Here is a 50,902-nt window from a genome sequence, read left to right on the forward strand (position 1 = left end):
AGCCGGCCAAGCTGGTGATCGGCGCCATGATGCGCAAGCTCGTCCACGTTGCTTTCGGCGTCTTAAAATCTGGCAAACCATTCAATCAGGAGCTTCAAAACGCTTGACCGGCATAACAGTATCTACGCGTGCGGGAGCGCCATCAGGCGCGCACGGAATCACTCAAACGGGAGGCTGCGGCCTCCCGTTTTTCATTTCCGGGGAACATGAACGTGAGGGTGGTGCCGCGTCCTGGCGTGTTGTCTTCGGTCAGCTGGCCGCCGTGGGCCGAGACGCGCTCGCGCAAGGCCAGCATGGAAAGGGTGGCGCGGCGGCTGCCCGCCGCCCAGCAGCCCAGCCCGTTATCGCTGATGACCACCAGCAGCGCGCTGGCGCGCAGGTCCAGCGACACGTCCAGCCGGGTGGCCTGGGCGTGCGCCTGGATGCTGTACAGCGCCTCCTGGATCATGCGGAAGATGGCCCAGGTTTGCGGCTGCGCCAGCACGGCGCTGTCGCTGATCAGGTGCAGCTGGCAGTGCATGCCGCCGCCGCGCTCCTGCTGCTTGAGCAGCCAGTCGGTGGCGGCCGGCAGGCCCAGCTCCAGCGTGCTGGGATGCAGGTCGTTGATGAGCGAGCGCACGGTGTGGATGGCCTTGTCCAGCGTGCCCTGGACGCGCTGGGCATGGGCGTGCAGGCGCGGATGGCTGGCCCGGCTGGCGCTGGCGAGCATGCTGGCGTCCAGCTTGAGCGCCATCAGGCTCTGGCCCAGGCTGTCGTGCAGGGTTTGCGCATGGCGGTGGCGCTCCTGCCCGCGCGCGGTTTCCTGCAGGTCGCTCAGTTCGCGCAGCTGGCGCAAGGTGGACTGCAGCGCGTCCTCGGCGGCGCGGCGCTCGGTCACGTCCACGCACATGCCGACCAGCAGCGCGGGCTGGCCGTGCTCGTCGTACAGCGGCTGCTTGTAGGTCAGCAGGCGGCGGTCCTGCTGCAGGCCGGCGTGCCACAGCCATTCCTCGTCGCACCACAGGCGGCGCGATTCGAAGGCGGCGCGGTCGGCGGCCAGGAAGCCGGCTTGCTGCTCGGGCGGGTAGTGTGCGCCGCCGTGCGTGCCCGCCAGGGTGGCGTAGCGCTGCCCGAAGGCCTGCTCGCAGGCTTCGTTCATCATGACAAAGCGGGACTCGGCGTCCTTCAGGAACAGCGCCAGCGGCAGCTTTTCCAGTACCTCGCGCAGCTGGTGTTCATTACGCGCAAGCTCGGCTGCGCCTTTTTCGCAGGCGGCCAGTTGCTGGCGCAGGCGGGCCAGTTCGTTTTCGGCGGAGCGGCGCGCCGCCTCGGCGCGGCGCCACAGCCAAATTGCGGCAAGCAGGGCGGCCCCGGCTGCAGCCGTTTGCGTCAACGGAATAGTGAGTTCTGGAAACATCCGTGGATTGTACTCCGTTGTTGATATTTTGCCATCTACCATGTATAGCACGGAATGGCGTGAATTTGGCGCACGGAAATGATTTGCGGATGCTACCGGCTTGGCGGGAGGATGGGGCGGCCCTGCCTGGCGCCGCCCCGGTGCTGATTGAAGTCTTACGCGCCCCTTTTGGGAAGGCGGCGCGCTACGGCAAGTCCGAGCAGGGAGATGCCGATCAGGAAGGGTGTGCCCGGTTCGGGAATGCGGGTGGTTTCGTCGTTCACGTCGCAAGCGCTGCAGATCCACAGTTGTTCGGCGCCGGCGCCTTGGCCGATATATTTGATATTGACCGACAAGGTGTAGTTGTTGGCCGACGATTTGGCCGCATCGCTCAAGGCCTTGTTGTAGGCCGCGAACTCGGCCTGGCTGGTGCTCAGGTTGTTGTTGACCTGATAGCCGCCGGCAGGGTGGAGGCCGTCCACCGGGCAATCGCCGGCATTGTGCGCGCCGCCGAGGTTGTAGCTGGCGCCGGTGTCTTTGTCGACGCAGAAGTCGCTGATGACGTTCAGGTAGTCGGCAGTGGCGGGCGTGGGATCGGCGCCGCCATGGCAGCCGGAATTGGTGGCGGAGGTGCTGATCTCAAAGCAGCTGACCATATTGCCGAGGTTGTCGTAAATGCGCGCCTGGCCCCAGATGCTGATGAATTGCGCGCCGCCGTTGGCCGACTGGTTGTTGTCGAACAAGAAGACCAGATCATTGCTGCCCAGGTAGGTTTTCAGCAGGCCCAGATTGATATCCCAGCGGTTCGCCAGGTCGCCGGCAAAAGCGCCGCCGGTGTCGGTCATGGAGAAACTGCCGGAGGACGAGGTCGACGTGTCGAAGGAGTCGTCCACTGCCTGGCCGGCAGTAAACGGGGAGGGGAAATTGTTGACGTTGGTGCCATTCGCTGCGGTCAGGATGATGGCCTGGTCTGCGATCTGGCCCGGGCTCGAATCCACGGGGAGTGGGCCGGAGGGCTGGCAGCGCGGATCTGCCGAGCATTTTTTCAGCAGGTCCAGCGAATACACATTGAAATTGTTGTAGGTCGTGGCGGACAGTGGATTGATGTTGGGCAGTTCAAGCGTGGTAGCTTTGGCGGCGCCTGCAAGCAGCAGGCAGGCCATCAGCGCCACGCGGGAGACCTTTTTGATATTCATGGCTTTCTCCTGACGGGGTGGTGGGTAGCATGCAGGAAGCATGCATAACTCGTGCCTGTCGGAAAAATTTACATGTAATCAGTAAGTTACCAAGAGTTAACGTTTTCTTCACGCAGGCACCTGTAAAAGAAATCGACATTGCCTGCGTGAAAAGATGTCAAATCACCCAGCCATAGAGGAAACCAGCGCCAGGCGGCGCTGTGCGGCAGGGCGCGCGGCGGCGGCGGATTGCTGCCCGGTGAGCTTGAAAACGCTAACCAACTTTTCCAGCTTGCCCGCCTGGTCCTGCATGGACGCCGCCGCAGCGGCAGCCTGTTCCACCAGCGCCGCGTTCTGCTGCGTCACCGTGTCCATCTGCGTGATGGCCTGGTTGATCTGCTCGATGCCGGCTTCCTGCTCGCTGCCCGCCACCGTGATCTGGCCCATGATTTCCGTCACCTGGCGCACGCTGGCGACGATCTGCTCCATGGTGGCGCCGGCCTGGTTCACCAGCGTGCTGCCGGTGTTCACCTTGGCCACCGAGGAGTCGATCAGGGTCTTGATCTCCTTGGCCGCGCTGGCCGAGCGCTGCGCCAGGTTGCGCACCTCCGAGGCCACCACGGCAAAGCCGCGCCCTTGTTCGCCGGCGCGCGCCGCTTCCACTGCCGCGTTCAGCGCAAGGATGTTGGTCTGGAAGGCGATACCGTCGATTACGCTGATAATGGCTTCGATCTGCTTGGCCGAGGCATTGATGTCGCCCATGGTGCGCACCACCTGCGCCACCACTTCGCCGCCCTGGGTGGCGATGGCGGAGGCGTTCACGGCCAGCTGGTTGGCCTGGCGCGCATTTTCGCCGTTTTGCTTGACGGTGGAGGTCAGTTCCTCCATCGATGAGGCGGTTTCCTCGAGCGAGCTGGCCTGCTGCTCGGTGCGCGAGGACAGGTCCAGGTTGCCGTCGGCGATTTCAGCCGACGCGGTGGCGATCGTATCCGTGCCGGTGCGCACCTGGCCGACGATGTCGAGCAGCTTTTCGTTCATGTGCTTGAGGGCGCTGGTCAGCTGGCCGGTTTCGTCGGTGGACAGGACTTCGATCTGCTGCGTCAGGTCGCCCTCGGCGACGGCGTTGGCGATCCTGACTGCTTGCGCCAGCGGTACCGAGATGGAGCGCACCAGCCAGTACCACATGCCGGCCGCCAGCAGCACGCCGGCGGCGATGGCGGCGACGGCCATGAAACGGAACGCCGTATAGCGGCTTTGCGCGCCTTCGAATTCGCTCTTGCCCACTGTCAGCTGCAGCGTCATCAGTTCACGCAGGCTTTCGCGGGCGGGCGTGAACAGCTTGCTCATGGCGCCCTTGAACAGGGCGTCGGCCTGTTCGGCGTTGTGGGCCTGGACGGCTGCCACGGCCGGGGCCAGCGCTTGCTCGTAGTAGGCTTTGCGGCCGGTTTCATAGCCTTGCGCCAGGGTCTTTTCCTCCGGCGTCAGGTAGGTCGCCATGTAGGCGGTCCATTCGGCGTCGGCCTTGTCGATATGCTTGCGCAACTCCGCCAGATTGGCCGCCGCCTCTTCCGGGCCGGCGCCCACGGCCTTGGCGTAGCGTACCTGGCTGCGCAGCTGCTGTTCCATCACGGACGACAGCATGCCCATGGCCACCAGGCGGTCGTCGTACACGGTCTTGAGCGAGGCGTTGGTGCTGCCCAGGCTGTACAGGCTGGCCGCGCCCATGGCCAGCAGCAGCAGCGACAGAAAGCCCATGGCGAAAGTCAGGCGCGTTCTGATAGTCAGGTTCTTCATGATGTAGTCTTGATCTGGTGAACTTGCAGCGGGGAGGGGCTGCAACCGGCAAGGCGCCGGAAACCGGATTCGCGCGGGGGCGGGGCGCGAAGGGCGCTGGCCGCAAGGCCAGCTTCACCTTCAATATATTCTTAGCATCATGGTGTTGTCATTGTACTTTGGTGCAATTCTCTCCAAATGTCACAATTTCACGGTTTTTCACGATGCGTTGCGCTAACGCATCGTGTATTGCTTGGGGTTAGCCGGTGTTGCGCAGGCCTGCCGCCACCCCATTGATGGACAGGTGGATGCCCCGGTGCACGCGTTCGTCCACCTTGCCCGGCTCGTGTCCCACCGAGCGGTGGCGCTTGATCAGCTCCACCTGCAAGTGGTTCAGCGGGTCCAGGTAGGCAAAGCGGTTCTGGATGGAGCGCGCCAGCAGCGGATTGCCGGCCAGCCGCTCGCTGGCGCCGGTAATGCGCTCCAGGCAGGCCAGCGTGGCCGCGTGCTCGGCGGTGATGCGCTTGAATATGCGCTCCCGCAGCGCCGCGTCCTGCACCAGCAGCGAGTAGCGCGAGGCGATGGCCAGGTCGGTCTTGGCCAGCACCATGTCCATATTCGACAGCAGGGTGGCGAAGAAGGGCCAGTGCTGGAACATGGCGCGCAGCTGGACCAGCCTGGCATCGGCGCCGTCGCCTTCGCCTATCCAGCCGCCGATGGCGCTGCCGAAACCGTACCAGCCCGGCAGCAGCAGGCGGCACTGGCCCCAGGAGAAGCCCCATGGGATGGCGCGCAGGTCTTCGATGCGGCGCGTGGACTTGCGCGAGGCGGGCCGGGAGCCCAGGTTCAGCTCGGCGATCTCGGCGATGGGCGTGGCGGCGAAGAAGTAGTCGGTAAAGCCGGGCGTGTCGTACACCAGGTCGCGGTAGGCGCGGTAGGCGCGTTCGGAAATCTCCGCCATCACGGCCTCGAAGCCCGCCAGCTGGCCCTGCTGCGCGTCGTCCGCCGCCGGCGGCATCAGGCTCGCTTCCAGCGTCGCGGCTACCAGCAGCTCCAGGTTGCGGCGGCCGATTTCCGCATTGGAGAACTTGGAGGCGATGATTTCGCCCTGTTCGGTCAGGCGTATCTGGCCGTTCACCGTGCCCTTGGGCTGGGCCAGGATGGCTTCGTAGCTGGGGCCGCCGCCCCGGCCCACGGTGCCGCCCCGGCCGTGGAACAGGCGCAGCTTCACGCCGGCCTGCGCGAACACTTGCACCAGGCCCAGCTCGGCCTTGTACAGCTCCCAGTTGGAAGTGAGGAAGCCGCCGTCCTTGTTGGAGTCCGAGTAGCCCAGCATGACTTCCTGCTCCAGGCCCTGCGCTTCGACCAGGCGGCGCACCAGCGGCAGCGCCATCAGCCGCTGCATGATGCCGGCCGCGCGCTGCAGGTCGGGGATGGTCTCGAACAGCGGGATCACCATCAGGTCCAGCGCGCTGCCCTGGTCCGTTGTGCGCAGCATGCCGGTTTCCTGCTGCAGCACCAGCACCTCCAGCAGGTCGGACACGGTCTCGGTGTGCGAGATGATGTAGTTGCGCACGGCCCGCGCGCCGTAGCGCTGGCGGATCTCGCGCGCCGCGCGCAGCACGCCCAGTTCGGACTCGGTCTCGGCCGAGTAGCTGATGTAGGGCGAGTACAGCAGGCGCGGCTGGCCCAGCTCGGCCAGCAGCAGCGCCACCTTGGCCTCTTCATCCAGCTCGGCGTAGGCGGGCGCGGCGCCGGCCTTGGCAAACAGCTCGGCCAGCACGCGCTCGTGCACGTCCGAGCTCTGGCGCATGTCCAGCGAGGCCAGGTGGAAGCCGAAGATGTCGGCGGCGCGCTTGAGCGTGGACAGGCGCGGCTGCACCAGCATGGCGCCGTGGTTGGCGTTCAGCGAATCGATCAGGATCTGCAGGTCGGCGGCAAAGGCGGCCGCGTTCTCGTAGGGCTCGGCGTGGCCCACCTCCTGGCGCAGGATGTTGGCCGCGCCCAGGGCGCGCGCGGTGCTGGCCAGGCGCGCGTAGATGCCGATCAGCGCGCGCCGGTAAGGCTCGTCGCTGCGGTGGTCTGAGCTGTCGGTGGAGGAGTCGGCCAGCAGTTGCAGGGCCGGCGTACAGCGCACCATCAGCGTGGAGACGGACAACTCGGCGCCCAGCGTGTGCGTTTCGTCCAGGTAGAAGTCGAGGATGGTGGTGGCCTGGCGCGCCAGTGCGTGGCGCATGGTGGCGGCGTTGACGTTGGGATTGCCGTCGCGGTCGCCGCCTATCCAGCTGCCCATCTGCACATAGGACGCGGCGATGGCGCTGGGCGGGGCGTCCGGGCCGCCATACTGCGCGGCGATGTCGGCCTCGATGTCGTCGTACAGGCCGGGCAGTTCGCGCAGGAAGGTGATGCGGTAGTAGGACAGCGCGTTCTCGATCTCGTCGGCCACGGTCAGCTTGGAGTAGCGCAGCATGCGGGTCTGCCACAGCGTGGCCACGCGCGAGCGCAGCAGGTGCAGATTGGCGGCCTGCTCCTTGGGCGTGAGTGGCCTGTCGCGCTCGGCCAGCAGGCGGGCGATATCGTGCTCGGCGTCCAGGATGGACTTGCGCTGCACTTCGGTGGGGTGGGCCGTCAGTACCGGCGAGATCAGGGCCTGGCGGAAGAAGCGGGTCACGGTGGCTTCGTCCACGCCGGCCCCGGCCAGCTTGCACAGCGCGAAGCTGACGCTGCCCTGCTGCGGCCGGGAGCCGGCCAGCAGGTGGGCGCGGCGGCGGCGGATGTGGTGCTGGTCCTCGGCAATATTGGCCAGGTGCGAGAAGTAGGAGAAGGCGCGCACCACGGTGATGGTCTGCTCGCGGGTGAGGATCTTCAGCATGCCGTCCAGCTCTTTGGCCGCGCCCGCGTCGGCCTCGCGGCGGAAGCGCACGGCGGTCTGGCGTATGGTTTCCACCACCGCGTACATGTCCTCGCCCTCCTGCGCGCGCAGCACGTCGCCCAGCAGGCGGCCCAGCAATCGGATGTCTTCTTTCAGCGGCGCGTCCTTGTCGGCGCCGGTGTCTGCTGCGGATGCAACCATGGTATATGCCCTATGCATGATTCTCGAATGGGGCGCGCATGATAAAATTTGCAGTCTCGCAAAATATAAAACCATGCACGATACGAAAGAACAGGCTTTGAATACTTCCGATATGGCTCAAGAGCTTCCTTCCCGACTGGTGATCGCCTCGCGCGAGAGCCGCCTTGCCATGTGGCAGGCGGAGCATGTGCGTGCGCGCCTGTCGGCCTTGTATCCACAGTGTAGCGTAGAAATTCTGGGCATGACCACGCGTGGCGACCAGATCCTGGACCGCACCCTGTCCAAGGTCGGCGGCAAGGGCCTGTTCGTGAAGGAACTGGAAGTGGCCATGGCCGAGGGCCGCGCGGACCTGGCCGTGCATTCGCTGAAGGACGTGCCGATGGAGCTGCCGCAGGGCTTTGCGCTGGCCGCCGTGCTGGAGCGCGAAGACCCGCGCGACGCCTTCGTCTCCAACGACTACGCCTCGCTGGACGAACTGCCGCCCGGCGCGGTGGTGGGCACGAGCAGCCTGCGCCGCCAGTCGCTGATCGCGGCGCGCTATCCGCAGCTGGTGATCAAGCCGCTGCGCGGCAACCTTGACACCCGCCTGGGCAAGCTGGACCGCGGCGATTACGCGGCCATCATCCTGGCCGCGGCCGGGCTCAAGCGCCTGGGCCTGCCGCAGCGCATCCGCGCGCTGCTGGAGCCGGAAAGCAGCCTGCCCGCAGCCGGGCAGGGCGCGATGGCGATCGAGATTGCTGAGCGCAGCGACGGCCTGGACCTGATGCGTTTGCTCGCGCCGCTGAACCACCTGGCCACCGCGCAGGCCGTGACGGCCGAGCGCAAGGTGTCCAAGGTCTTTGGCGGCAGTTGCCAGGTGCCGCTGGCCGCCTACGCCACGGTGGAAAACGGCAGCATGTATTTGCGCGCCATGGTCGCCACGCCGGACGGCGCGCGCATGGCCAGCGCCGAAGTGCGCGGCGATGCCGCCAGCGCCGAACAGCTGGGGCAGGACGTGGCCGAGCTGCTGCGCCAGCAGGACGCCGTCGCCATCCTGGCCTCGTGCCTGGCCGACGCCGCCGCTGCCGACGCGGCCGCAGCCAATCCGCAAGCCGCGCCGCAAGCCGCGCCGCAGCCCGGCAGCCCCGATGACATCGCCCATACGCAGCCCGGCGAGCCCACCGGCGGTCGTTCCGGCGTCTGACGCGCGGACTCGCCAGCACCGGATGCCCGCCACCGTCGTCATTACCCGTCCCTTAGCGCAGGCGCAGCCGCTGGCTGCGCGCGTGGCTGCGCTCGGCCGTCCGGTGGAGGTGCTGCCGCTGCTTGAGATCGCGCCGCTGGCCGACAGCACGCTGCTGCAGTCCACGCTGGCCGGTCTGGCCGGCTACGCGTTGGTGGCCTTCGTGTCGCCCAACGCCATTGACGCCGCCTTCGCCCACATTAGCGCCTGGCCCAAGGGCGTGACGGCGGCCGTGGTGGGCGAGGGCAGCCGCGCCGCGCTGGCCGCGCACGGCGTGACCGACGCCAACGCCCATATCGCCAGCCCCGCCAATCCGGCCCATGCGGACACCGAGCACCTGCTGCAGGCGCTGGACCTGAACGCGCTGCGCGGCGCGCGCGTGCTGATCGTGCGCGGCGAGAGCGGCCGCGAGCTGATGGGCGACGCCTTCCGCGCCGCCGGCGCCGACGTCACCGTGGTGGCGGCCTACCGCCGCAGCACGCCCGCCATGACGCCGGCGCTGGGCGCCACGCTGGAGCGCCTGCTGGCGCACCCGGCCGACTGGGTCATCACCAGTTCCGAGGCGCTGCGCGGCTTGCTGCAGCTGGCCGCGCAGCTGCCCGGCGGCGCCAGCGCCGTTGTAAAGTTGCAACAACAGCATTTAATTGTCCCCCACGCCCGCATTGCCCAAACGGCAAACGGCCTGGGCTTCCATAGCATCACGCAGACAGGATCAGGCGACGAACGCCTGCTGGCCGCGTTACAATCACGTCCATGAACGATTTGCCTACCCAACCCGACCCTGTTGCGCTGCCCGACGGCGCGGCGGACAAGTCCCCGCCGGCCGCCGCCGCACCTGCTGCCGCCGCCCCAGCTGCTGCCGCCCCCGGCGTCGCCGACACCCTGCAACGCCCGCTGACCATCGCCGTCATCGTGCTCGGCATCCTGCTGGCCGCGCAGACCTGGTCTTCGCACAACCAGATGCGCAACCTGCGCGAAGAAATGGCGCGCCGCCTGCAAAAGGGCGATGTCGTCAATACCGAAACCGGCGCCCTGGCGCGCACCGTGCAGGAGAGCGCCAAGGAACTGCAGATTAAAGTGGCGCTGCTGGAAAACCGCCAGACCGAAGCCCAGAGCCAGCAACTGGCGCTGGAGCAGCTGTACCAGGACCTGTCCAAGAACCGCGACGAATGGGCGCTGGCCGAGATCGAGCAAGTGCTGTCGACCGCCAGCCAGCAGCTGCAGCTGGCCGGCAATGTGCAGGGCGCGCTGATCGCGCTGCAAAACGCCGACCGCAGCCTGTCGCGTTCGGACAAACCGCAATTCATCACCATCCGCCGCGCCATCGCCAAGGACACCGAGAAACTGAAAGCGCTGCCCAGCGTGGATTCGGTCGGCCTCGCGCTGCGCCTGGACAACGTGATGGCGCAAGTGGACACGCTGCCCATGCTGGCTGACGAGAAGCCCACGCTGCCCGCCGCGCCTGAAAAGAAAGTGCGCGTGGCCGCCAAGCCCGCCGTTGCCGGCAAAGGCGCCAAGTCCGTCAAGGAGGCCAGCGCCCCGGCCGAGGAAACCAGCCCGTGGCTGCACCAGGTGCAGGACGCGTGGAGCACCTGGAGTACCGACATGTGGTCCGACGTGCGCCAGCTGATACGCGTGCGCAGCGTGGATACGCCGGACGCGCTGATGCTGTCGCCGTCGCAAGCCTACTTCCTGCGCGAGAACCTGAAACTGCGCCTGCTGAACGCCCGCATGGCGCTGTTGTCGCGCAACGAGACCGCCTTCCGCGGCGACCTGATCGCCGCCCAGGAAGCGCTGGCCAAATACTTCGACACGCGCGCCAAGAGCACGCTGGCGGTGCAGGCGCTGCTGCGCCAGGTCCAGGGCAGCAACCTGGCCATCGAAATGCCGACGCTGGCCGACAGCCTGAACGCCGTGCGCAACTACAAAGCGAAGCCTTAAGCCATGCGTTTCTTCCTCTGGTTACTCGCACTGATGGCGCTGGCCATCGGCGTTGCCGTGACGGCGCGCTTCAATCCGGGCAATGTGGTGCTGTTCTATCCGCCGCACCGCATCGACCTGTCGCTGAACCTGTTCGTGGTGCTGATGCTGGCGCTGTTCGCGCTGCTGTACCTGGTGATAGGCGCTTTGCGCAGCACCATGCAGATGCCGGGCCGCGTGGCGGCCTACCGCCTGCGCAAGCGTGAGCGCGACGGCAACAAGGGCCTGCGCGATGCGCTCAAGGCCCTGTTCGAAGGCCGCTTCGGCCATGCGGAGAAGGCTGCGCTGCGCGCCGCCGAGCTGCCTGAAAACGCCGGCGTGGCCGCGCTGATCGGCGCGCGCGCCGCGCACCGCATGCGCCAGAACCACCGCCGCGACAACTGGCTGGCCCAGACCGCCGGCGACAACACGCTGAAAACCGCGCGCCTGATGACCATGACCGAGCTGCTGGTGGACGACCACCAGCCGGAAGCGGCGCTGGAAGCGGTGCGTGAACTGAACGCCAGCGGCACGCGCCATATCCACGCGCTGCAATGGTCGCTCAAGGCGCAGCAGCAGGCCAAGAACTGGCCCGAAGTGCTGCGCCTGGTGCGCTCGCTGGACAAGCACAAGGCGCTGCACCCGGCGCTGTCGGCGCGCCTGCGCGAGCTGGCCTACGACGATCTGCTGTCGGACAAGTCGCACGACGCCGAATCGGTGCAGCGCGTCTGGTCCACCATTCCGAACTCGGACCGCTTGAAACCCTACGTCGCCTGCCGCGCCGCCGCCGCCATGAACGCGCGCGGCCTGCACGACGCGGCGCGCGTGGTGGCCGAGGAAGCGCTGGCCGCCAACTGGGACGACCGCGTGGTGCGCGCCTACCGCGAAGCAGCCGCCCCGGCCGGCACGCCGGCCCTGCTGGCCCAGATCGAGCATTGCGAGCGCTGGATACAGGAACGTCCGACCGACGCCGAGCTGGCGTTGACGCTGGGCTCCCTGTGCCTGAAGCAGAAACTGTGGGGCAAGGCCCAGCGCTACCTGGAGCAGGCCCTGTCGGACGCGGAAGACCCGCGCATGGTGCGCGAGTCGCACCTGAAGCTGGCGCAGATGCACGAAGCGCTGCAGCAGCCCGAGGAAGCGGCCAGCCACTACCGCCAGTGCGCGCTGGCCACCATCCTGTAAATGCCTGCCATTCCCTGAAAAGCCCGTCCTTGCGACGGGCTTTTTTCTGCGCCGTTTCCTGCTGCGGCGCACAAGTGCTGTCCACTTCGCTATAATTACGCGGTTAGACTATCCAAAAGCAATCTCCCAGCATAGCAAACGAGGAAAATATGAGCCTGAATAAAGTATCGTCCGGCCGCGACGTGCCTAACGACTTCAACGTCATCATCGAAATCCCGATGAACGCCGATCCGATCAAGTATGAAGTGGACAAGGAATCGGGCGCGATCTTCGTCGACCGCTTCATGGGCACCGCCATGCACTACCCATGCAACTACGGCTACGTGCCTAACACCCTGTCCGACGACGGCGACCCATGCGACGTGCTGGTGATCACCCCGTTCCCGCTGATCCCGGGCGTGGTGGTGCGCTGCCGCGCCATCGGCGTGCTGAAAATGAGCGACGAAGCCGGTGAAGACGCGAAAGTGCTGGCCGTGCCGGTCGACAAAGTGCTGCCGATCTACAAACATTGGCAAAAACCGGAAGACCTGCAAGACCTGCGCCTGCAGCAGATCCAGCACTTCTTCGAGCACTACAAAGACCTGGAGCCAGGCAAGTGGGTGAAAGTGCAAGGCTGGTACGGCCCGGAAGAAGCCAAACAGGAAATCCTGAACGGCGTGGCCAACTACAACAAAGAAAACGCAGCTGGCTAATTGCCCGCTTGCCGGTGAAGAACACCCGTGCCGCAAGGCCGGGTGTTTTTTTTCGCCGGTACGGAATCTTTGGCGCGCGATCTGGTCTATCCATCTACAGCAAGCGTAAGCTGTGGGAGGAGAGCATCATGACTATGTCACGAATCGAGAAGCGTGCCTGGCAGACTTATTTCGATGGGGTTGCCCGGCAGCTCGAGGGCATGAGCGCCGAGATCGACGTGGAGGCGATGTCCATCGGCAGCCAGGTCGAGGCTGACTGGGTGCCGCTGCTGGGCATCAGCTACGATCCGAAAAGCGATGCGCTGTCGATCGCGGTGGAAGGCCTGGGCCATATGATCCGCAAGCCCGAGACCATTTTCGTCGACGTTGAGCTGGGCCGGCTGGCCAGCATGGAAGTGATCGACGGCGACAATGTGCGCCACATCGTCAAGCTGCGCGATCCCTTGCCGCTACCGCCACCCTGATGCTAGAAGTACTTGAGCCAGGCGTTGCCGCTGCTGCGCTTGTACCGGCCGAACCAGCGCGTGGGCAGGTAGAGCAGGGCGGCCAGCAGCGCGCTGGCCAGCCACAATTGCCACACGGCGTTGAATTCGTAGCGGCCGCTGCCTGTGCCTTGCAGCGCCGATGCGATGCGCTGCAAGGCCAGCAGCGCATACAGGTGCAGCAGGTAGTAGAACAGCGGTGCCCCGCCGAACACGGCGCAGGCGCGACGCCATGCCGCCGCCGGTGCCGGGATGGCGCGCGGCTGCGGTTCCAGCCACGCCAGGACCAGCATGCCGGCTCCCAGCGTGAGCAGCAGGAAGTCCAGCGAGGGCGGGTACTTGGTGAAATTAAGGAAGGACATGGCGCTGTGCAGCGTGTCCGTCCCCTGTGCCCACGGCAGCGCTTCGCCATAGATGTTGAAGGTGCGCAGCACCAGCAGCAGCGCCGGCGCGGCGGCGCCAGCGGCCAGCAGCACGCGCACGCGGCGTTGCGGCGCCATCGTCCTGCTGTACAGCGGCCCGGCCGCGTAGCCCAGCAGGATCACCCCTATCCAGGCCAGCAGCGGATAGCTGATGCGCACCTTGACCGCGCCGTCGCTCGCCAGGTAGCCGCGCTGCTCCAGCACCGTCCACAGCATGTGGCCTGCGCCGCCCGGCTCGAAGCCGGCGCCGAAAGACGCGGCCAGCTGCGCCAGCGTGGGCAGGGTGTTGTGGCCCGCCACGATCAGCGCGCCCAGCGCGGCCAGCCAGGGCAGCGGCAGCCGGTGCAGCAAGGCCAGCGCAATCATGGACAGGCCGATGGCCCACATCACTTGCAGGTAGAGCACCGGTCCCGGCCACTGCCCGGACCAGGCGAAATTGATCACCACGAGTTCCAGGAACAGCAGCAGCGCGCCGCGCTTGAGCAGGAAGCCGGTGGCGCTGCGCGGGCCGCCGGGCGGGTGCGCGTACAGCCAGGCGGCGAGGCCGGTCAGGAATACGAACAACGGCGCGCAGAAGTGCGCCGCCAGCCGCGTGAAGAACAGCGCGGGCGGCGTGCTGGCGGCGTCCATGGGATCGCTCACCTGGTGGCTGAGGTAGAAGGTTTCGCGCACGTGGTCCACCGTCATCAGCAGCATGATGATGCCGCGCACGATGTCGATGGACGCCACGCGGGCGCTGGAATTGTTAGCGGTCATGGTCAAAAGCGGTAGGCCAGGGAAGCGGTGATGGTGCGCGCGGCGCCGGGCGCCACCCACAGCTGGCTATAGGCGCTGGCGTAGTAGGCGCGGTTGAACAGGTTGTCCACGTTGAGCGAGAGGCGCAGGCGGGGCGTGGGGGCGTAGGCGGCCAGCAGGCGCGCGGTGGTGTAGGCCTGCAGGCGGAAGCTGCTCGACACGGCCACGTCGCCCAGGCGCCCGCCGGCGTAGCCCAGGCCCGCGCCGAGCGTGGCGTTGCCGCCGCTGCCGCTGGTCCGGAAGGTTTGCGACAGCAGCACGTTGGCGCTGTGGCGCGGCACGTTGGGCAGGCTGCTGCCGGTGCGGATGGTGTTGTCGCCCTTCGTTACGCTGGCGTCGGTGTAGGCATAGGCGCCGGACAGGCGCAAGCCGCCAGCCAGTTGGCCGGACACGTCCAGCTCCACGCCCTTGCTGGCGACTTCACCGGCCGCGATGGCGAAGTCCGTGTTAAGCGGATTGGTGGTCAGCACGTTTTTCTTGGCGATGCGGTAGAGCGCAAGGGTGGCGTTCAGGCGTCCGTCCGCCGTGTCGGCCTTGGCGCCGATTTCGCAGGCGCGGCTGGACTCGGCCGGGAAGGCGTGGTTGTCGATGCTGATGCCGCTGTTGGGCCGGAAGCCCTTGGCCGCGCTGGCGTACAGCGAAACCTCCGCCGCAGGCTGGTACACCAAGCCCACGCGCGGGCTGCTTGCGCTGAGTCCCTGTTCGTTGGCGGCCGCCGTGCGGCGGTTGATGACCTGCTGGCGATAGCTGTCGCGCCGCACGCCCAGCAGCGCCTTCCATTGCGCGCCCAGCGACAGCTGGTCCTGCAGGTAGACCGCGTGCGCACGCTGGTGCTCCAGCGTGTCGATGGACAGCGTGAGCGGATCGGCCACGGCGCCGTACACCGGCGCGTGGATGTCGATGGCGTAGGGATTGCCCGCGCCCGGATTGCGCCGCAGTTGCAGGCGTTCGTCGTCGAAGCGGTAGCCGTCCAGGCCGAACAGCAGCTTGTGCGTCACCGCGCCGGTGGCGATTTGCCCCAGCAGTTCGGCGCGCGCCGAACGGTCGGTGGCGGAGAAGTCGCGGTATCGGCGCTGGCGGCGCAAGGTGCGGCCGTCGGCCAGCAGGTTGTTCGCTTCGCTGGAATACCCGGCCAGCGAACTGTCGCGGTAGGACAAGCCGGTTTGCAGCGACCACGCAGGCGACAGCTCGTGCTGCACGAATAGCTGATGGCCCAGTGACTTCACCGTCATGCCGCCGTCGCCCGGTTCGCCGAGGAAGCGCGACACCGGCACCGCGCCCAGCTTGCCGTTGACGGCGAGCACGCCACGGTCGAACGGCGACTGTTGGCGCGCCGCTTCGATTTCGTAGGAGACCGTAGTGGCGGGGCCGATCAGCCAGAGCAGCGACGGCGACAGGAAGTCGCGCTCGCTGTGCAGTGTGTCGCGGAAGCTGTCGCCCTGCTGGTGGGCGGCGTTCAGGCGGTAGGCCAGCGTCTCGCCGAACGGGCCGGTCAGATCGGCGGCAGTGCGCCAGGTGCTGAGGCTGCCGGCGGACGTCTCCACGCTGTACTGCGGCGCGAAGCGCGGCTTGCGGGTGAGGATGTTGACGGTGCCGCCCGGATCGCCTCGTCCGTACAGGGCGGACGCCGGGCCTTTCAGGATCTCCATCGACTGCGCGCCCGCGATGTCGCGCATGCCGTTGTAGCCCCGGCTGGAACTGAAACCGTTCACCATGTAGTCGGAGCCGAAATTCGGATCGCCCGTGAAGCCGCGCATGGCGTAGCTGTCCCACAGGCCGCCCAGATTGCTCTGCGGCGCGATGCCGCTGGCCAGTTCCAGTGCGGACGACAGTGAGGTGGCGCCCGCGTCGCGCAGCAGGTCGGATGTCAGCACGCGCACGCTCTGCGGCAGGTCTTGCAGCAGGGCGTCGGTCTTGGTGGCGCCGGCCGCGCTCAGGCTGCGGTAATTCTGGCGCTGGCCATTGATGGTGACGCTGCCGGCCGGCTCGCCGCCGTCCGCGCCGGCCGCCGCGCATGGCAACGCGCAGGCCCACGCCGCCAGCGCGGCCACGGATTTCCTCCTGAAACGCAGGGTGCTCCAGCCTTCAAAATTGGCGGGGCTGAGATTGATCAGTGTGGGTTTTTCCGGGCCGGGCAGGCGGGTGTGGTGGACGGGCATGGGAGTATCCATTAATGCAAGAGGGTTGCAATAATAGTTTTACTCGCCGATAAATGCAACTCGATTGCATTTATGGTTAAAAAAAGCGGATTACTTCTTGCTGCAGCGTGGGCAGATTCCCTTGATGAGGAAGTCCACTTCCTCGCTGACGAATCCTTCCGGCATTTTCACGCGGCGCGGCAGCGGCACGTCGTTGAAGCAGGTGATGGCGTCGCAACTATTGCACTGGAAATGCGCGTGTTCGTGATTCTGCTGGCCCGCGCCGGCGGAGAAGCGCCACACCTGGTCGGCGCCCGCGATGCGGTGCGCCAGGCCGTTTTCGGTCAGCCATTCCAGCACGCGGTACAGCGTGACCGCGTCCAGCGGCTCGCCGGGCAGGTGGGCGTGGATCTCGTGGTGCGTCATCGCCTCCTTCTGTTTGAGCAGGTAGGACAGCACCCGGGTACGCGGCTGGGTCAGGCGCGCGCCGGTGTCGCGTATCAGCGATTCGGCTTGGGAGATGAGGGACGGAGACATGCGCATATTCTATCACGCAGCCCTCAAGCCATCCGGCAGCCGTCAGGCCAGGAACTCCAGCAGCTGGCGCGTGAACTGGGCCGGCGCTTCGACGTTGGAAATGTGGGACGCGGGCAGGGCGGCCACGAGGGCGCCGGGGATGGCGCTGCGCAGGGCTTCGGCGTCCGCCACGGTGGTGACCGGGTCCGCCGCGCCGGCGACGATGAGGGTGGGCGCGGTAATGGCGTGGATCTCGGCGCGCAGGTCGGCGCTGGCCAGCGCGTCGCAGCAGGCGGCGTAGCCTTCGTAGTTCTGGCCGCGCAGCTTGTTGGCCATGGCGTCGGCGACGGCGGGCTGGTGCTGCACAAACTCGGGCGTGAACCAGCGCGAGGCGGCGCTGTCGGCAATCGCGCCCAGTCCTTGCGCGCGCACGGCGGCGGCGCGGGTTCGCCAGCCGTCCGCCGTGCCGACGCGCGCCGCCGTGTTGGCGAGTATCAGCCGGTTGAGACGCTTGGGCGCGTGCACGCCCAGCCATAGTCCGGTGACGCCGCCCATGGAGATGCCGCAGAAGTGGGCTTTTTCGATGTCCAGGTGGTCCAGCAAGGCCACCACGTCCGTGCCCAACTGGTCGATGGAGTAGGGGCCGGGCGGGCTGGCGGACAGGCCGTGGCCGCGCGTGTCGTAGCGGACCAGGAAGTTGCGGCCTGCCAGCGCGTCCGCTTGCTCCTGCCACATGCTCAGGTCCGTGCCGAGCGAGTTGGAAAACACCAGCGCGGGCAGGCTGCGGTCGCCCTCCGTGCGGTAGTGGATGCAGGTGTCGTTGATGATTGCGATAGGCATGGTGGTACTCGTTAGTTCATTGCGGCCGGTTTGCGTTTCAGGACGAAATAGGCGAACAGCCCTATCAGGATGCCCCAGAAGGCCGAGCCCAGGCCGAGGAAGCTCATGCCGGATGCGGTGGCGATGAAGGTGATGACCGATGCTTCTCGGTGCTGTTCGTCCTCGACCGCGCCCATCAGGTTGGAGGTGATCGCGCCCAGCAGCGCCAGGCCCGCCAGCACCGCCACCAGTTCTTTCGGCAGGCTGGCGAACAGCGCCACGATGGTGGCGGCCAGCGTGCCGCCGATGATGTAGAACACGCCGTTGGCCATGCCGGCCACGTAGCGGCGTGCTGGATCTTCGTGCGCGTCCCGGCCGGTGCACAGCGCCGCCGTGATGGAGGCGATGACGATGGTGATGCCGCCGAAGCAGGCCACCGCCAGCGAGGCGATGCTGGTGGCGACCATGATGGGCTTGGCGCTGGTGTGGTAGCCGGACAGCTTGAGGATGGCCATGCCGGGCAGGAACTGGCCGCTCAGGCTGACCAGCACCAGCGGCAGCGCGAAACTGAAGGTGGAGCGCCAGCTCCATTCGGGCGTTATCCATTGCGGCGCGGCGGCGGCGATGCGCACGCCGCCCAGGTCCGCCGCGCCGGTGGTCCACGCGATTGCTGCGCCGGTCAGCATCACCACCACCACGGCGTAGCGCGGCACGAATTTTTTGCAGACGATGTAGCTCACCACCATGCCCACCGCCAGCACGGGCAGTGTGGCAATGGATTTGAAGGTGTTCACGCCGAACTGGAACAGGATGCCCGCCATCATGCCCGCCGCCACGCCTTTCGGGATGTGGCGCAGCAGCTTGTCGAAAGAGCCGGACAGGCCGATCAGCAGTATCGCGGCGGCCGCCGTGATGTAGGCGCCCACCGCCTCGTTGATGCTCATGGCGGGGAACAGCGTCACCAGCAGCGCGGTGCCGGGCGCGGACCAGGCGGTGATGATGGGCGTCTTCAGCCGCCAGCTGAGCCACAGGCCGGACAGGCCCGCGCCCAGCGAGATGGCCCAGATCCAGGACGACATCATGGCCTGCGAGGCGTGCGCCGCGCTGGCAGCCTGGAAGAAGATCACCAGCGGGCCGGCATACGAAATCACGACCGCGAGGAAGCCCGCCAGCACGGCCGAGAGCGACCAGCCGCGCACGGTCAGCCCTGGTCGCCGCCACCGACCGGCAGCACGGTGCCGGTGATGTAGCTGGCTTCGTCGGAGGCGAGGAACAGGATGGCGCGCACCTGTTCGCTGATGGTGCCGTAGCGGTGCATCAAGCTGCTGGCGATGGTCTGGTCCACGATGCCCTGATACCAGACCTGTTCCTGTTCGCTGAGCGGCTTGGGGTTGCGCGGCACCTTGCGCGGCGGCGCCTCGGTGCCGCCGGTGGCCACGGCGTTCACGCGGATGCCGTCCTGCGCGTGCTCCAGCGCCAGGCTGGCCGTCATGGCGTTCACGCCGCCCTTGGCTGCCGAGTAGGGAATGCGGTAAATGCCGCGCGTGGCGATGGACGACACGTTGACGATCACGCCGCGCTGCTGCTCTATCATGGCCGGCAGCACCGCGTGGCAGCACCACATGGTGGGGAACAGCGAGCGGCGGATTTCCGCTTCGATCTGCTCGGCCTCGTACTCCTGGTAGGGCTTGGCCCAGATGGTGCCGCCCACATTGTTGACCAGCACATCGACGCGGCCGAAGGCGGCGATCGCGGCGCACACCATCTCGCGCGCGCCGGCGTGCGTCTCCAGGTCCACTTCGCAGGCGATGGCCAGCGCAGCGGGGAAGTCGCGCCCCGACTGCACCTCGGCCAGCACTTCCAGGACCAGCGGCGAACGGTCCGCCAGTACCAGCGATGCGCCTTCGCGCGCGGCTTCCAGCGCCACGCCGCGTCCTATACCTTGTGCGGCACCGGTAACGATGACGACTTTATCCTTGAATCGCATATTCATGCTCCGCTGCTGGCCGAGAATTTTTCGAAATAGAAGTTGGCTGGCGTCACGCCCACGTCGCCCAGCCAGGTGCGCACCGCATCCACCATGGGCACGGGGCCGCACAGGTAGACGTCGGCGTCGCCACCGTTCAGCCAGGACGGCTCAACGTGGTGCGTGGCGTAGCCCTTGCGTGCATGCGCGCTGGCCTGGTCGGCCACGCAGGTGAGGTAGCTGAACTGCGGATGCGCGGCCGCGATGCGGTCCAGCTGCTCCAGCGCCACCAGGTCGCAGTCGCGGGTGACGGCGAACACCAGCCGCACCGGCTGCGGGAAGCCGTGCGCCGCCAGCACTTCCAGCATGGACAGGAAGGGCGCGATGCCGGTGCCGCCCGCCAGCATCAGCACCGGACGCTGCACGGGGCGCAGGTAGAAGCTGCCGAAGGGACCGGAGAAGGCGATCTGCTGGCCGGGCTGCGCCGCGTCCGACAGATAGCTGCTCATGCGGCCACCTGGCACGTTGCGCACCACGAAGGAGGCTTGCTGCGAACCGGGCACGGAGCTGAAGGAATAAGAGCGCGTGAGCGCGGTGCCGGGCACTTCCACGTTCACGTACTGGCCGGGCAGGAAGTCCAGCGCGTCCGGCTGCGCCAGTTTGATCGAGAAGCGCAGCGTGGACTCGGACAGCACTTCCACCGAGGCGATGCTGCCGGGGTGGCTGGCCGCCGCCGTCTTGCAGGACGCGGAGGTGGCGGGAATCTTGATGACGCAGTCCGACGTGGGGCGCATCTGGCAGTTCAGCACGTAGCGTTCCGCCGCGTCTTCCGGCGTGAGCGCGTCTTCGATATAACTGGATTCGGGCATGTCGTAGCTGCCTGATTCGCACAGGCCGCGGCAGGTGCCGCAGGCGCCGTCGCGGCAGTCCAGCGGAATGTTGACCTTCTGGCGGTAGGCCGCATCGGCCAGCTTTTCATTGGGGTTGCAGCTGATGAAGCGGGTCACTCCGTCTTCGAACTGCAGTGCGATGGTATGGCTCATGTCCGTGCTCCAGACTTTAAATATGGTAAATGTCGATAACCTGATTGATGTAGTCGTTTTTCAGCACGACGTACTTGTTCAGGATCTTCGGCGCCGCGCCGGAAAAGTCGATCACGTAGCGCGACATGCCGAAGTAGCTGTAGTCCGTCTTGTAGCGGTGGCTCAGCGTGTACCAGTTGAAGCGCACCGTGCAGACCGCGCCGTCCTGCTTCTCCAGTTCCACGTTGGCGATGTTGTGGCTGGTGCGCGTGTCCGGCATGGTGGCGCTGGAACGCTCGGTCTTGATGCGGAACACGCGGTCTTCCAGGCCCTGGCGGGTGGGGTAGTAGATCAACGAGATTTCGCGTTCCGGATCGGAGACCAGCGTGTCGTCGTCGTCCCAGGCCGGCATCCAGAACTGGGCGTCCGGGTGGTAGCAATCCAGCCACTCGTCCCACTGCTCGTCGTCCAGCAGGCGGCTTTCGCGGTACAGGAAAGCGGCGATGCCATTGATGTCGATGCCGCTCATTTCTGCTCTCCCTCGGCGCGCAGCGCCTGCTTCATCACATCCAGCCAGTAGCGGTGCTGCACCGTGTACAGGCCTTCGTCTTCGGTCTTCACGCCGCTCATCACTGGCTGCAGGCCGATCTCCTTGGCCGCGTCGTCCGCGCCTTCGATCCAGTGCGTGGAGCCCCGGCACATGTCGTTCCATTCCATGGCCTTGCCCGCGTAGCCCTGCTGGCAGGCGCGGAATTCTTCCAGGTCGTCCGGCGTGGCCATGCCGCTGACGTTGAAGAAGTCCTCGTACTGGCGGATGCGGCGCGCGCGCGCTTCGGCCGGTTCGCCTTTCGGGGCGATGCAGTAGATGGTCACTTCGGTCTTGTCCACCGAGATCGGGCGCAGCAGGCGGATCTGCGACCCGAACTGGTCCATCAGGTAGACGTTGGGGTAGAGGCACAGGTTGCGCGAGCGCTCCACCATCCAGTTGGCGGTGGCGGTGCCGAACTTGTCCGCGTACTCGCCGTGGCGCGGGTAGTTGGGACGGTCCTGCGGGTTGGCCCACTTGGTCCACAGCAGGATGTGGCCTTGCTTGAAGGCGTAGAAACCACCGCCTTGCTTGCCCCATTTTCCCGCGTCCATGGCCTTGATCTTGTCCTCGCGGCCGTTGGCGGCATCCGCCTCGGCTTCCTTGCGGCGGCTGGTGGTGGCCGCGTAGTTCCAGTGCACGGCCGAGACGTGGTAGCCGTCTGCGCCGTTCTCGGCCTGCAGCTTCCAGTTGCCTTCGAAGGTGTAGGTGGACGAGCCGCGCAGCACTTCCAGGCCGTCCGGCGACTGGTTCACGATCATGTCGATGATCTTGGCCGCTTCGCCCAGGAACTCGGACAGCGGCGCCACGTTCTCATTCAGGCTGCCGAACAGGAAGCCCTTGTAGTTCTCGAAGCGCGCCAGCTTTTTCAGGTCGTGCGAGCCTTCCTTGTTGAAGCACTCGGGGTAGCCTGCTTCTTCCGGGTCTTTCACCTTCAGCAGCTTGCCGCTGTTGTTGAAGGTCCAGCCGTGGAAGGGGCAGGTGTAGGTTGCCTTGTTGCCGCGCTTGTGGCGGCACAGCTGCGCGCCGCGATGGCTGCAGGCGTTGATGAAGGCGTTCAGCTCGCCCTGGCGGTTGCGCGCGATGAACACGGGCTGGCGGCCGATGTGGGTGGTGTAGTAGTCGTTCACATTGGCCACCTGGCTTTCGTGCGCCAGGTAGATCCAGTTGCCCTCGAAGATGTGCTTCATCTCCAGCTCGAACAAGGCTTCGTCGGTGAAGGCGCTGCGGTGCAGGCGGAAGTCGCCTTTCGCGTGGTCTTCCACCAGGTAGTCGTCCAGGCTCCTGGCCTCGGACTTGACGGGAATGATAGGGATCATGACGTTCTCCGTTCAGGCGGCGGCGCGGACGCGTTCCACTTCGGCTTCCGGCGCGGCTGGGTGCTCGCCGTACAGGCGGAAATCGAAGTCGATGCTGGAGTAGGGCTGGCGCAGGTCTTTTTGCGCGATGGCGGCCGCATCGGTCACCTTGCTCACCGCCGGCACCAGGCCTTCGCGGCTGGCGAAGGCGAAGTCGTCCCACAGGTATTCGTCGCCGTCGATATTGATCTGCGTGGTCAGCTTGCGGTGGCCGTCGGCGGTGACGAAGAAGTGGATGTGGGCGGGACGCTGGCCGTGGCGGCCCAGCTGGTCCAGCAGGGTCTGGGTGCTGCCGCCCGGAGGGCAGCCGTAACCCTTGGGCACAATGCTGCGGAACTGGTAGCGGCCTTGCGCGTCGGTGAAGATGGTGCGGCGCAGGTTGAAGTGCGACTGCGTCGAATCGAAGAAGGAGTAGTTGCCCATCAGGTTGGCGTGCCACACTTCCACCTTGGCGCCAGGCAGCGGCTTGCCCGCTTCGTCGTAGACGGTGCCCTGCATGAACAGCACTTCGGCCTCGGCGCTTTCGCTGCCGTCGTCCAGGCGTGCAAAGCCTTGGCTTTCCGGCGCGCCGGCCACGTACAGCGGGCCTTCGATGGTGCGCGGCGTGCCGCCTTGCAGGCCGGCCTTGGCTTCGGCTTCGTCGGCGCGGATGTCGAGGAAGCGCTCCAGGCCAAGGCCAGGGGCCAGCAGGCCCAGTTCATTGGCCTTGCCTGCGTTGGTCAGGTACTCCAGGCCTTTCCAGAATTCGCTCGGCTGGATGTCCAGGTCTTCAATCGCTTTGCACAAGTCTGCCACCAGGCGCGCCACTACGGCCTGCACGCGCGGGTTGGCCGGGCGGGTTGCGGTGTCGATGATCCAGCTCTTTACCAGCTTGTCGATGTCGTTATGTGTCATGTCAGTCTCCGTCTAGTGGGTGTGGTTAAAGGTCGTTGCTGCGGATTGAAGATGGATGGCGGCACAGCGGCATCACCTCGATCTTCATGTAGGGGAACAGCGGCAGCGTGGAGAGCAGGGTGTGCAGCTCGTCGATGCTGGCGGTGTCGAAAATGCTGATGTTCGAATACTGGCCGGCGATGCGCCACAGGTGGCGCCACTGGCCGCTGGATTGCAGCTCTTGAGAATACGCCTTCTCGCGCGCCTTGATGGCGGCTGCTTCGGCTTCGGGCAGGGCGGATGGGATATTCACATCCATGCGAACGTGGAACAGCATGGCAATTCTCCTTAGTGGCGGCGCAGGCGGCCGAGTTTGTCGGTGTCGACTGCAACGCCCAGGCCGTGGCCGGTTGGCACTTGCAGCATGAAGTCCTTGTAGACCAGCGGCTCCTGCAGCACTTCTTCGGTGAGCAGCAAGGGGCCGAACAGTTCGGTGCCGAAGGACAGGTCGGCGAAGGTGGAGAACAGGTGGGCCGATGCGGCCGTGCCCACTCCGCCTTCCAGCATGGTGCCGCCGTACAGGGCCACGCCCGCCAGTTGCGCCACGGTGGCGACCTGGCCCGCTTGCACCAGGCCGCCGGACTGGGTGATCTTCACCGCGAACACGTCCGCCGCCGCGCTGGTGGCGTAGTCGTAGGCGGTGAGCGGGCCTTGCAGGGCTTCGTCGGCCATCAGCGGCACCGAGAAGCGCTGCGCCAGGCGGGCCATGGCGGCCTTGTGGTGGGCCGGCACCGGCTGCTCGATCAGGTCCACGCCGCCCGCTTCCAGCGCGGTGATGGCTTCGATCGCCTGCAGCTCGTTCCAGGCCTGGTTCACGTCCACGCGGATGCTGACCGCGTCGCCCAGGGCGCGTTTGATGGCCAGCACGTGGTTCACGTCGTCGGCCACGGCGCGCGCGCCTATCTTCAGCTTGAAAATGCGGTGGCGGCGCAGTTCCAGCATTTTTTCGGCTTCGGCGATGTCCTTGGCGGTGTCGCCGCTGGCCAGGGTCCAGGCCACGGGCAGTTCGTCGCGCACGCGGCCGCCCAGCAGCTCGCTCAGGGGGATGCCGAGGCGGCGGGCCTGCGCGTCGAGCAGCGCGGTTTCGATGGCGCACTTGGCGAAGCGGTTGCCCTGGATCGCCTTGCGCAGCTTGGCCATGGCCTTGGCCACCTGGCTCGCCTCCATCCCGATCAGCAGCGGCGCGATATGCGTGTCGATATTGGTCTTGATGCTCTCGGGGCTCTCCTCGCCGTAATTCAGGCCGCCGATGGTGGTGGCCTCGCCCCAGCCTTCCACGCCGTCGCCGCAGCGTACGCGCACCAGCACCAAAGTCTGCGTGCTCATGGTGGTCACGGACAGCTTGTGCGGACGGATGGTGGGGACGTCCGCGAGGATGGTTTCTATGCTTTTGATCATATCTTATCCGTATAGTCGGTATAATTCGAAGGGATAACACCACGATAAACCCTTGAAAAAGCGTCGTCCAACACTGATTTGGTATCGCGTCAATACTTATAAGGTATAGAGATGGAGATCCGGCATTTGCGCTACTTCCTTGCTGTTGCCGAGGAGAAAAACTTCACGCGGGCCGCGCACCGCCTGTTCATAGCGCAGCCGCCGCTAAGCCGGCAGATCCAGCAACTGGAAGAGGAGTTGGGCGTGGCCCTGTTCGAGAAAGGCTCGCGGCCGCTGCGTCTCACCGAGGCCGGTAGCTTTTTTCAGGCGCATGCCCAGGTTTTGCTCGACAAGATGGCCGATCTGAAAACGATGACGCAGCGCGTGGGTAAAATCGAGCGCACGCTGTCGATCGGCTTCGTGGCGTCGACGCTGTACGGCCTGCTGCCGGAAATCGTGCGCCGCTTCCGCACGCAGTACGAGGGCGTGGAAATCACCTTCCACGAATTGACGACGATGGAACAGATGCGCGCGCTGAAGGAAGGCCGCATCGATGTGGGATTTGGCCGCGTGAAGTCGGAAGACCCGTCGATACGCCGCATTCTGCTGCGCGAGGAAAGGCTGATCGTGGCGCTGCCGGTGGGACACCGGCTGGCGGAACTGGGACGGCCGCTCAAGCTGCGCGAGCTGGTGGGGGAGAATCTGATCGTCTACCCGCGCAACCCGCGCCCCAGCTTCGCCGACCAGGTGCTGGCCATTTTCAGCGACCGCGCGCTGCATCCCGAGCACGTGATGGAAGTGCGCGAGCTGCAGATCGCCATCGGCATGGTGGCGGCGGGGCAGGGCATCTCCATCGTGCCGGACAGCCTGCAAGGCATGAAGCGCACCGATGTGCAGTATGTCGAAATCGACGACAAGCACGCGGTGTCGCCTATCCTGTTCAGCATACGGCTGATGGACAGGACCGAGGAAATCCGCAACATGCTGCAGATTATTTACGACGTCTACGAGTCGCGCGGCATCCCGCACGTGAAGGAGGAGTTGTAGGGCGGGTTAGCAACGCGTAACCCGCCATTGCGACCGCCGGCATCAAAACATATGCCGCACCCCTGCCGAGATGCCGGACTGGCTCAGCCCCGTGCCCACAGTGCCGCCGGCGTCGAGCGCGATGGCTGCGGCGCCGGCGTTCTTCATGTGGCCCAGCGAGGTGTACACGGCGGTGCGCCTGGACAGGAAGTAGGTCAGGCGCAGCACCGACAGCGTGGAGTCGTTGCCGCTGCCCTTCACGTCGTGGCGCGCAAGCTGGCCGTCGAGCTGCATCAGCGGCGACAGCGGATAGCTGGCGCCGATGTAGTACAGGTCCGATTCGAGGTCGTTGGCGCGCGTTGCCGCCACCTTCTTGCGGGCCATCACGCCTGCGCCTATCTTCGTTGCGCCCAGCATGGCGTAGCCGTTGACGGTGATGCGTTTGTCGTTGCTGTCGCTGGTGGTCAGCCCGGCCGCCGCGCCGGCGTTGCCGTACATGATGTCGTAGGTGGCGTTCAGGCCCCAGTCCTTGCTGTCGTAGCCCAGCAGTCCGGTAATCTGGCGGCAGGCTTTTGAATTGCCCGCCACTTCGCCGGCGCAGTTGGTGCCGCCCGGCCCGCCCGCCGAGGATGCGTCCCGCCCCAGGCTGTAGGTTGCGCCCACGGTGAAGCCGTTGAACGTGCCCAGATAGCCCACGGCGTTGTCGCTGCGGGCGTTGGGGATGTACAGGTCGATGCTGGACATGCTGAACAGATTGGGACCCAGCACGTCCGCCTTCGCTTGCGCCAGGAAGGTCATGTTGACCTGGCGGCCCAGCGTCAGCGTGCCCCACGCGCCTTTCAGGCCCACATTGGCCTGGCGGCCGAACAGGCGGTTGCCCTGGCCCACGGTGCCGGTGTCCAGGCTCACGCCGGTCTCCAGCGTGAACACGGCCTGCAGGCCGCCGCCCAGGTCCTCCACGCCACGGAAGCCCAGGCGGGAGGGCACGCTGCCGGTCAGGCCCGGCACCTTCACCATGGAGTTGCCCGCCGCGTTGGTGTTGGTGGTGTATGCCAGGCCGCTATCGAGGATGCCGTAGATGGTGACCTGGCTTTGCGCCATGGCCGGATGGATGATGGCGGCCAGCGCGGCGCACAGTGCTGCTTTTTTTACTGCTTTGTTCATCAAGTGTCTCCAGATTGTTGTTTTTTATGGGCGTGTTCAAACTTGCGGACTACGCCGCTTCGGCTTGCGCCGCCGTGACGCCGTGCGAGGCCGATGCCGAACGCTTCTGCCGTATCAGCGACACGGCGACAACGGCAATGGCGGCGGGGATGGCCATGGCCATGAAGTTCTGCTCCAGCGGCAGCTGCATGCCGACCAGCGTGCCGATGGCGATGGGCGCCAGGATGGCGCCGCTGCGGCCCACGCCGGAAGCCCAGCCTATGCCGGTGGCGCGGATGGCCATGGGATAGAACTGGCCCGCATAGGCGTAGGTGACGATCTGCGTCCCGATGGTGGAGGCGCCAGCCAGGCCCACCAGCAGGAACAGCACCTCAGTCGGCACTTTGTAGCCGAGCAGCGTGATGGAGACGCCGGCCAGCGCGTACATGCCGATCAACACATGCTTGATGTTGAAGCGGTCCGCCAGCCAGCCGCCGCCGACGGCGCCTATCACTGCGCCGAAGTTCAGCACCAGCACAAAGGTCAGCGCGGAGCCCAGGCTGTAGCCGGCGCTGGCCATCAGCTTGGTCAGCCAGGAACTGAGCGCGTACACCATGAACAGGCACATGAAGAAAGCCACCCAGAACATCACGGTGCTAAAGCCGCGCCCATCCTGGAACAGCTTGCGAATGGGAGCGCCCGCTGCGCTGTCGGCGGCGGGAATGGCGAAGCGGTCGCCGCTGGCGGGATGGTAGGACGGCTCCATGCGAGCCAGGATGGCTTTCAATTCAGGCAGGCGGTTCTCCCGGATCAGGAAGGGCATGGACTCCGGCATGAACTTCAAGATAAAGGGAATCAGCAGCACCGGCACGCCGGCCGCCAGGAACACGGACGACCAGCCGTAGGCTTCGATCAGCCCTTTGCCCAGCAGGGCTGCCAACATGCCGCCGACGGCGTAGCCGCTGAACATGAGCGTGACCATGGTGGAGCGGATTTTCCTGGGCGAGAACTCGGTCATCTGCGCCACCACATTCGGCATCACGCCGCCTATGCCCAGGCCGGCCAGGAAGCGCATGGCGCTGAAGGTGTAGGGATCGGTGGCGAAGCCCGCCGCTGCGGTGAACACGCTGAACAGGCCGATGCAGATGGCGATGGCGAGGCGGCGGCCGATCTTGTCGGCCACGGTGCCGAGGAAGATGGCGCCGAACATCATACCGAACAGCGCCGAGCTGACCATGAAGCCGGCATTCTGGGCGGTGACGCCCATTTCCTTCATGATGGAGGGCAGGGCGATGCCTGCGACGGCAAGGTCATAGCCGTCGCAGATGATGATGATGGCGCACCAGAACAGCACGCCGGCGTGGAAGCGCGTGAAGCGCGCTCCGTCCGACAGCTTGTGAACGTCGATTTGTTGCATGGTTTAGTCTCCTGAAAGCCCCGGTTAGTAGTTTTGAAATGGGGACATTCGGAGGATAGATATACCTTGCAGCGCCGTCCAAGACCGATTTGGTAGCTTTTCGATACCCTCGAAGTATTACATTGATGACCTTTCCGGCGGGAGCGCCGCGCGCGTGCTATCGTGCGCCCGTGAACGGAACGAGGAGCGCATGTGTTTTCTGTGAATGTGGGACCGCTGGTGCTGCAGGCCAGCCACCTGTTGCTGGCCATGGCGTTCGGCATCGCCGCCGGCGTGGGCTATCTGGTGGGGCGCAAGAACAAGGTGAACGTCACCGGCATATTGCTGGATATGGCGCTCGCTGCGCTGGTGGCGGGGCGCATCGCCTTCGTCGTTACGCGGTTTGACGATTTCCGCAGCGCGCCCTGGTGGGCGGTGTTCGACTTCCGCGACGGCGGCGGCAACTGGCCTGCGGCCATCGCGGGCGGCCTTGCGGTGGCGGTCTGGCGCTGCTGGCGCAAGCCGCAGCTGCAAGCGCCGCTGGCTGCGGGCTTGATCGCGGCGTTGTTCGCGTGGGACATGTCCGGCTCGGCCATTGCCTTGCGCAGTCCGCAGGGAGCGGCAGCCCCGGCCGCCATCCGCCAGTTCGCTGGCGGCAAGCCGATGGTGGTGAACTTCTGGGCCAGCTGGTGCCCGCCGTGCCGGCGCGAGATGCCGGTGCTGGCGAAGATGCAGCAGCAGCGCCGCGACGTGGCCTTTGTCTTCGTCAACGAGGACGCCGAAGCGGCGGCGGGGCAGGGCTTCCTGGCCGAACGCGGCTTCACCGTGGCCAATACCGTGCATGACGCGGACGGGAAGATCGCGCACGGGGTGGGCGCTTCCGCTTTCCCTACCACGCTGTTCTACGGTGCGGACGGCAAGCTGGCCAGCCTGCACATCGGCGAGTTGTCGCAAGCCTCGCTCAATGCCTATCTCGAAAAAATCGCGCCGCCGCTGTAACCTTTTTGTAATTTGCGGGTCATGTTTGGGTCATGCGCCGGTTTCTATACTGGGTTTTTCAACCAGAAAAGGACAGGACCATGAAACGCTCAATTTTCGCGGCTGCGGCCGCAGCCATGCTGGCCAGCGGCTTTGCCTCTGCCGCTCCGGCCGCCCCGACCGTGCCCTCCGTGCGCAACGTCGTGCTGGTGCACGGCGCGTATGCCGACGGCTCCGGCTGGAACGAGGTGATCGCGCGCCTGCAGAAGGCTGGCATGCATGTGACCTCGGTGCAGAATCCCCTGACCTCGCTGGCGGACGACGCCGACGCCACGCGCCGCGTGCTGGCGCTGCAGGACGGGCCGACCATCCTGGTGGGCCACTCGTGGGCCGGCACGGTGATCAGCGAAACCGGCAACGATCCGAAAGTGAAGGCGCTGGTCTACTTGGCGGCGCGCGCGCCGGACGTGGGCGAGGACTACGCCGCACTGGCCGCCCAATTCCCTGCCGCGCCAGCCGCAGCGGGCCTGGTGAAATCGCCGGATGGTTTCGCCCAGCTGAGCGAGCAGGCTTTCGTGCGCGACTTCGCAGGAGACCTGGACCCGGCGCAGGCGCGCGTGTTGTATGCAGGCCAGGGCCGCATTTCGCAGACCCTGTTCGCCAGCCGCACCACGCAGGCGGCCTGGAAAAACAAGCCAAGCTACTACGCCATCTCCCTGCAAGACCGCACCACCTCGCCCGAGCTGGAACGCTTCGTCGCCAATCGCATGGGCGCCAAGACGATAGAGCTGAACTCCAGCCACGTATCGATGATTTCCCATCCCGACGAAATCGCCAATCTGATACTGGAAGCTGCAAAGTAAGAGGGCCAGACGCCGGAAGCCCCGGCGCGTTCACGAAACATCGTGGCGCGCCGGGGCTTCTTTGCGTTTTGGCGGCAATGAAAAATGCGTAGGGCGGGTTAGCAGCGCAGCTGCGTAACCCGCCATTGCGGCCTATCAGCGATACAGCGGATTCGCTCCCACATAAACCACAACCTTGGGGTCCACGCTGCCCGCCGGCGCGATTTTCGCCAGGTGGAAAGCGCTTTCGCCTGTCAGCGTGTCAAAATGCCAGGTGAAACGTTCCCCGCTGGCGGTCTTGAATTCCACCGTATCGCCGTTGTCGACGTTGACGCCGGCGGTTGCTGCGGTCAGCGTCACGGTGCGCTGGGCGTTGGCGGACGCCACGGCCTTGCCGTAGACAGCGGTGCCGTTGGTGGAAGCGAAAGCGCCGGTGGAAGCGGCAGCCAGTGCGGCGGTCAGTGCCGCCATGCGAAGTGCGTTAAACATGGTGTATTCCTTTGGTTGGGAGTTGGCTTGTCACGGTTCCCATGCTAACGAGGCGCCACTGACGCGAAGATGACGCGCAAATTACAGCTTTGTAATCCAAATCGCGGCCGGAAAAGCCGACAATGTCCCGTCTGGAGGGCATGATGAAAATACTGGTGGTGGAAGACGAACCGAAGGCCGGCGATTACCTGGTCAAGGGCTTGCAGGAGTCCGGCTACGTGGCGGACCTGGCGCGCAATGGCGTGGACGGCCTGGCGCTGGCGCTGGAACTGGACTATGAGCTGATCGTGCTGGACGTGATGCTGCCGCAAATGGACGGCTGGGCGGTGCTGGCCAAGCTGCGCGAGCGCAAGCAGACCCCGGTGCTGTTCCTCACCGCGCGCGACGACGTCGTGGACCGTGTAAAAGGCCTGGAACTGGGCGCGGACGACTACCTCGTGAAGCCCTTCGCCTTCGCCGAACTGCTGGCCCGCATCAAGACGCTGATGCGCCGTGGCCCGGTGCGCGAGATGGAGCTGATACGCGTGGCCGACCTGGAAATCGACGTGCTGCGCCGCCGCGTTACGCGCCAGTCCGCGCGCATAGAGCTGACGGCCAAGGAATTCGCGCTGCTGCACCTGCTGGCCAAGCGCCAGGGCGAGGTGCTGTCGCGTACGCAGATCGCTTCCATGGTGTGGGATATGAACTTCGATTCGGACACCAACGTGGTGGACGTCGCGGTGCGCCGCCTGCGCGCCAAGATAGACGACCCTTACGAGGCCAAGCTGATACAGACCGTGCGCGGCATGGGCTATCTGCTGGAGCACCGGCCGTGAGCGCCGCCCCCACGAGCGCCGCCGCAATGCGCCTGCTGCCGCTGTCGCTGACGGTGCGGGTGGCGCTAATGCTGGCGGCGGTGGCCATCGCCACCTTCCTGGCCGCAGGCGCCTATCTGTACCAGACGCTGGCCAGCCAGATGTACTACCGCGACGACGTGGAACTGGTGAACAAGGCCACGCAGATCCGCCGCATCGTGGCCAGCCTGCCGTCGCCGCAGGCTATCGTGCAGGATCAGCGTCCGCTGGTGGAAACCCTGTCCGGCCACAACGACTTCATGCTGCGCGTGCGCGGCCCAGCGGGCGAGCGGCTGCTGCAAACGTCCATCACCTCGCGCCCGTTGCCGAAGATCGCCAGCGTGCCCGCGCAGAACGCGCTGACGCTGGACGATATCCACGACTGGGTGCCGGAGCAGGGCAGCGGACGCATGGTCAGCGCCCTGGGCCTGGCCGGCGGCGAACCGGTGGAAATCACGCTGGCGCGCGAGCGCTCCGACCGGCTGCGCATCCTCAAGCGCTACGGTGCGGACCTGCTGCTGGCGCTGGCCGGCGGCGCGGCGCTGGCGGCGCTGCTGGGCTACGCCATCGTGCGCCACAGCATGCGCAGCGTGCGCTCGCTGATCGGCAAGGCCAACGACATCAACGCCAGCCGGCTCAACACGCGCTTGTCGGTGCGCGACGCGCCGGCCGAGCTGCGCGAAATGGGCGCGGCCTTCAACGCCATGCTGGACCGGCTGGAAGAGGGCGTGCAGCGCCTGTCCGGCTTTGCCGCCGACCTGGCGCACGACCTGCGCACGCCGCTCAACACGCTGATGGTGGAAACCCAGGTGGCGCTGTCGCGCCCGCGCACGGTGGAGGAATACCAGGCGCTGCTCGCATCCAACTCGGAAGAATACGAGCGGCTGGCGCGCATGATAGAGAACACGCTGTTCCTGGCGCGCGTGGACAACGCGCAGCTGGCCTTGCAGCGCGAAACGCTGGACCTGCGCGCCGAGCTGCTGCGCATCCACGACTATTTTGAAATCCTGGCCGAAGACGTGGGCGTGCGATTGGCGGTGGACGTGCCGGCGCTGGAGTTGCAGGTCGATCCCGTGCTGCTGCAGCGCGCCGTCAACAATCTGGTCTCGAACGCGATCCGCTACACGCCTGCGGGCGGCGAGGTGCGGCTGTCCGCTCGGCGCGTGCAGCGCGGCGTGGAGCTGGCCGTCAGCAATACCGGCCCCGGCATCGCCCCCGAGCACCTGCCGCGCATCTTCGACCGCTACTACCGCGCCGACGCGGCCCGCTCCAGCCAGGCCCACTCGGCAGGGCTGGGCCTGTCCATCGTGCGCGCCATCATGCAGCTGCACGGCGGCGAGGTGCGCGTGGAAAGCGTGCCTGGCGGCAGCACGACTTTCTTCCTGTGCTTTAATTGACGGCTGCGGCCAGCGGCCGCACCACGGCCTGTTCCTTGCGGATCAGCCGGTCCGCCAGCCTGGCAATGATGAAGGCGGCGGCCAGCAGGGCCGCGCCCACCAGGCCGATCTGGTGCCGGTCCAGGAAGGTGATGCTGGCCGCGCCGATCACGCCCGCCGCCGACACGCCCACATACAGCGCCGCCGAGTTCAGCCCCAGCAGCAGCGGCGCGGACGCCGGCGCCAGGCTGATCAGGCGGTGCTGCTGCGGCACCAGCAAGCCCCAGCCGCACACGCCCCACACCACGATGGACAGCGCCGCGCTCCACAGGTGCGCAGCGGCCCAGGGCAGCAGCGCGAAGTTGACGGTGGCGAGCGCCAGCGCGCCGTAGATGATGGTGCGGCTGCCGAAACGGTCCGTCAGCTTGCCCGCGCTCAGGTTGCCCACGGTGGCGGCCACGCCCCACAGCAGCAGCAAGCCTGCCAGTACTTCCGTCCTGCCGCCGGTGACGCGGTCGAAGGTCACGCCGATATAGGTGTACACGGCGAACATGCCGGAATAGGCGGCCAGCGTGGTCAACAGCGTCAGCAGCACGCGGCTGTCTTTCAGCGGCGCGAGGCGCTGGCGCAGCGTGACGGCGGGCAGGGCGGGGATGGCGGGCAGCATGGCGTAGACGGCCACGCTGGCGATCAGGCCCACGATGGTCACGAACCACATGGTGGCGCGCCAGTCGCCCAGGCCGCTGATGAAGGTGCCGATGGGCGAGCCGAAGGCGGTGGCGCTGGTCAGCCCGGCGATGACGATGGCCAGCGCCTGGGCGCGCTTCTCGGGCGGCACCAGCGAGGCGCCGGTGGCCGTGGCGGTGGGGCTGAACATGGCCGCGCCCAGGCCGGCGATCAGGCGGCTGGCCAGCACCCATTCTATGGACGGCGCCACCGCCGTGATCAGATTACCCAGCACAAACACCACCAGCCCCGTCAGCAGCAGGCGCTTGCGCGGCCAGTGCGCCGCCGTGGCCGCCACCACCGGCGACAGCAGCGCATAGCTCAGCGCATACAAAGTCACCATCTGCCCGGCCACCCCTATCGACACCCCCAGCGACTGCGACACCTGGGGAAGTATGCCGGCCACGACAAAGCTGTCTGTGCCGATGGCGAACATGCCCGCTGCCAGCACGATCAAACGACGATCCATGGTACTGCTCCTTAGAAAGCGCGCCTTTGCAGGCAAAATTTTAGTTTCATTATGCAACTTAGCAGATAAAGTTGCGTTATGCAACTGATGGATTTAGAATCGTCCGCATGCAACGTAAAACTTTCGATGGCATGAACTGCTCAATAGCCCGCGCGCTCGACCAGGTTGGCGAGTGGTGGAGCCTGCTTATCATTCGCGAATGCACGCTGGGCACGACGCGTTTTGACGAATTCCAGGAGAGGCTGGGCATTGCCCGCAATATCCTGACCAGCCGGCTGAACCGGCTGACCGAGCTGGGCATACTGGAAAAATCGGCGATCGAAGGTCATGAGCGCCGCCAGGGCTACCGGATGACGCCCAAAGGCGAGGAACTGTTCCCGGTGCTGCTGGCCCTGCTGCAGTGGGGGGACAAATGGGCGCCGGGGCCGAACGGCGGCTCGGTGCGCTATGTGGAGCGGGAGAATGGCCGGGAAGTGGCGCCGGTTGGCCCCAAGTCGGCCGACGGCCGCCCGCTGGGCCTGCGCGACCTGCGCATGATGCCGGGACCGGGCGCCACCGCGTCCACCCAGGCCAGGATAGACGCCCGCAACGCGGCGGTGCTAGGTGAAAGCGAGGCGCAAGGTGCAGATCATTGATTTTCCGGCCCTGATGAAGCTGGCCCTAAGCTCGGCGGCGGTCAGCGCGAAATGCAGCTGCAGCAGTGTGCCGCTGCTGGCCTGGCAAAGCCTGCCGACATCGCTGGATCTGGCACAGCTGGCCGAAGTGGGCACGCTGGTGGAGGATCCCTACGAAGAGCCGACCTTCAAGGAATACCACCCCAAGGGCACGCGCTACGAAAGCGAAGACGCGCCCATCGCACCGCGCTACTACCCCGCCAATCTCAGCCAGGTGCTGCGCTGCCAGGTTTGCGGCCGCCACTACCTGCGCTACAACGAAGCAGGCGGCTACTTCACCGAACTGCGCATGCGCGCCCTGCGCCCCGAGCTGCTGGTGGATGCAGCCCCGTAGGGCGGGTTAGCGCGCAAGCGCGTAACCCGCCAGCGCCGCCCGCTACGCGCGGAACGGATTGCGCTCATTCAGCTCGCTGATGTAATCATCAATCCCGCCGCTCTCGCGTTCCAGGAAGCGCTCGACCGCGTCCGCAAAGGCAGGATGCGCCAGCCAGTGCGCCGACCACGTCTTCTGCGGCAGGAAACCGCGCGCCATCTTGTGCTCGCCCTGCGCGCCGCCTTCAAACGTGGCGATGCCGTTGGCGATGCAGAACTCCAGCGGCTGGTAATAAGCCGTCTCAAAGTGCAGGCAAGGCACATGCTCGTCCGCGCCCCAATAGCGGCCATAGAGCGTGTCCTCCGTATGGATCACCAGCGACGAAGCAATGGCGCGGCCCGCGCGCTCGGCCACTACCAGCAAAATATTGCCCGGCATGGCGGCGCCTATGCGCTGGAAGAAATCCAGGTTCAGATACGGCGACGAGCGGTGCTCGGCGTAGGTGTTCGAATAGCAGCGATGGAAAAAGCGCCAGTCCGCGTCGGTGGCGTCGCGGCCGCGTATCTGGCGCATGGTCACGCCGGCTTCGCGCACCTTGCGGCGTTCGGCGCGGATGTTCTTGCGCTTCTTGTGCTCCAGCGTGGACAGGAACTGTTCAAAGTCCGTGTAGCCCTGGTTCAGCCAGTGGAACTGCACGCCGCTGCGCAGCATAAATCCCGCCTCGTGCAGCTGCATGGCCTGCTCCTCCGGCGGATACAGCACGTGCGTGGACGAGATGTCCGCCGCTTTCTGCTGCGCCTTCAGCAGCGCGACCAGTGCCGCGCGGGCCTGGCCGTCGCGCGCCAGCAGGCGGCCGCCGGTGACCGGCGTGAACGGAATGGCCGACAGCAGCTTGGGGTAGTACTCGATACCGTTGCGGTGGTAGGCGTCCGCCCAGGCCCAGTCGAACACGTATTCGCCGTAGGAGTGCGATTTCACGTAGAGCGGCATGGCGGCGGCCAGCTCGCCGCCGTCCCGCAGCGCCAGATACTGCGGCTGCCATCCGGTCTCCGCGCTGGCGCTGCCGGATTCGTGCATCGCATGCAGGAAGGCGTAGGACAGGAAGGGATTGGTTTCGCCCTGCGCGGCCAGCAGGCCGTTCCAAGCGGCTTCGCCGACTTCGGCGAGGGAGGAAATAACGTCGGGGCGGTAGCTCATGAGAGGCATTTTACGCAAAATCGCCGATGTGGGTCGAACGCGGCGGCATTCGGTGGCATTCAGGGGCAACTTTGCACGAATGGTAAGGGCGAATGCTAAAATCGGCTTATCCATAGAGGAAGCCCGTCTTATGCCGCACGCACCGCAGTCATTCTTCAATCTGTATTCCCACGATTTCGCGCGCCTGAGCGTGGCCGTGCCGCGCTGCCGCGTGGCCGATCCGGCCTACAACGCCGCCGAAACCGTCAAACTGGCCCGGCAGGCCGCCGCCAAGGGCGCCGCGCTGGTGGCGTTCACGGAGCTGGGCATCTCGGCCTACACCTGCGACGACCTGTTCCACCAGCGCGCGCTGCTGGAAGGCTGCCTGGCCGGGCTGCAGACCGTCCTGGAGGCGTCCAGGTCCATCAGCGCCGCGCTGATCGTCGGCGTGCCGCTGCGGGTGGACCACCAGCTGTTCAATTGCGCGGTCGTGCTGTCCGGCGGGCGTATCCACGGCGTGGTGCCGAAATCCTATCTGCCCAACTACGGCGAGTTCTACGAGGCGCGCCAGTTCAGCGCGGGCGACGAGGCCATCTCCACCGAGATATCGCTGCTGGGCCAGACCGTGCCTTTCGGTTCGGCGCTGCTGTTCGAGGTCGAGAACCTTCCGCTGTTCAAATTCCACGTCGAGATCTGCGAGGACGTGTGGGTGCCGATTCCGCCGTCGTCCTTCGCCGCGCTGGCCGGGGCGACCGTGCTGGTGAACCTGTCCGCATCCAATGTGGTGGTGGGCAAGGCGGACTACCGCCACCAGCTGGTGAGCCAGCAGTCGGCGCGCTGCCTGTCGGCGTATCTGTATTCGTCGGCGGGGCGGGGCGAGTCCACCACCGACCTGGCCTGGGACGGCCAGGCGCTGATCTGCGAAAACGGCGAGCTGCTGTCCGAAGCCGAGCGCTTCCAGGACGAGTCGCACCTGATCTACGCGGACGTGGACCTGGAGCGCCTGTCGCGCGAGCGCATGCGCCAGACCACCTTCGGCCAGTCCATGCGCCGCCACCGCCAGGAAGTGGCGGCTTTCCGCACCGTGCGCTTTGCGCTGGACCTGCCGGCGCAGCCGGTTCTGGCGCTGGAGCGCAATGTGGCGCGCTTCCCTTACGTGCCGGCCAATCCAGCCTTGCGCGACAAGCGCTGCAACGAGGTCTACAACATCCAGGTGCAGGCGCTGGTGCAGCGCCTGTCCTCGTCCAATATCAAAAAGGTGGTGATCGGCATTTCCGGCGGCCTCGATTCCACGCACGCGCTGCTGGTGTGCGCCAAGGCGATGGACAGGCTGAATCTGCCGCGCACCAATATCGTCGGCGTCACCATGCCGGGCTTCGCCACCAGCGCGCGCACCTTGCTGCAGGCGCGCCAGCTGATGGAGTTCGTGGGCTGCAGCGCGTCCGAGATCGATATCCGCCCGAGCTGCATCCAGATGATGAAGGACATCGGCCACCCGTTCTCGGACGGCGAGCCGCAGTACGACATCACCTTCGAGAACGTGCAGGCGGGCGAGCGCACCAGCCATTTGTTCCGGCTGGCGAACTTCCACAACGGCATCGTGATCGGCACCGGCGACCTGAGCGAGCTGGCGCTGGGCTGGTGCACCTACGGCGTGGGCGACCATATGTCGCATTACAACGTCAACGCCAGCGTGCCCAAGACCCTGATTTCCCACCTGGTGCGCTGGGTGGCCGAGAGCCGCCAGTTCGGCGAACAGGACTCGGCGGTGCTGCTGGCCGTGGTCGACACCGAGATCAGCCCCGAACTCGTGCCGGGCAAGGCGGACGACGGCGCGCCGGCCCAAATTACCGAAAGTGTGATTGGGCCATACGAATTGCAGGACTTCAACTTATACTACACGCTGCGCTTCGGGTTCTCGCCGTCAAAAGTGGCGTTCCTGGCCCATGCCGCGTGGCGTGACCGCAGCATCGGCGGCTGGCCTAACGAGGCGCACGTGGTGCGCAATCAGTACGCACTAAAGGATATCAAGCACAATCTGGGCATCTTCCTGCGCCGCTTCTTCCAGACCAGCCAGTTCAAGCGCACCTGCGTGCCGAACGGCCCCAAGGTGGGATCGGGCGGATCGCTGTCGCCGCGCGGCGACTGGCGCGCCCCCAGCGATTCGGAATCCGTGGTGTGGATGGAAGAGTTGAAGAACGTGCCGGACGCATAACCGTAATCAAATAGGAGAACCCCATGAAGCAGATCACCGCAGTAATCAAACCGTTCAAACTGGACGAAGTCCGCGAAGCGCTGGCCGAAGTGAACGTCACCGGCCTGACCGTGACGGAAGTGAAGGGCTTTGGCCGCCAGAAGGGCCACACCGAGCTGTATCGCGGCGCGGAATACGTGGTGGACTTCCTGCCGAAAGTGAAAGTGGAAGTGGTGGTGGACGACGGCGTGGCCGAGCAGGTGGTGGACGCCATCATCAAGGCGGCGCGCACCGGCAAGATCGGCGACGGCAAGATCTTCGTGCAGAACGTGGAGCAGGTGATACGCATCCGTACCGGCGAGACCGGCCCGGACGCGGTCTAAGTTCAGGGGCGGCCCAGCCGCATATCGAACTTCCAGGTCAGCAAGCGCATGACGGTAATCGCCGTGGCGCTTGACCACAGTGCGAAATCGTCCGACACGGACGTTTTCTGCATCACGATGTACATCCAGCAGCCGATGAAGGCGCAGATGGCGTAGGGTTTGCCGTCGCGGAATACCATCGGCACTTCGTTGCAGACGATGTCGCGCAGCACGCCGCCGAAGATGCCGGTGATCACGCCCATCATGGAGGCGATGAAGATGGGCATATTGGCCTGCTGCGCCTGCGACACGCCGGCCACGGCGAACAGGCCCAGGCCGACGGCGTCGGCCACCACGATCACGCGTTCGGAGACGATCTGGCGCAGCGTGCGTATCAGCGGCGTGGCGATCAGGGCCAGCACGAAGATGAGGATGGCGTATTCCTGATGCTGCACCCAGAACAGCGGGCGCTTGTCGAGCAGGATGTCGCGCAGCGTGCCGCCGCCGAAGGCCGCGATAAAGGCCACGGTGAACACGCCCACCAGGTCCATGCGCTTGCGGCGCGCCTCAATGAAGCCAGAAATCGCCCCGACCAGGATAGCCACAACTTCGATGATGGTGATCAGGGAGACGTGCGGGATGTGCTTCATTTACTGTGGGATTGGCAAAGTTGCTAATTCCCACAGGTTAACATGCGCAACACGAGGACGGATAGGGGTATTTGGTGCCGCTATGGCGGGTTGCGCGGCTGCGCCGCTAACCCGCCCTACGATGACGGTTGCAATCGCGTAGGGCGGGTTAGGTGCGGCGCACCGTAACCCGCCGTCTCAGCGCCGCTCGGGCTGCAGGGCCGCGCGCAGCAGGACAATGAGGGCGCCTTCGCCGCCGTCGGACGGACGGGCCTGGCAGAACGCCACCACTTCCTTTTGCACCAGCCAGCTGTGCACCATGGACTTGAGCACCGGCTCCTGGCCGCGCGAGCCGAAGCCGCGGCCGTGGATCACGCACACGCAGCGCATGCCGCGCTGGTTGGCGCGGGTCAGGAAGGCGCCCAGCGCGTCGCGCGCGCCGTCGCGGTTCAGGCCGTGCAGGTCCAGCTCGTCCTGCACCGGCCAGTAGCCCTTGCGCATCTTTTTCACCACATCGGGGCCGACGCCGGGCGCCGCGTAGTTCAGCGCTGGGTCTTCTTCCATGTAGTGGTCCACCTCGAACAGGTCGGACAGGGACTCCTGCAGCACGGCCGCGTCGTCCTGGCGCTGTTCTTCCGGCGTCAGCGGACCGCGTTTCTTTGCCGCCGCCAGCGCCTTGGCCGACACCACCGGGGCCGGCTGGTGCACATAGCGGTTCTGCTCGGGCATGCGCTGCACCTGGCCCAGCGTGTTGCGGAAGATGTTCGCTTCCGCCGCCGCCACCTTTTCGCGCTTGGCGCGCTCGGCCTCGGCGGCCGCGCGCGCCTCGCCCTGTTCCTTCAGCTGCTTGCCGAGGGATTTCAGGTCGGCAAAGTCCTTCAGTCCCGCCATGCCCTTACTCCTGGCCTTCCAGGTAGCGCTGGGCGTCCAGCGCGGCCATGCAGCCGGTGCCGGCGCTGGTGATGGCCTGGCGGTAGATGTGGTCCTGCACGTCGCCGGCGGCGAACACGCCCGGCGCGGTGGTGGCCGTGGCCATGCCCTCGGTGCCGGTCTTGGTCTTGATGTAGCCGTTGTGCATTTCCAGCTGGCCTTCGAAGATGCCGGTGTTCGGCTTGTGGCCAATCGCCACGAACAGGCCGTGCACCTTGATCTTGGTCTGCGCGCCGTCGGCGGTGGCGGCCAGGGTCAGGCCGGTGACGCCGCCTTCGTCGCCCGTCACTTCTTCCAGCGTGTGGTTCAGTTTCAGCTCGATCTTGCCTTCGGCGACCTTGGCCATCAGGCGGTCGATCAGGATGGCCTCGGCGCGGAACTTGTCGCGGCGGTGCACCAGCGTGACCTTGGTGGCGATATTGGACAGGTACAGCGCCTCCTCGACGGCGGTGTTGCCGCCGCCGATGACGGCCACTTCCTGGCCACGGTAGAAGAAGCCGTCGCAGGTGGCGCAGGCGGACACGCCGCGGCCCATGAATTCCTGCTCGGACGGCAGGCCCAGGTACTGGGCCGAGGCGCCGGTGGCGATAATCAGGGTGTCGCAGGTGTACTCGGCGCTGTCGCCGATCAGGCGGATCGGCTTTTCGCTCAGCTTGGCCGTGTGGATGTGGTCAAACACGATCTGCGTGTTGAAGCGCTCGGCGTGCTGCAGGAAGCGCTGCATCAGGTCCGGGCCTTGCACGCCCATCGGGTCGGCAGGCCAGTTTTCCACGTCGGTGGTGGTCATCAGCTGGCCGCCCTGTTCCACGCCGGTCACCAGCATGGGGTTCAGATTGGCGCGCGCGGCGTAAATGGCGGCGCTGTAGCCGGCTGGGCCAGAGCCGAGAATCAAAACGCGGGCGTGTTTGGTAGTGGTCATGGAAGGCTTCTTAGTAAATTGGATAAACCGCAGTTGGGGGCAGGCGCGGCGATAACAATGCCGGCGAGCAAAGACAGAATTATAGTCCAAGCAGGGAAACTGGTTGAATTGGGAGGCCGCTTCCTATGGAGATGGCTTAGAATACCCACAAATGGCTAGCGCCCTATGGTGCGCCCGCAAAAATCTTATAAAAGTATCAATGCCTAAAACGAGAGAACAGCCTGCAAAGCAGCCCCCGGCAAAACAGCAGCCGACGAAGCAGCAGCCGATAAGCTATACCCGCACGCCTACCGAACGCCAGCCGCTGCCGAACCGGCTGGTGCGGCTGTTGTCGGAGGCGCGCTGGTTCGCGCTGGCGGCGCTGGCGCTGTACTTTCTGCTCATTATGGTCAGCTACAACAAGGCCGACCCGGGCTGGTCCCATTCCAATGTGGTGCCCAAGGTGTACAACCTGGGCGGCCGCGCCGGCGCGTGGATGAGCGACCTGATGCTCTACATCTTCGGCCTGTCGGCCTGGTGGTGGTGCGTGTGGCTGCTGCGCGCGGTGTGGAGCGGCTACCGCCGCCTGACCCGCAAATTCGTCACCAAGGAAGAGGAAGACGACGAGCACCGCCACGAGGGCCTGATACGCGTGATCGGCTTCGCCTTCCTGCTGGTGGGCAGCCTGGGCCTGGAATTCCTGCGCATGTACACGCTGAAGGTGCAACTGCCGCTGGCGCCGGGCGGGGTGCTGGGCAAGGTGATCGGCCACGGCGCGCACGTCGGCCTGGGCTTTACCGGCGCCACGCTGCTGATGCTGCTGCTGTTCGGGCTGGGCTTCAGCCTGTTCTTCCATGTCTCCTGGCTGGCCGTGGCCGAGCGCATCGGCGGCTTTATCGAGGACTGCGGCGAGTGGGTGATGCACCGCTACCAGGACCGCGAAGACCGCCGCCAGGGCGAGCGCGCCACCGTGCTGCGCGAGGAAGTGGTGGTCAGCGAGCGCGCCAAGCATATCGAAAAACACGTGGAAAAACCGGTGCGCGCCGAGCCGCGCATGGACGCCGCGCCGTCGTTCAAGGCGCCTGCTCCTGCCGCCGGCCTGGCCGGCGCCATGGGCGCGGACGCCTACGACGGCGATGCCGCGCGTCCGCAGCCCACCGTGGCGCCGGAGAAGTTCGCCGCGCCGGTGCCGGTGAAGATCGAGCAGCAGGTGACGTCCGTGGTGCCGTCCGAGCGCGCCGTCAAGGAGCGCCAGGGCGCGCTGTTCCAGGACTCCCGCCCCGGCGACCTGCCGCCGCTGTCGCTGCTGGACGACGCGCCACAGACCCAGGAAACCGTGGCGGTGGAAACGCTGGAGTTCACCAGCCGCCTGATCGAGAAGAAGCTGTCGGACTTCGGCGTGGAAGCGCGCGTCGTGGCCGCTTATCCCGGCCCGGTGGTGACGCGCTACGAAATCGAACCGGCCACGGGCGTGAAAGGCTCGCAGATCGTGAACCTGGCGCGCGACCTGGCGCGTTCGCTGTCGCTCACCTCCATCCGCGTGGTCGAAACCATCCCCGGCAAGAACTACATGGCGCTGGAGTTGCCCAATCCCAAGCGCCAGATTGTGCGCCTGAGCGAGATCGTCGGCTCCAAGGTCTACCACGACAACGCCTCGCCGCTGACCGTGGCGCTGGGCAAGGACATCGCCGGCAAGCCGGTGGTGGCCGACCTGGCCAAGATGCCGCACTTGCTGGTGGCCGGTACCACCGGCTCGGGTAAATCGGTGGGCATCAACGCCACCATCCTGTCGCTGCTGTACAAGTCCGACCCGGCCGACGTGCGCATGATACTGATCGACCCGAAGATGCTGGAGATGTCGGTCTACGAAGGCATTCCGCACCTGCTGGCGCCGGTGGTGACCGATATGCGCCAGGCCGGCCACGCGCTGAACTGGGCCGTGAACGAGATGGAACGCCGCTACAAGCTGATGTCCAAGCTGGGCGTGCGCAACCTGGCCGGCTACAACGCCAAGATCGCCGAGGCGGCCAAGCGCGAGGAGCACATTCCGAATCCCTTCAGCATCACGCCGGATTCGCCCGAGCCGCTGGAGAAGCTGCCCACCATCGTCATTATCATCGACGAGCTGGCCGACCTGATGATGGTGGTCGGCAAGAAGGTGGAAGAACTGATCGCCCGTATCGCGCAGAAAGCGCGCGCGGCCGGCCTGCACTTGATTTTGGCCACGCAGCGCCCATCTGTAGACGTGATCACCGGCCTGATCAAGGCCAATATCCCGACCCGTATCGCCTTCCAGGTGTCGTCCAAGATCGACTCGCGCACCATTCTGGACCAGATGGGCGCGGAAGCGCTGCTGGGCATGGGCGACATGCTTTACATGCCGCCCGGCACCGGCCTGCCGGTGCGCGTGCACGGCGCCTTCGTGTCGGACGACGAGGTGCACCGCGTGGTCAAGCATTTGAAACAGCAGGGCGAACCGAATTATATTGACGGCATCCTCGAAGGCGGCACGCTGGAAGGCGAGGGCGGCGGCGAAGGCGGCGCGGCAGGCGGCGAGGGCGGCGGCGAAGCCGACCCGATGTACGACCAGGCGGTGCAGGTGGTGTTGAAAAACCGCCGCGCCTCCATTTCGCTGGTGCAGCGCCACTTGCGCATCGGCTACAACCGCGCGGCCCGCCTGCTGGAGCAGATGGAACAGAGCGGCGTGGTATCGCCCATGCAGTCGAACGGCAACCGCGACATCCTGGTGCCGGCCGCCAGCGCAGAATAAAAGGACACAGCATGACCCCACTGAAAACGATCGCCACCACCGCAGCCGCCTTCGCGGCCTCGCTACTGCTGGCCGGCGCGGCCCAGGCTGCCGCGCTGGAGCAGTTCAAGACCTTCGTCAGCAGCACCAAGTCGGCGCGCGGCGAGTTCACGCAGCGCCAGGTGAAGGGCGGCAAGAGCTCCAACACCGCCAGCGGCACGTTTGAGTTCGCGCGTCCCGGCAAGTTCATCTGGACCTACCTCAAGCCTTATGACCAGCTGCTGCAGGCCGACGGCGAACAGCTCTACATCTACGACAAGGACCTGAACCAGGTCACGGTGAAGAAGCTGGGCAATGCGCTGGGCTCGTCGCCGGCCGCCATCCTGTTCGGCAGCAACGACCTGGAAAAGAACTTCACCTTGTCCGAAGCGGGCGCGCGCGACGGCCTGGAATGGCTGAAAGCCGTGCCGAAAACGCCGGACTCCACCTTTGAGCAGATCACCATCGGCCTGCGCAACGGCACGCCGGAAGCGATGGAGCTGAAGGACAACTTCGGCTCCATGTCCGTGCTGAGCTTCAGCAAGTTCGAGAAAAACCCGCAAGTGGGCGCCGCGCACTACAAGTTTGTGATGCCCAAGGGCGTGGAAATTTCGCAGCAATAAGGAATAAATGCGCCGTCTGCTTGCGCGCGCGCAAACGCCGCGCGCGCGGCCGCCGCTACAGTAAAGCATGATGGACGACCTTTTTAAAACCGAACCCCGCGCGCCCTTGGCCGAAGCCCTGCGTCCGAAAACCATGGACGAAGTGATCGGCCAGCAGCATCTGCTGGGCGAGGGCAAGCCGCTGCGCCTGGCCTTCCAGGCCGGCAAGCCGCATTCCATGATCTTGTGGGGACCGCCCGGCGTGGGCAAGACCACGCTGGCGCGCCTGACCGCCAACGCCTTCGACGCCGAGTTCATCGCCCTGTCCGCCGTGTTCGCGGGCGTGAAGGACATCCGCGCCGCCATGGAGCAGGCCCAGCAGAACCTGGACCGCCACGGCAAGCACACCCTGCTGTTTGTGGACGAGATCCACCGCTTCAACAAATCCCAGCAGGACGCCTTGCTGCCCTTCGTCGAGTCCGGCCTGGTCACCTTTATCGGCGCCACCACCGAGAACCCCAGCTTTGAAGTGAACTCGGCATTGCTGTCGCGCGCCCAGGTCTACGTGCTGAAGTCGCTCAGCGACGAGGAAATGCGCCAGCTGCTGGCCAAGGCGCAGAAGGAAGCGCTGCCGCACCTGAAGTTCGACGACGCGGCCGCCGACACCCTGGTCGGCTACGCGGACGGCGACGCGCGCCGCTTCCTGAACCTGCTGGAGCAGGCCGACAACGCCGCCTCGTCGGCCGGCGTGCAGAAGATAGACGCCAAGTTCGTGGAAAACGCCATGACCTTGAACGCGCGCCGCTTCGACAAGGGCGGCGACAACTTCTACGACCAGATTTCGGCGCTGCACAAGTCCGTGCGCGGCTCCAATCCGGACGGCGCGCTGTACTGGTTCTGCCGCATGATAGACGGCGGCGCGGACCCGCGCTACCTGTCGCGCCGCATCGTGCGCATGGCCTGGGAAGACATCGGCCTGGCCGACCCGCGCGCCCTCACCATGGCCAACGACGCGGCCGCCACCTATGAACGGCTGGGCTCGCCGGAAGGCGAACTGGCGCTGGGCCAGGCCGTGATCTACCTGGCCATCGCCGCCAAGAGCAACGCCGGCTACAACGCCTTCAACCAGGCCATGGCCTTCGTGAAGCGCGACAAGTCGCGCGAAGTGCCGGTGCACCTGCGCAACGCGCCGACCAAGCTGATGAAAGAGCTGGGCTACGGCCACGAATACCGCTACGCCCACGACGAGCCGCACGCCTACGCGGCCGGCGAAACCTATCTGCCGGACGGCATGGCCGAGCCCGGCTGGTACCAGCCCGTCCCGCGCGGCCTGGAAAGCAAGATCGCCGACAAGCTGGCCTTCCTGCGCAGCCTGGACGACGACGCGCGCGGCAAGTAAGCCGCCGTGCGCGCGCACGTTTGACGCAGATCAAAGGCGCCGGGCCTTGCGGTCGCCATGCTATTCAACTCCACTACAACCCCCACAAGGAGAAAATACCATGGCTAGCAACCTTTCCCGTTTCACCCCCTTCGGCGACTTGGCGCGCTTCGACCCTTTCCGCGATATCGAACGTTTTTTCGATGAATTCGAGCGCCAGAGCGTGCAGCCGGATCTGGCGCGCAGCATGCGCATGGACGTGTCGGAGACCGACCAGACTTACACGGTGCGGGCTGAAATGCCGGGCTTCGAGAAGGAGGACATCAACGTCTCCATCGACGGCAGCACCGTCACCATCCGCGCCAAGCATGACGAGCAGAAACAGCAGCCCCAGACAGGCACCATGATGCGCAGCGAACGCTTCCACGGCGAGCACTATCGCAGCTTTACGCTGCCGCAGGAAGTGGACGACCAGCAAGCCACTGCCACCTGCAGCAACGGCGTGCTGGAGCTGACCTTGCCCAAGAAGACCGGCGGCCACAGCCGGCAGCTGCAGATCCAGTGACCCCCTTACACGGCTGACAGCGTGCGGCGCAGGAAGACGGTCACGTCGGCGAACAGCGCGGGCTGGACGGCCTCGCGGTCGAAGCCCGGCGGGTCTTGCGAAGGCTTGAAATTGGGCCGCGTCATCTCCGGCGGAAACTTGCTCATGAAAGCGAAGTGGCCGCCGCCGGGGACGTCCACATGCTCCACCAGGGCCGCATCCGGCACGCCGTTGATGATGTGATGCGCGTGCGAGACGGGCGTGATGTCGTCCTTCTCGCCGGTGCGTATCAGGATGGGCACGCGCACCTGCGACAGGGCGCCTTCCGGGAACCAGAACGTGGCCGGATTCAGCAGCACCAGCGCCCGCACGCGCGCGTCCGGCCGCACGGGAACAGGGGAGGGCGGCGCCCCCTTGTTCTCGCGCGGCCCGGTCCAGGGCTGGCCGCCGGCCACCGCCAGCGCCGTATAAGCGCCGATGGAATGCCCGATCAGCGCCACCCCGCCGGGCGCAATATGCGCGCCGACAACGCCATCGGCCAGCGCCGCGCCGATGCACAATGAAATATGGCGCGGCCGGTTCGCCAGGTTGGCGGCGGTGCCGGCCAGCGAATTGTCCAGGCGCGTATTGCCCGTATGGGAGGGCAGCGCCACCACAAAGCCCGCCAGCGCCAAATGCCTGGCCAGCTGGCGGTAAGCCCAGGGCGTGCCTGAATTCCCGTGCGACAACACCACCAGCGGCCATGTCCCCGCCACCGGCGCCGCATCGCGCGCCACCTCCAGGCCATACGGCCCGAAATGCGTCAGCGCCTCCGTCCCCACGGCCGGGTAAAGCAGGGCCAGCGGCACCATCGCGCCCTGCACGGCGTCATGCACCTCCATCAAGCGGCAGCCACAGGCAAATGTCATGCATGGTCTCCAAATAAGCGAACTAAACAGTCGGGGTCAGTTCCACCATCCTGCCATAAATGACGCGATGCGAGAACTGACCCCGCTTGTGGTTTTTGCAATACGATATTTGCGGTATGCATAGATTGTATACAAAATCGGTTGACAACTTTTTCAGCACTGGGCATCATCGATTGCATGGAACGCGGCCGCAGAGCCGCGTGTAAGCATCCCAGTGGAGTGTCCACAAGACCCTCCATCCCGCCTCGCAGTACGACCTCGCCACGATAAAAACAGACGCCACGATCTGCGCGGTGAGGCATGCCGGATAGCACCGGAACAAGTAGTTCACGACACAACATCAATGATGGAGACACAAATGAACAAGCTGCTATTCCAAGTGGACGACCGTCCACCCCTCATCACCACCACCCTGCTGGCCGCCCAGCACATGCTCGCTGCGCTGGGCGGCATCATCGCCGTGCCGCTGGTGGTGGGCGCCGTCCTCAAACTGCCGGCCGACCAGATCGTGGCCCTGATCAACGCGGCGCTGCTCGGCTCGGGCATCGTCACCATCATCCAGTGCAAGGGCGTCGGCCCGATCGGCATCCGCTTGCCTTGCGTCATGGGCACCAGCTTCGCCTTCGTCGGCGCGGCCATCAGCATCGGCCTGGAACACGGCGTGCCCGGCATTCTCGGCTCCTCGCTGGCCGGTTCGGTGGTGATGATAATCGGCTCCTGCTTCATGCCGCAGATCCGCAAACTGTTCCCGCACGCCGTGACCGCCGTGGTGGTCACCATGATAGGCTTGTCGCTGGTGCCGGTCGCCATCGACTGGGCCGCTGGCGGCAAGGGTTCGGGCGCGCACTACGGCGATCCGATCAACCTCGGCATTGCGCTGTTCGTGCTGGTGACGGTGATCGCGCTGGTGCAGTACGGTAAAGGCATCTTCTCGGCCGCCGCCGTGGTGCTGGGCATGTTCGTCGGCTACCTGGTGTGCGTGGCCATGGGCCTGGTGGATTTCTCGTCGGTGCAGAAGGCCGCCGCGTTCTCGCTGCCGCAGCCCTTCGCGCACGGCATGACCTTCCCCATCAGCGGCATCGTCGCCATGGGCGTGGCCTACGTGGTCACCATGGTGGAAACCACCGGCACCTTTATGGCGCTGGGCTCGGCCACCAACACCAAGATGCGCGGCAAGACGCTGGCGCGCGGCGTGCTGTGCGACGGCGTGGGCTCGGCCTGCGTCGCCATGCTGGGCAGCCCGCCGGTATCGACCTTTGCGCAGAACGTGGGCGTGATCTCGCTGACCGGCGTGGCCAGTCGCCATGTGGTGGCCCTGACCGGCGTGATGCTGGCGCTGGCCGGCCTGTTCCCGGTGTTGGGCGCCATGGTGGTCACGATTCCGCAGCCGGTGCTGGGCGGCGCGGGCCTGATGATGTTCGCCATGATTATCGCCGCCGGCGTGCAGATGCTGAGCAAAGTGGAGCACAGCAAGCGCACCGGCATTATCATTGCCGTCTCCATCGGCTGCGGCCTGGCCGTCAGCGTGCGGCCGGAGCTGCTGGCCAAGCTGCCGGCTTTCGTGCACGAGATCTTCGGTTCCGGCATCAGCACCGCCGCCATCGTGGCCGTGACGCTGAACCTGATCTTGCCGGAGCGTCCGGTGGAAGCGAGCGACGACGACGAGGAGGACGTGCCCCAGCCCATGCTGGTAAAAAAGCTTGAGGCGGCCTGACTTCCTCGCCGCCTCCCCGCAGTAAAGCCCCGCGCCGGTGACGACCACCCGGCGCGGTTTTGACATTGTTTCCGCAGTGCCCGCGCATTGTTTCCGCAGTGTTTAATCATTCCTATGGACCTGAAAATGACTAAAACTCTCTTGATCAAAAACGCGCGCGTGGTGGTGACCATGGACGAGCAGCGCCGCGAAATCGACAACGGCGCAGTGTTCGTGCGGGACAATGTGATCGAGCAGGTGGGCTTCACGGCCGACCTGCCGCAGCACGCCGACGAGGTGATCGACGCCACTGGCCAGCTCGTCATGCCCGGCCTGGTGAACACCCACCACCATATGTACCAGAGCCTGACGCGCGTGATCCCGTCCGCGCAGAACGGGGAGCTGTTCAACTGGCTCACCAATCTGTATCCGATCTGGGCCAACCTCACCGGCGAGATGGTGCACGTGTCCACGCTGACGGCCATGTCGGAGCTGATGCTGTCCGGCTGTACCACCAGCAGCGACCATCTCTACATCTACCCCAACGGCTGCCGCCTGGACGATAGCATCGAGGCCGCGCGCAAGATAGGCATGCGCTTCCACGCCGCGCGCGGCTCCATGAGCGTGGGCCAGTCCAAGGGCGGCCTGCCGCCGGACCGCGTGGTGGAGGAGGAGGGTGCCATCCTCAGGGATACGCAGCGCCTGATCGAGACCTATCACGACGCGGGCCGCTACGCCATGCAGCGCATCGTGGTGGCGCCGTGTTCGCCGTTTTCGGTGTCGCGCGACCTGATGAAGGAAGCGGCCACGATGGCGCGCAGCTACGGCGTGTCGCTGCACACCCATCTGGCCGAGAACGTGAACGACATCGCCTACAGCCGCGAGAAATTCAATATGACGCCGGCCGAATACGCCGAGGACTGCGGCTGGGTGGGGCATGACGTGTGGCACGCGCACTGCGTGCAGCTGGATGACGACGGGGTCTACCTGTTCGCCCAAACCGGCACCGGCATTGCGCATTGCCCCTGCTCGAATATGCGGCTCGCTTCCGGCATCGCGCCGATACGCAAGATGGTGGATGCGGGCGTGCCAGTGGGGCTGGGCGTGGACGGCTGCGCGTCCAACGACGCGGGCCATATGCTGGGCGAGGTGCGGCAGGCCATGCTGCTGCAGCGCGTGGGCTTTGGCCCGGATGCGATGACCGCGCGCCAGGCGCTGGAACTGGCCACGCTGGGCGGCGCCAAGGTGCTTAACCGGGACGATATCGGCGCGCTCAAGCCGGGCATGGCGGCGGATATCATCACCTTCAGGCTGGACCAGATCGGCTTTGCGGGGGCGCTGCATGATCCGGTGGCGGCGCTGGTGTTCTGCACGCCGTCGAATGTGACGCACAGCGTTATCAACGGCCGGGTGGTGGTGCGGGATGGACTGCTGCAGACCGTGGATCTGCCGATTGTGATAGAGCGCCACAACACGCTGGCGCGCGAGCTGGCGCTGGCTACCGGGACGCGCAGGGCCGCGTGATCGGCGGGTTACGCCTTCGGCTAACCCGCCCTTGTATTATTCCATCTGCCCCGAAAACGGAACGTCGGGGCAGAGCAACTGGATGCCGTACCCGCCCTTGGTCGCCAAGACCGTGATGTAGATTTCGCAGCAGTTGCTCTTATTCC

The 50,902-nt window shown here is 65.8% G+C and carries 46 protein-coding genes and 1 pseudogene; 22 read left to right on the plus strand and 25 right to left on the minus strand.

Features of this window, described 5'->3' with window-relative positions; genetic code table 11:
- A pseudogene (locus GTP77_RS31295) lies at positions 1–107 on the plus strand (IS110 family transposase); the annotation flags it as partial.
- 35 nt (positions 108–142) lie between these two features.
- Here the strand turns inward: GTP77_RS31295 and GTP77_RS25255 are convergent.
- The 4 genes from GTP77_RS25255 to ppc form a co-directional block, all read right to left on the minus strand.
- On the minus strand, positions 143–1,396 hold the full coding sequence (locus GTP77_RS25255; protein WP_161074921.1) for a PAS domain-containing sensor histidine kinase: 1,254 nt from the start codon (positions 1,394–1,396) through the stop codon (positions 143–145).
- A 155-nt stretch (positions 1,397–1,551) separates the two neighbouring features.
- Positions 1,552–2,571, minus strand: a complete 1,020-nt coding sequence (locus tag GTP77_RS25260) for a PEP-CTERM sorting domain-containing protein (protein WP_161074922.1) — start codon at positions 2,569–2,571, stop codon at positions 1,552–1,554.
- A gap of 162 nt (positions 2,572–2,733) precedes the next feature.
- Positions 2,734–4,344, minus strand: coding sequence for a methyl-accepting chemotaxis protein (locus GTP77_RS30915; protein WP_187358847.1), 1,611 nt, complete (start codon positions 4,342–4,344; stop codon positions 2,734–2,736).
- 238 nt (positions 4,345–4,582) lie between these two features.
- Positions 4,583–7,414: a phosphoenolpyruvate carboxylase gene (gene ppc / locus GTP77_RS25270; protein WP_371869399.1), complete on the minus strand. Its 2,832-nt coding sequence runs from the start codon at positions 7,412–7,414 to the stop codon at positions 4,583–4,585.
- 94 nt (positions 7,415–7,508) lie between these two features.
- On the opposite strand from ppc, the gene hemC reads away from it, so the two are divergent.
- The 6 genes from hemC (at position 7,509) to GTP77_RS25300 (ending at position 12,915) form a co-directional block, all read left to right on the plus strand.
- Entirely contained in the window at positions 7,509–8,579 is a 1,071-nt protein-coding gene (gene hemC, locus GTP77_RS25275) for a hydroxymethylbilane synthase (RefSeq protein WP_161074924.1), read from the plus strand.
- 22 nt (positions 8,580–8,601) lie between these two features.
- Entirely contained in the window at positions 8,602–9,375 is a 774-nt protein-coding gene (locus GTP77_RS25280) for a uroporphyrinogen-III synthase (protein ID WP_161074925.1), read from the plus strand.
- Positions 9,372–10,559: a uroporphyrinogen-III C-methyltransferase gene (locus GTP77_RS25285; RefSeq protein ID WP_161074926.1), complete on the plus strand. Its 1,188-nt coding sequence runs from the start codon at positions 9,372–9,374 to the stop codon at positions 10,557–10,559. The genes GTP77_RS25280 and GTP77_RS25285 overlap by 4 nt, the downstream gene beginning before the upstream one ends.
- A gap of 3 nt (positions 10,560–10,562) precedes the next feature.
- On the plus strand, positions 10,563–11,759 hold the full coding sequence (locus GTP77_RS25290) for a heme biosynthesis protein HemY (RefSeq protein ID WP_161074927.1): 1,197 nt from the start codon (positions 10,563–10,565) through the stop codon (positions 11,757–11,759).
- A gap of 149 nt (positions 11,760–11,908) precedes the next feature.
- On the plus strand, positions 11,909–12,451 hold the full coding sequence (ppa, locus tag GTP77_RS25295; RefSeq protein WP_161074928.1) for an inorganic diphosphatase: 543 nt from the start codon (positions 11,909–11,911) through the stop codon (positions 12,449–12,451).
- 128 nt (positions 12,452–12,579) lie between these two features.
- The gene (locus tag GTP77_RS25300) at positions 12,580–12,915 is read left to right on the plus strand and encodes a DUF5335 family protein (RefSeq protein WP_228895891.1); all 336 of its coding nucleotides are present in this window, start codon (positions 12,580–12,582) and stop codon (positions 12,913–12,915) included.
- 2 nt (positions 12,916–12,917) lie between these two features.
- Here the strand turns inward: GTP77_RS25300 and GTP77_RS25305 are convergent, their stop codons facing one another.
- The 12 genes from GTP77_RS25305 to GTP77_RS25360 all read right to left on the minus strand — a co-directional run bounded on the left by GTP77_RS25305 (position 12,918) and on the right by GTP77_RS25360 (position 24,886).
- On the minus strand, positions 12,918–14,111 hold the full coding sequence (locus GTP77_RS25305; RefSeq protein WP_161074929.1) for an acetyltransferase domain-containing protein: 1,194 nt from the start codon (positions 14,109–14,111) through the stop codon (positions 12,918–12,920).
- 2 nt (positions 14,112–14,113) lie between these two features.
- Positions 14,114–16,309, minus strand: coding sequence for a TonB-dependent siderophore receptor (locus GTP77_RS25310; RefSeq protein ID WP_161074930.1), 2,196 nt, complete (start codon positions 16,307–16,309; stop codon positions 14,114–14,116).
- 90 nt (positions 16,310–16,399) lie between these two features.
- The gene (locus GTP77_RS25315) at positions 16,400–16,825 is read right to left on the minus strand and encodes a Fur family transcriptional regulator (RefSeq protein ID WP_161074931.1); all 426 of its coding nucleotides are present in this window, start codon (positions 16,823–16,825) and stop codon (positions 16,400–16,402) included.
- A gap of 42 nt (positions 16,826–16,867) precedes the next feature.
- Positions 16,868–17,644, minus strand: a complete 777-nt coding sequence (gene pcaD / locus GTP77_RS25320; RefSeq protein WP_161074932.1) for a 3-oxoadipate enol-lactonase — start codon at positions 17,642–17,644, stop codon at positions 16,868–16,870.
- An 11-nt stretch (positions 17,645–17,655) separates the two neighbouring features.
- On the minus strand, positions 17,656–18,822 hold the full coding sequence (locus GTP77_RS25325) for a benzoate/H(+) symporter BenE family transporter (RefSeq protein ID WP_371869400.1): 1,167 nt from the start codon (positions 18,820–18,822) through the stop codon (positions 17,656–17,658).
- Between the two features lie 2 nt (positions 18,823–18,824).
- Positions 18,825–19,616: a 1,6-dihydroxycyclohexa-2,4-diene-1-carboxylate dehydrogenase gene (locus GTP77_RS25330; protein WP_161074933.1), complete on the minus strand. Its 792-nt coding sequence runs from the start codon at positions 19,614–19,616 to the stop codon at positions 18,825–18,827.
- Positions 19,613–20,632 carry a benzoate 1,2-dioxygenase electron transfer component BenC gene (gene benC / locus GTP77_RS25335; RefSeq protein WP_161074934.1) on the minus strand — a complete coding sequence of 340 codons (1,020 nt, stop codon included), beginning with the start codon at positions 20,630–20,632 and terminating at the stop codon, positions 19,613–19,615. The genes GTP77_RS25330 and benC overlap by 4 nt, the downstream gene beginning before the upstream one ends.
- Before the next feature lie 16 nt (positions 20,633–20,648).
- Entirely contained in the window at positions 20,649–21,140 is a 492-nt protein-coding gene (benB, locus tag GTP77_RS25340; protein ID WP_161074935.1) for a benzoate 1,2-dioxygenase small subunit, read from the minus strand.
- Positions 21,137–22,516, minus strand: coding sequence for a benzoate 1,2-dioxygenase large subunit (gene benA, locus GTP77_RS25345; protein ID WP_161074936.1), 1,380 nt, complete (start codon positions 22,514–22,516; stop codon positions 21,137–21,139). Before benA ends, benB begins: the two co-directional genes overlap by 4 nt.
- 12 nt (positions 22,517–22,528) lie before the next feature.
- The gene (gene catA, locus GTP77_RS25350; RefSeq protein ID WP_161074937.1) at positions 22,529–23,449 is read right to left on the minus strand and encodes a catechol 1,2-dioxygenase; all 921 of its coding nucleotides are present in this window, start codon (positions 23,447–23,449) and stop codon (positions 22,529–22,531) included.
- 25 nt (positions 23,450–23,474) lie between these two features.
- Positions 23,475–23,765, minus strand: a complete 291-nt coding sequence (gene catC / locus GTP77_RS25355) for a muconolactone Delta-isomerase (protein WP_161074938.1) — start codon at positions 23,763–23,765, stop codon at positions 23,475–23,477.
- 11 nt (positions 23,766–23,776) lie between these two features.
- Positions 23,777–24,886 (minus strand): muconate/chloromuconate family cycloisomerase, encoded by a 1,110-nt coding sequence (locus GTP77_RS25360; RefSeq protein WP_161074939.1) that lies wholly within the window; start codon positions 24,884–24,886, stop codon positions 23,777–23,779.
- A gap of 111 nt (positions 24,887–24,997) precedes the next feature.
- On the opposite strand from GTP77_RS25360, the gene GTP77_RS25365 reads away from it, so the two are divergent.
- Complete coding sequence (locus GTP77_RS25365) at positions 24,998–25,912, plus strand: LysR family transcriptional regulator (RefSeq protein ID WP_161074940.1); 915 nt, start codon at positions 24,998–25,000, stop codon at positions 25,910–25,912.
- A 42-nt stretch (positions 25,913–25,954) separates the two neighbouring features.
- Here the strand turns inward: GTP77_RS25365 and GTP77_RS25370 are convergent, their stop codons facing one another.
- Entirely contained in the window at positions 25,955–27,055 is a 1,101-nt protein-coding gene (locus GTP77_RS25370) for a porin (RefSeq protein WP_161074941.1), read from the minus strand.
- Between the two features lie 49 nt (positions 27,056–27,104).
- Complete coding sequence (locus tag GTP77_RS25375; RefSeq protein WP_161074942.1) at positions 27,105–28,451, minus strand: MFS transporter; 1,347 nt, start codon at positions 28,449–28,451, stop codon at positions 27,105–27,107.
- A 192-nt stretch (positions 28,452–28,643) separates the two neighbouring features.
- Between GTP77_RS25375 and GTP77_RS31300 the strand changes: the two genes are divergently transcribed.
- Together GTP77_RS31300 and GTP77_RS25385 are read left to right on the plus strand one after the other, a co-directional pair.
- A complete protein-coding gene (locus GTP77_RS31300; RefSeq protein WP_161074943.1) occupies positions 28,644–29,429 on the plus strand; it encodes a redoxin family protein in 786 nt (261 codons plus the stop codon).
- A gap of 80 nt (positions 29,430–29,509) precedes the next feature.
- Positions 29,510–30,271 (plus strand): alpha/beta fold hydrolase, encoded by a 762-nt coding sequence (locus GTP77_RS25385; protein ID WP_161074944.1) that lies wholly within the window; start codon positions 29,510–29,512, stop codon positions 30,269–30,271.
- Between the two features lie 135 nt (positions 30,272–30,406).
- Here GTP77_RS25385 and GTP77_RS25390 read toward each other — a convergent pair whose 3' ends face one another.
- A complete protein-coding gene (locus tag GTP77_RS25390) occupies positions 30,407–30,739 on the minus strand; it encodes a CzcE family metal-binding protein (RefSeq protein ID WP_161074945.1) in 333 nt (110 codons plus the stop codon).
- 143 nt (positions 30,740–30,882) lie between these two features.
- On the opposite strand from GTP77_RS25390, the gene GTP77_RS25395 reads away from it, so the two are divergent.
- Positions 30,883–31,554, plus strand: coding sequence for a heavy metal response regulator transcription factor (locus tag GTP77_RS25395; protein WP_161074961.1), 672 nt, complete (start codon positions 30,883–30,885; stop codon positions 31,552–31,554).
- Positions 31,551–32,969 (plus strand): heavy metal sensor histidine kinase, encoded by a 1,419-nt coding sequence (locus GTP77_RS25400; protein WP_371869401.1) that lies wholly within the window; start codon positions 31,551–31,553, stop codon positions 32,967–32,969. The genes GTP77_RS25395 and GTP77_RS25400 overlap by 4 nt, the downstream gene beginning before the upstream one ends.
- On the opposite strand, the gene GTP77_RS25405 is transcribed toward GTP77_RS25400, so the two are convergent.
- Positions 32,962–34,143, minus strand: coding sequence for an MFS transporter (locus GTP77_RS25405; RefSeq protein WP_161074946.1), 1,182 nt, complete (start codon positions 34,141–34,143; stop codon positions 32,962–32,964). The genes GTP77_RS25400 and GTP77_RS25405 overlap by 8 nt on opposite strands.
- 107 nt (positions 34,144–34,250) lie before the next feature.
- On the opposite strand from GTP77_RS25405, the gene GTP77_RS25410 reads away from it, so the two are divergent.
- Both GTP77_RS25410 and GTP77_RS25415 read left to right on the plus strand, forming a co-directional pair.
- A complete protein-coding gene (locus GTP77_RS25410; protein WP_187358849.1) occupies positions 34,251–34,778 on the plus strand; it encodes a winged helix-turn-helix transcriptional regulator in 528 nt (175 codons plus the stop codon).
- 13 nt (positions 34,779–34,791) lie between these two features.
- A complete protein-coding gene (locus GTP77_RS25415; RefSeq protein WP_161074947.1) occupies positions 34,792–35,151 on the plus strand; it encodes a hypothetical protein in 360 nt (119 codons plus the stop codon).
- A gap of 42 nt (positions 35,152–35,193) precedes the next feature.
- Here GTP77_RS25415 and GTP77_RS25420 read toward each other — a convergent pair whose 3' ends face one another.
- Entirely contained in the window at positions 35,194–36,327 is a 1,134-nt protein-coding gene (locus GTP77_RS25420) for a GNAT family N-acetyltransferase (protein ID WP_161074948.1), read from the minus strand.
- Positions 36,328–36,457: 130 nt separating this feature from the next.
- On the opposite strand from GTP77_RS25420, the gene GTP77_RS25425 reads away from it, so the two are divergent.
- Both GTP77_RS25425 and GTP77_RS25430 read left to right on the plus strand, forming a co-directional pair.
- The gene (locus tag GTP77_RS25425; protein WP_161074949.1) at positions 36,458–38,521 is read left to right on the plus strand and encodes an NAD(+) synthase; all 2,064 of its coding nucleotides are present in this window, start codon (positions 36,458–36,460) and stop codon (positions 38,519–38,521) included.
- Positions 38,522–38,544: 23 nt separating this feature from the next.
- Positions 38,545–38,883 carry a P-II family nitrogen regulator gene (locus tag GTP77_RS25430; protein ID WP_019922031.1) on the plus strand — a complete coding sequence of 113 codons (339 nt, stop codon included), beginning with the start codon at positions 38,545–38,547 and terminating at the stop codon, positions 38,881–38,883.
- Positions 38,884–38,885: 2 nt separating this feature from the next.
- Here GTP77_RS25430 and GTP77_RS25435 read toward each other — a convergent pair whose 3' ends face one another.
- The 3 genes from GTP77_RS25435 to trxB all read right to left on the minus strand — a co-directional run bounded on the left by GTP77_RS25435 (position 38,886) and on the right by trxB (position 41,340).
- A complete protein-coding gene (locus GTP77_RS25435; RefSeq protein WP_161074950.1) occupies positions 38,886–39,512 on the minus strand; it encodes a trimeric intracellular cation channel family protein in 627 nt (208 codons plus the stop codon).
- 177 nt (positions 39,513–39,689) lie between these two features.
- Positions 39,690–40,382 (minus strand): Smr/MutS family protein, encoded by a 693-nt coding sequence (locus GTP77_RS25440; protein ID WP_161074951.1) that lies wholly within the window; start codon positions 40,380–40,382, stop codon positions 39,690–39,692.
- A 4-nt stretch (positions 40,383–40,386) separates the two neighbouring features.
- Positions 40,387–41,340, minus strand: a complete 954-nt coding sequence (trxB, locus tag GTP77_RS25445) for a thioredoxin-disulfide reductase (protein WP_161074952.1) — start codon at positions 41,338–41,340, stop codon at positions 40,387–40,389.
- Positions 41,341–41,539: 199 nt separating this feature from the next.
- Between trxB and GTP77_RS25450 the strand changes: the two genes are divergently transcribed.
- The 4 genes from GTP77_RS25450 (at position 41,540) to GTP77_RS25465 (ending at position 46,652) form a co-directional block, all read left to right on the plus strand.
- The gene (locus GTP77_RS25450) at positions 41,540–44,089 is read left to right on the plus strand and encodes a DNA translocase FtsK (protein WP_187358850.1); all 2,550 of its coding nucleotides are present in this window, start codon (positions 41,540–41,542) and stop codon (positions 44,087–44,089) included.
- A gap of 11 nt (positions 44,090–44,100) precedes the next feature.
- Positions 44,101–44,730, plus strand: coding sequence for an outer membrane lipoprotein chaperone LolA (gene lolA / locus GTP77_RS25455; protein ID WP_161074953.1), 630 nt, complete (start codon positions 44,101–44,103; stop codon positions 44,728–44,730).
- A gap of 70 nt (positions 44,731–44,800) precedes the next feature.
- The gene (locus GTP77_RS25460) at positions 44,801–46,108 is read left to right on the plus strand and encodes a replication-associated recombination protein A (RefSeq protein ID WP_161074965.1); all 1,308 of its coding nucleotides are present in this window, start codon (positions 44,801–44,803) and stop codon (positions 46,106–46,108) included.
- 100 nt (positions 46,109–46,208) lie between these two features.
- Complete coding sequence (locus GTP77_RS25465; protein ID WP_161074954.1) at positions 46,209–46,652, plus strand: Hsp20/alpha crystallin family protein; 444 nt, start codon at positions 46,209–46,211, stop codon at positions 46,650–46,652.
- A 5-nt stretch (positions 46,653–46,657) separates the two neighbouring features.
- Here the strand turns inward: GTP77_RS25465 and GTP77_RS25470 are convergent, their stop codons facing one another.
- A complete protein-coding gene (locus tag GTP77_RS25470; RefSeq protein WP_161074955.1) occupies positions 46,658–47,539 on the minus strand; it encodes an alpha/beta hydrolase family protein in 882 nt (293 codons plus the stop codon).
- Positions 47,540–47,897: 358 nt separating this feature from the next.
- Between GTP77_RS25470 and GTP77_RS25475 the strand changes: the two genes are divergently transcribed.
- Positions 47,898–49,253 carry a nucleobase:cation symporter-2 family protein gene (locus GTP77_RS25475; RefSeq protein WP_161074956.1) on the plus strand — a complete coding sequence of 452 codons (1,356 nt, stop codon included), beginning with the start codon at positions 47,898–47,900 and terminating at the stop codon, positions 49,251–49,253.
- Positions 49,254–49,379: 126 nt separating this feature from the next.
- Entirely contained in the window at positions 49,380–50,756 is a 1,377-nt protein-coding gene (locus GTP77_RS25480; RefSeq protein WP_161074957.1) for an 8-oxoguanine deaminase, read from the plus strand.
- Positions 50,757–50,902 lie beyond the last annotated feature (146 nt).

The organism is Pseudoduganella aquatica (genome assembly GCF_009857595.1).
GTDB classification, from domain to species: Bacteria; Pseudomonadota; Gammaproteobacteria; order Burkholderiales; family Burkholderiaceae_D; genus Rugamonas; species Rugamonas aquatica_A.

What these genes read in the sequence shown, in the direction of transcription:
- GTP77_RS25255 (WP_161074921.1), bottom strand. Translation starts at nt 1,396, where the DNA reads ATGTTTCCAGAACTCACTATTCCGTTGACGCAAACGGCTGCAGCCGGG.
- GTP77_RS25260 (WP_161074922.1), bottom strand. Translation starts at nt 2,571, where the DNA reads ATGAATATCAAAAAGGTCTCCCGCGTGGCGCTGATGGCCTGCCTGCTG.
- GTP77_RS30915 (WP_187358847.1), bottom strand. Translation starts at nt 4,344, where the DNA reads ATGAAGAACCTGACTATCAGAACGCGCCTGACTTTCGCCATGGGCTTT.
- ppc (WP_371869399.1), bottom strand. Translation starts at nt 7,414, where the DNA reads ATGCATAGGGCATATACCATGGTTGCATCCGCAGCAGACACCGGCGCC.
- hemC (WP_161074924.1), top strand. Translation starts at nt 7,509, where the DNA reads ATGGCTCAAGAGCTTCCTTCCCGACTGGTGATCGCCTCGCGCGAGAGC.
- GTP77_RS25280 (WP_161074925.1), top strand. Translation starts at nt 8,602, where the DNA reads ATGCCCGCCACCGTCGTCATTACCCGTCCCTTAGCGCAGGCGCAGCCG.
- GTP77_RS25285 (WP_161074926.1), top strand. Translation starts at nt 9,372, where the DNA reads ATGAACGATTTGCCTACCCAACCCGACCCTGTTGCGCTGCCCGACGGC.
- GTP77_RS25290 (WP_161074927.1), top strand. Translation starts at nt 10,563, where the DNA reads ATGCGTTTCTTCCTCTGGTTACTCGCACTGATGGCGCTGGCCATCGGC.
- ppa (WP_161074928.1), top strand. Translation starts at nt 11,909, where the DNA reads ATGAGCCTGAATAAAGTATCGTCCGGCCGCGACGTGCCTAACGACTTC.
- GTP77_RS25300 (WP_228895891.1), top strand. Translation starts at nt 12,580, where the DNA reads ATGACTATGTCACGAATCGAGAAGCGTGCCTGGCAGACTTATTTCGAT.
- GTP77_RS25305 (WP_161074929.1), bottom strand. Translation starts at nt 14,111, where the DNA reads ATGACCGCTAACAATTCCAGCGCCCGCGTGGCGTCCATCGACATCGTG.
- GTP77_RS25310 (WP_161074930.1), bottom strand. Translation starts at nt 16,309, where the DNA reads ATGCCCGTCCACCACACCCGCCTGCCCGGCCCGGAAAAACCCACACTG.
- GTP77_RS25315 (WP_161074931.1), bottom strand. Translation starts at nt 16,825, where the DNA reads ATGTCTCCGTCCCTCATCTCCCAAGCCGAATCGCTGATACGCGACACC.
- pcaD (WP_161074932.1), bottom strand. Translation starts at nt 17,644, where the DNA reads ATGCCTATCGCAATCATCAACGACACCTGCATCCACTACCGCACGGAG.
- GTP77_RS25330 (WP_161074933.1), bottom strand. Translation starts at nt 19,616, where the DNA reads ATGAATATGCGATTCAAGGATAAAGTCGTCATCGTTACCGGTGCCGCA.
- benC (WP_161074934.1), bottom strand. Translation starts at nt 20,632, where the DNA reads ATGAGCCATACCATCGCACTGCAGTTCGAAGACGGAGTGACCCGCTTC.
- benB (WP_161074935.1), bottom strand. Translation starts at nt 21,140, where the DNA reads ATGAGCGGCATCGACATCAATGGCATCGCCGCTTTCCTGTACCGCGAA.
- benA (WP_161074936.1), bottom strand. Translation starts at nt 22,516, where the DNA reads ATGATCCCTATCATTCCCGTCAAGTCCGAGGCCAGGAGCCTGGACGAC.
- catA (WP_161074937.1), bottom strand. Translation starts at nt 23,449, where the DNA reads ATGACACATAACGACATCGACAAGCTGGTAAAGAGCTGGATCATCGAC.
- catC (WP_161074938.1), bottom strand. Translation starts at nt 23,765, where the DNA reads ATGCTGTTCCACGTTCGCATGGATGTGAATATCCCATCCGCCCTGCCC.
- GTP77_RS25360 (WP_161074939.1), bottom strand. Translation starts at nt 24,886, where the DNA reads ATGATCAAAAGCATAGAAACCATCCTCGCGGACGTCCCCACCATCCGT.
- GTP77_RS25365 (WP_161074940.1), top strand. Translation starts at nt 24,998, where the DNA reads ATGGAGATCCGGCATTTGCGCTACTTCCTTGCTGTTGCCGAGGAGAAA.
- GTP77_RS25370 (WP_161074941.1), bottom strand. Translation starts at nt 27,055, where the DNA reads ATGAACAAAGCAGTAAAAAAAGCAGCACTGTGCGCCGCGCTGGCCGCC.
- GTP77_RS25375 (WP_161074942.1), bottom strand. Translation starts at nt 28,451, where the DNA reads ATGCAACAAATCGACGTTCACAAGCTGTCGGACGGAGCGCGCTTCACG.
- GTP77_RS25385 (WP_161074944.1), top strand. Translation starts at nt 29,510, where the DNA reads ATGAAACGCTCAATTTTCGCGGCTGCGGCCGCAGCCATGCTGGCCAGC.
- GTP77_RS25390 (WP_161074945.1), bottom strand. Translation starts at nt 30,739, where the DNA reads ATGTTTAACGCACTTCGCATGGCGGCACTGACCGCCGCACTGGCTGCC.
- GTP77_RS25395 (WP_161074961.1), top strand. Translation starts at nt 30,883, where the DNA reads ATGAAAATACTGGTGGTGGAAGACGAACCGAAGGCCGGCGATTACCTG.
- GTP77_RS25405 (WP_161074946.1), bottom strand. Translation starts at nt 34,143, where the DNA reads ATGGATCGTCGTTTGATCGTGCTGGCAGCGGGCATGTTCGCCATCGGC.
- GTP77_RS25410 (WP_187358849.1), top strand. Translation starts at nt 34,251, where the DNA reads ATGCAACGTAAAACTTTCGATGGCATGAACTGCTCAATAGCCCGCGCG.
- GTP77_RS25415 (WP_161074947.1), top strand. Translation starts at nt 34,792, where the DNA reads ATGAAGCTGGCCCTAAGCTCGGCGGCGGTCAGCGCGAAATGCAGCTGC.
- GTP77_RS25420 (WP_161074948.1), bottom strand. Translation starts at nt 36,327, where the DNA reads ATGAGCTACCGCCCCGACGTTATTTCCTCCCTCGCCGAAGTCGGCGAA.
- GTP77_RS25425 (WP_161074949.1), top strand. Translation starts at nt 36,458, where the DNA reads ATGCCGCACGCACCGCAGTCATTCTTCAATCTGTATTCCCACGATTTC.
- GTP77_RS25430 (WP_019922031.1), top strand. Translation starts at nt 38,545, where the DNA reads ATGAAGCAGATCACCGCAGTAATCAAACCGTTCAAACTGGACGAAGTC.
- GTP77_RS25435 (WP_161074950.1), bottom strand. Translation starts at nt 39,512, where the DNA reads ATGAAGCACATCCCGCACGTCTCCCTGATCACCATCATCGAAGTTGTG.
- GTP77_RS25440 (WP_161074951.1), bottom strand. Translation starts at nt 40,382, where the DNA reads ATGGCGGGACTGAAGGACTTTGCCGACCTGAAATCCCTCGGCAAGCAG.
- trxB (WP_161074952.1), bottom strand. Translation starts at nt 41,340, where the DNA reads ATGACCACTACCAAACACGCCCGCGTTTTGATTCTCGGCTCTGGCCCA.
- GTP77_RS25450 (WP_187358850.1), top strand. Translation starts at nt 41,540, where the DNA reads ATGCCTAAAACGAGAGAACAGCCTGCAAAGCAGCCCCCGGCAAAACAG.
- lolA (WP_161074953.1), top strand. Translation starts at nt 44,101, where the DNA reads ATGACCCCACTGAAAACGATCGCCACCACCGCAGCCGCCTTCGCGGCC.
- GTP77_RS25460 (WP_161074965.1), top strand. Translation starts at nt 44,801, where the DNA reads ATGGACGACCTTTTTAAAACCGAACCCCGCGCGCCCTTGGCCGAAGCC.
- GTP77_RS25465 (WP_161074954.1), top strand. Translation starts at nt 46,209, where the DNA reads ATGGCTAGCAACCTTTCCCGTTTCACCCCCTTCGGCGACTTGGCGCGC.
- GTP77_RS25470 (WP_161074955.1), bottom strand. Translation starts at nt 47,539, where the DNA reads ATGACATTTGCCTGTGGCTGCCGCTTGATGGAGGTGCATGACGCCGTG.
- GTP77_RS25475 (WP_161074956.1), top strand. Translation starts at nt 47,898, where the DNA reads ATGAACAAGCTGCTATTCCAAGTGGACGACCGTCCACCCCTCATCACC.
- GTP77_RS25480 (WP_161074957.1), top strand. Translation starts at nt 49,380, where the DNA reads ATGACTAAAACTCTCTTGATCAAAAACGCGCGCGTGGTGGTGACCATG.